Genomic DNA, 56,497 nt, shown 5'->3' on the forward strand with positions numbered 1-56,497 from the left:
GGGCCAGAGGCGCCTTCGGTAGTAGCGCAGCCGCCCCCAGAATGACACCTGTTGCAGCTAGGAACCCGCGCCGGCTGACATTGCTGCCATGGACACTCTTACCGGGGGTTTCATAAGACAGACCACGCACTGAAAGACTCCTCATCGAGTTGCGATGAGAACCTGTTATAGAGGTTGTGAAGAGAACGTGTGTCAGTTTTGGGCAAAATTAGGGAGGCGACAACCGATTTCGCGAGATGGGGTAACTCCCCGGGGACGGCCACAATCGGATTGGCTCCCAAGCGCTAGCACGGATTGCCGGCAGTAAACGGCTCCCAGGCCGCCCGCTGAAGATGCGGGGAGGCGGAACCGCGAGGCGGAACACTGCGACCCTGACGGGACTCGAACCCGCGACCTCCGCCGTGACAGGGCGGCGCGCTAACCAACTGCGCCACAGGGCCTTGCAATCGCTCGGCCACCGGGCCTTGCAACGTCGTAGACGCTATCACGGGCCCGGTGGTAACGGGAAATCAGCTGGTCAGACGATCAGCGGCCGCGGTGATTCGTTCGTCCGTGGCGGTAAGGGCAATGCGCACATGCTGATTGCCGCGCGGGCCGTAGAACTCGCCGGGGGCCGCCAGGATGCCGCGCTCGGCCAGCCAATCCAGGGTCGTGCGGCATTCCTCGCCGCGCGTCGACCACAGGTACAGACCCGCCTCCGAGTCGTCGATCCGGAATCCCGCGCGCTGCAAGGCATCTCGCAGCACGACCCGCCGCGCCCGGTAGCGGTCCTTTTGCTGAACCTCGTGCGCGTCATCGCCGAGGGCCGCGGTCATGGCCGCCTGGATCGGGAAGGGCAGCATCATGCCGGAGTGCTTGCGCACCTCCAGCAGCTCCGCCACGAGCGCCGGATCACCGGCCACGAAACCAGCCCGGTAACTGGCCAGATTCGAGGTCTTGGACAGTGAGTGGATGGCGAGCAGGCCGGTGTGGTCACCGTCGCTGACCTCGGGGTCGAGGATCGACACCGCGCGGCCCTCCCAGGCCAGCCCCAGGTAGCACTCGTCCGAGGCGACGATGGCCCCGCGCTCGCGGGCGAACTGCACCACCTTGCGCAGGTGGTCGACGCCCAGCACCTTGCCGGTCGGATTCGACGGCGAGTTGAGGAAGATCAGCGCGGGACGCTCCGGGCCGAGCTGCGTGGTGCCGTCGGCGCGCACGTAACGAGCCCCGGCGAGCAGCGCGCCCACCTCGTAGGTCGGGTAGGCGACCTCGGGGATGACGACCAGATCCTGCGATCCCAGGCCGAGCAGCCGCGGCAGCCCGGCAATGAGCTCCTTGGTGCCGATGGCCGGCAGCACCGCCGCCGGGTCCACCCCCGTGATCCCGAATCGCCGCTTCAGCGCCGCGACAACGGCTTCGCGCAATTCGGGCGTACCGTGCGTGGTCGGGTAGCCCGGCACCTCCGCCACCGCCGAGAGTGCCGTGCGGATCAGCGGATCCACCGGATCGACCGGTGTCCCGACCGAGAGGTCGACGATGCCGTCCGGATGCGACGCCGCCTTCGCCTTCACGGAAGCGATGGTGTCCCAGGGGAAATCGGGTAGCAGAGCGCTGACCCGGCCACGCGCGGTCAAATGCTCGTCCTACTCGCTGGCCATCGGCGGCAGCGCGGCGATGAACGGCGGGTCGTAGTCGACCTTGCCGACCTTGGTGGCGCCACCCGGCGAACCCAGGTCGTCGAAGAAGTCGACATTGGCGTTGACGTAACCGGCCCACTGATCCGGGGTGTCGTCTTCGTAGAAGATCGCTTCCACCGGGCAGACCGGTTCACATGCACCACAGTCCACGCACTCGTCCGGTTGGATGTACAGCATGCGGCCACCCTCGTAGATGCAGTCCACGGGGCATTCCTCGATGCACGCCTTGTCCTTCACGTCAACGCACGGTTCAGCGATGATGTACGGCACTGCCGCTCTCCTAGTCTGTCCTCACATACGGGATACTCCGCCCGGCAAAACCCTATCCCGGCCCGACAACATTACTCCTGCAAAGCCTGCCCTAACTGCCGCCCTCCGTCACACCCCGGGCAGGCGTTCGGAACGCGACAACCGATCTCGTTGCGCCGGCGGCACCTCGTCGGGCACGTCCAAAATTCAGACACCCACCTGACCGCCGGCACGGGTGCGCGACTCCAACGGCTCTCAGCCGTCCGCCGAAGTCGCGGAGAGGCGGGCGAGCGAGCGGGTCGGCGGCACACCGTAGGTGGTGGTGCGCTGCCGGACCGGGCGGCCGATACCCGACGCGATCTCCGTCAGTTCCTCGACCGTCTTGGCTGATCCATGTTCGGAACCGGCCATACGGGAGATGGTTTCCTCCATCAGCGTGCCACCGAGGTCGTTGGCGCCGCCGTTCAGCATGAGCCGGGTTCCGGTGATACCAAGTTTGACCCAGCTGGTCTGAATATTCTCGATCCGGCCGTGCAGCATGATCCGCGCCAGCGCGTGCGCGGCCCGATTCTCCCGCACGGTCGGGCCGGGCCGGGAGGCGCCCGCGAGGTAGAGCGGGGCGCTCTGGTGCACGAACGGCAGCAGCACGAATTCGGTGAAACCACCGGTCTCGTCCTGGATTCCGCGCAGCACGCGCAGGTGGGCCACCCAGTGCGCGGGATTGTCCACGTGGCCGTACATCATGGTCGAGCTGGAGCTCAGGCCCAGCCGGTGCGCGGTGGTGACGACATCCACCCAGGCCGAGGCGGGCAGCTTGCCCTTGGTCAGCACCCAGCGCACCTCGTCGTCCAGGATCTCGGCGGCGGTGCCCGGAATGCTGTCCAGCCCGGCCTCTTTCAGCGCCGACAGCCAGTCGTGCACCGACTGCCCACTGCGGGACGCGCCATTGACGATCTCCATCGGGCTGAACGCGTGCACGTGCATCCCGGGGACGCGAGCCTTGATGGCGCGCACCAGATCCGCGTAGCCGGTGACCGGCAGCTCGGGATCGATGCCGCCCTGCATGCAGATCTCGGTCGCGCCCTCGACCCAGGCCTCCCAGGCGCGGTCGGCGACCTCGGCCGGGCTCAGGCTGAAGGCATCGGCATCGCCCTTGCGCTGCGCGAACGCGCAGAAGCGGCAGCCGGTGTAGCAGATGTTGGTGAAGTTGATGTTCCGGTTGACGATGTAGGTGACCTCGTCGCCCACGGCATCGCGGCGCAGCTGGTCGGCCAGCGCGGTCACGGCCTCCAGGGCCGGGCCGTCGGCGGTGGCCAGGGCCAGGTACTGGTCGTCGGTCAGGCCCGCGGGGTCCCGCTCGGCGGCGCGCAGGGCGGCCATCACATCGGCGCCGACACGCTCCGGGGCGGAACCGGCCAGCTCGAGCACCTGCTCGCGGATGCTCTCCCAGTCGCCGAACGCTCCTAGTGAATCATCGGCAATCCCCGCGTCGCTGCGGGACTCGGTCAGGCGGCCCTCGGCGTCGATGGCGGTGTGCAGGTCGATGCGGCCGGCCGATTCCCAATCCTGGTCGGGCTCCTGCCAGGGCAGGCCGGACGGCTTCACATCGGCGGCCAGGCCGGTCTTCGGATCCATCAGTGCCGCAACATGTTCGGAAATCCGCGGATCGATCCACGGAGGGCCCGCCAGCACATACTTCGGGTGGGCGGTGATGCGCTCGGTGAGGACATGGCCGCAGTCGGCGGTGATCTGCGCGAGGGTCTCCAGATTCGGCCACGGCCGTTCCGGATTCACATGGTCGGGGGTGAGTGGCGAGACCCCGCCCCAGTCGTCGATACCCGCCGCCAGCAGCGCCCGGCATTCTTCCAGCGACACCAGATTCGGCGGCGCCTGGATGCGCATCTTCGGCCCCATCAGCAGCCGGGTCACGGCGATGGCGGCCCGGAACTCCTCCATCCCGGCATCCGGGCTGTGGCGCATGGCGGTGTCCTGCTTGGCCAGGAAGTTCTGCACGATGACTTCCTGCACGTGCCCGAAAGCCTTGTGCACCTTGCGGATCGCGAGAATCGACTCGGCGCGCTCGACCACGGTCTCGCCGATGCCCACCAGGATGCCGGTGGTGAACGGCACCGACAGGCGTCCGGCGTCGGTGAGCGCGCGCAGCCGCACCGCCGGGTCCTTGTCCGGCGAACCGTAGTGCGCCTGACCGGGTTCGGTGAACAGCCGCGTCGAGGTGGTCTCCAGCATCATGCCCATGGACGGCGACACCGGCTTGAGCCGCGACAGCTCCGCCCAGCTCATCACGCCGGGATTCAGATGCGGCAGCAGGCCGGTCTCCTCCAGTACGCGAATCGCCATGGCGCGCACGTAATCCAGGGTGGAGTCGTAGCCGCGCTCGTCGAGCCACTGCCGCGCCTCTGGCCAGCGCTCCTCCGGGCGGTCACCCAGGGTGAAAAGCGCTTCCTTGCAACCGAGTTCGGCGCCCTGCCGGGCGACCTCGAGAATCTCGTCCGGCTCCATGTACATGTCCTTGCCCTGCGCGCGCAGCTTGCCGGGCACGGTGACGAAGGTGCAGTAGTGGCAGCGGTCGCGACACAGATGCGTGATGGGGATGAAAACCTTGCGGGAGTAGGTGATCGGCAGCACCTCACCGGCGTAGCCGGACTCCCGCAGCCCGGCATCGCGCACCCGCGCGGCCGACGCGCACAGATCCTCCAGATCGGCGCCGCGCGCGTGCAACAGCACCACGGCCTCGTCGAGATTCAGGGTCGCACCGTCGCGAGCCCGGCGCAGCGCGCGGCGCATCGCGGAATCGGTGGGCACGGCAGTATCGGTGCGCACAGCGGAACCATCGGGCATGGCGGAACCCGTGGGCGCAGCCGAACTGCTGGTGCGCCTCGGCGGCAGGCTCGGGTTCGGTAGATCCGTCACGGTCTCGATCATGCGCCATCCATCCGGCTGTTCCGACTCGGGTGCCATGGAACGAGCCAACCTGCCGCCCACGTCCGGTATTCCGAGTTGATTATTCGCATCCTCGAGTTCATCTATTCAAATCTCGGTTCCGATGAAATAGCCTCGCGGGCGTCCACTTCGCAGAAGAAGAGGGAGACCTTCGTGCTCGCGAAAATCCGCCGCGCCGCTGTCGTCGCCGGCCTGGGCGCCGCCGCCCTGCTGACCATCGCCACCGGCGCCGCCTCCGCATTCGGACCGGTGCCGCCCGCCAATCCGTACCTGGGACCGGTGGGCACCGCGACCATGCACGGCGACGCCGAGGCCTCCGACACCACGCCACTGCCCGGCGTCGGCACCGGCGGCGTCAACGCGGACTTCCACGAGGAGGGCGCGGCCTGCCCGACGATCCTGCAGGGCGCGGACGGCTTCCCGCAGGCGCTGTGCACGAAGATCACCGACCGCGCGCCGGAAGTGCTGCTGCTGGATCCGAACAACGGCAACACCCTCGCGCACCTCGACCTGACCAAGGGCAGCCTGCTCGGCGGGGTCTACGCCTACCTGGACAACCACGACCAGATGGTCACCGTGGACGGCTCGGGCAGCCTGCTGCGGATCGGGCACCAGCGCGGCTCCGACGGCTCCTGGTCACTGTCGATCGCCTCGAAAACCGATGTGACACAGGCGGTCACCGGACACTGCGGCGGCGGCACCTGCGACGCGGTCAGTTCGGTGTCCCCCGACTACCAGGGCCGGGTGTGGTTCGCCACCGACAGCGCCGCGGCCGGATTCGTCAACACCGACGGCACCGCGCATTCGATCGTGCTCGCGCCCGGCGAGAACGTGGCCAACAGCATCGCCACCGCGCCCCAGGGCATGGCCGTGGCCACCGACCACGCGCTGTACCTGCTGAACGTGGACGGCAGCGGCAACCCGCAGATCGTGTGGCGGCAGGCCTACGACCGCGGTCCGGCCCGCAAGCCCGGCCAATTGAGTTGGGGCACCGGCGCGACGCCGACCTTCTTCGGACCCAGCGACGGCACCGAATACCTGGCCATCACCGACAACGCGGCCACCAAGGAGAACCTGCTCGTCTTCGACACCGCCACCGGCCGGCCGGTGTGCTCGGTGCCCGCCATCGACGGCACCGAGAACTCCCCCATCGGCTCGGGCAACAGCGTGTTCGTGGCCAGCACCTACGGCTACCCCTACCCGGCGCTGCCGCCCAACGCCGGCACCAGTCAGCCCGCGAGCGCACCGATCTCGGGCGGCATGACCCGCATCGACGTCACCGGCTCCGGCTGCACCGTGGTCTGGACCAACACCGTGCCCTCCTCGGCGGTGCCGCGACTGTCGGTGGCGGACGGCAAGATCTACACCTTCACCCGGCACTCCCTGCTCGGCAGCGGCAGCGGCGCCCTCGGCAGTGGCAGCAGCAGCGGCAGCAGCGGCCTGGGCAGCGGCAGCGCGGGGGTGACCGACAACTACAGCTTCGCGGTGATCGACGCCGATACCGGCAAGGTCGACACCGAGCAGTTCGTCGGCGCGACCACCGTGAACGACACCCTGGAAATGGTCGGCACCATCGCTCCCGGCCGTATCCAATACCAGGGCACCACGACGGGGCTGTTCCGTATTACGCCCAAGTAGCGGACCCACGCCGCGGCGGAAAACCGGGCGTCCGGTCCGATCCGGTAACAACCGCCTCCGCGGCCGGATTCATGCAAGCATGGGCAGCATGTCCCAGCCCCTCGCTCCCGGCGGCATCCTGGCCGACCCGTCGCGGCGTCCCAGCCCACGCGCCAAACTGCTGTGGGCGCTGAGCGCCGCGCTGTCGTGGGCGGTGCCGATCCTCGGAGTGGGGGTCTGGGCGCTGTTCGACACACACCGGCGCGGCCTGCAGGCGCTGGTGTTCGGAATCGTGCTGCTGGCAGCGATATTCAGCATCGTGGCCATCCCGCTGTGGCGCTACGCCGTGCACCGCTGGGAGATCACCGACGAGGCCGTCTACACCCGGACCGGCTGGTTCACCCAGGAGAGCCGGGTCGCGCCCATCACCCGCGTGCAGACCGTGGACACCTACCGCGGACCGCTGGAGCGGCTACTCGGACTGGCCACCGTCACCGTCACCACCGCCTCCTCGGCCGGGGCCGTGCACATCAGCGCGCTCGCCCTGGCCGACGCGCGTGACACCGTCGCCCAGCTCACCGCCATCGCCGCACAGCACCGGGGGGACGCCACATGACCCAGCCGCCACCGCCGGATCCGGAGGTGTTTCCGGATTCCTATCCGACGGAAGTGCTGTCACCGATCACCGCGGGATCGGGGCCGGGGACGCCCCTCGGCCCGGACGCCGAGAACTGGCAGCGGCTCGACAAGCGCATGCTGCTGGTCCACCCGGTCACCGAGCTCATCCGCTTCATCCCGGTGCTGATCGCCACGCTGGTGGCGGGCGCGAGCCGGGACAATCCCGGGTGGAGCCTGGCCGTGGTGGCGATCATCGTCGGCTTCGCGCTCACCCGCTGGTTCACCACCACCTATCGCATCACCCCCGACAATGTGGAGCTGCGCACCGGACTGATTCAGCGCAAACGACTTTCGGTGCCGCGCAACCGGGTCCGATCGGTCGATGTGCAGGCCGATCTGCTGCACCGGGTACTCGGATTGGCGGTGCTGTCCATCGGCACCGGGCAGCATGCGGAAAAGCGGGAACAGTTCAAACTGGACTCGCTGGATGCCAAACTGGTGCCGGAACTGCGGCTCGCGCTGCTGGCACACACCCGGGCGGGCACGGAATCCATTGATGCCCAGACAGTTACGACCGAAGGGGAAGCACCGGACGCGACGCCCGGACACCCCGTCGTGGAAATCGCGCACTGGCAACCGGATTGGGTGCGGTACGCGCCACTCTCGTTGACCGGCTTCGCAATCATCGCGCCGGTCGTCGGTCTGGCGTTCCAGTACGGGTTCGCCCAGCTCTTCCTGAGATCCGGAACGGTCCAGGATGTCGGGCACCGCAGCGCGACCGTCATCGCGGGGGTGATCGCGCTGCTCGTCGTGATCCTGATCGTGGTGGTCAGCCTCGCCGCCTGCGCGCGCTACCTCATGACCTGGTTCGGCCTGAAGGTACTGGACGACGGGAAGACCCTGACCGTCCGGCACGGGCTGTTCACCACCCGTCAGACCACCCTCGACCTGGCCCGCCTGCGCGGCGCGACCGTGAACGAGCCCCTGCTGCTGCGCCTGGCCGGAGCCGCCGAACTCGAAGCCATCATGACCGGCACCAGCCCGCGGCAGAAGATCCTGCCGCAGGCTCCCCGCACCGCCGTGCACCGCACCCTCGCCCATCTGCTGGGCACCTCCACCGTTCCGGCCGAAGCCACCCTGCCGGTACCCCCACTGGTGACCGTGCCGCTGGTCCCCCACGGCCCGGCCGCCCACCGCCGGCGCTACACCCGCACCCTGAGTCCGCTCGCGGCCATCGCGGCGCTGCTGCTCGTCATTTCCCTTGCGGGCGGCCACATCCCGCTCTGGCTGTGGATCACGCTCGCCATCGCCACCCCCATCGCCGCCGCCCTCGCCCGGGACCGCTACCGCGGCCTCGGCCACGCCGTGCTCCCTGCCGCCGACGGCAAACCGGCCTGGCTCATCACCCGCAGCGGCTGCCTGGACCGCGACCGCGACTGCCTGGAGGCCCCCGGCGTCATCGGCTGGACCGTCCGCCAGACCCTGTTCCAGCGTCGCGCCGGCGTGGCCACGGTCGTGGCCGCCTCCGCCGCGGGCAAGAAGCGCTACCGCGTCATCGACCTGCCGATCGACCAGGCGTGGTCCCTGATCGACGCGGTCACCCCCGGACAGCTGGGCACCCCCGCCGGGCGGTGACCGAACGGCGCGGCGGCGGATCGAATGCTCCACCGCCGAGCCGGACTTCAGCACGATCAGCCGAGCACCGGGTAGTTCGAGCGAATCACGTTCTGAGGGTCTCGCTCACGCTTGATCGTGCGCAGGCGGTCCAGGGTCGCCGCGTCGAAGGCCGCGGCGGCCGACTCACCGGGGGCCAGGAAGGTGAACGGCTTCTTGCCCGTCACCAGCGCGCCGAACTCCGCCACCAGCGCATTTGCCCTGGCGTGCACCGCCTCTCGCAGGTGGGGCAGACCGAGACCGAGGGTGGAGACGAGGTAGCGGTCGGAGAGCGCACCGCGCGCACCCGCGGCCGGGCGGGCCAGCGCGCCGCCCAGATGGCGGACCTGAACGCTGACCAGCGGTGCGAGGGATTCGCCGAGAATGATCTTCTCCGCCGCCGGGGACAGGTCGTCGAGGAGTTCGCCGCGGGTGATGGCCGGGCTGGGATCGACCGGCTCCTGGGTGATGTCGCCGAGCTCGGCCACCGACCGGGCGGCCCGCGTATCGGTGAGCGCGCCGCCGATCCGGTCCAGCGCGGACACCAGGGTCCGGCCCTGCTCCGGATCGCCCAGATAGGCGAGATCCACGCCCACCATCTCCGGCGCCTGCGGGAACTGGAAACGGTTGAACCACACCGACAACTCATCGGGGGCTCGAGAAGTCAACTCACGGAAGGCTTCCCACACCTCGGGCAGCCGATCGGCGGTCCAGGTGATGCGGCCGCCGTACAGCCCCGGCGCCGGGAAGAGCTCGAACTCGAGGCCCGTCACCACGGCGAAATCGCCACCGCCACCGGACAATGCCCAGAACAGGTCCGGATCACTGTCCGCGGTCACCCGGGCCGGGCGGCCCTCGGCGTCCACGATCTCGAAGGCGCGCACCGCATTCGACGCCCAGCCGTACTTACGGCCGAACCAGCTCTTGCCGCCGCCCAGCGTGTAACCCGTCACGCCGACCACCGGATTGCTGCCGGCGAGCCCGGTCAGACCGTGCGCCGCCGCAGCCGCCTGCACCCGCCCCCACCGCACGCCCGCACCGACCCGGGCCACCCGCGCGACCGGATCGATCTCGAGCCGGTTCAGCGCGCCGGTGCGCAGCAGGATCGCGGTATCGATGCCGCCCGCCGCGCCGTGCCCGGTCGGCTGGGTCACCACCGGACGGCCCGCGGCACCCGCGTAGCGGACCACGGCCGCCACCTCCGCGGCGTCAGCGACCTCGGCGACCGCCGCCACCGGCTGCGTCACGGCCAGGCTCCACGGCTGCGCGGCCTGCTCGAAGTCCGCGTCACCGGACTCCAGGACGCGGCCCCGGACAGCATTGCGCAGTTCGTCGAATCCCATCGTCTTCCCTCGTTCCTGATCGTGATTGCGATTCACGAGGGGGACGAGACAGGGCGCCGAAGTGTGACAGCGCGGAGGAAAAGGGTCGAAAAACCGCAGGACGGTCCGGTCAGGCTCCGGTCCGGGCCAGGCGGACGGTCGCCCGGTAGTAGAGGTACATGCCCGCGGGCAGCAGACCGCAGATGAGCAGCAGCATGGTCGGCCAGTCACCCATGAGCAGGGCGTACCCGCTGGGACTGAAACCCGCGCAGATCAGGAAACCCAGGACCCACACCAGAATCGGCAGGGCCATCACCCCGATCCGCTTGGTGATCACACCCATGCCCATCACCAGCAGCACGTTCACCACCGCGGCGGCCAGGGCCGTGAGCGGCACCGCGATCGCGCCGTCGGTCATGCTCGAGGCCAGGGTGCCCGCGGCCAGCACCGGCGTCGGCTCCGGGATGTGGGCCCGGCCGGCGTAGATCGGCAGGAACAGCACCTCGAACCCGAGCGTGATCACCGCGTCGGCCAGCAGCAGCGTGCCGATCAACGCGGTCAGCACCCCGCGCGCCGGTCCCGCCGCCATCACCGCATCGCCCGTCCGGGCACCGACGGCCGCCGTCACGGCACCGGCGGGAATCCGAGCAGCGTCAGCAGCTGACTCTGCATGTCCACGAAGCCGTAGAGCACCGAGAGGTACAGCTCGTGCTGCCACTCGAAGTAGGGGCGCTGGCTCTCGACGAACGCCGCGATCGCGTTCTGCAGGTCCCAGTTGTACATAGCCTCAGTCTCTCATTCCAGGCCACCGAGAAGATCATGTTCGCGGCCGTCGGGGCCCAGCGGGCCGCGCTCGCCACGCACCAGAATGTAATGCTCCTCCGGCAGCACCGGCTGGGCGACATCGTTCGACAGCGCGAACTCCCGGCCCGAGGGGGCCACCGTCACCTGGGTCGCGTGCGCCCGCAGGGCCGCGCGCTTGGCCGCCAGCACATCCGAGACATCCACCGTGGTGGTCACGGATTCCGCTGGCACACAGGCCAATTCGCCCGCGTGCGGCAGCCGCCAGCCGCGCGGCAGCGCACCCGGCAGCTGATCCACCGTGCGGCGCTTCAACGACTCGGTGTGCATGGCCAGCACGGTGCGGTCGGTGACCGTCCAGTACACCTTCGGGACCGTCCAGCCCCAGTCCGAGGCGGCGTCGACGGCCGCCATGGTGATCTGGTGCGCGCGAACGTGATCCGGATGCCCGTAGCCGCCGAGCGGGTCGTAGCCGATCACCACGCGCGGGCGCAGCTCCAGGATCACCTGCACCAGCGCGTCGGTCGCGGCGGTGCCGGAGTTCACGAACGCGCGGGGATTGCGCGCCGACGGCGTCCCGGCCATGCCGGAATCCCGCCAGCGGCCCGCGCCGCCCAGGAAATGCGGCACCCCGGCATCCAATTCGGCCAGCGCCCTGGTCAATTCGAGAATGCGGTAACCGCCCAGCTGATCGGCCTGCCCGGCCACCAGATGCGCGTAATCGTCGCCGATGACCTCGCCCTCTTCGCCGAGCGTGCAGGTCACCACGGTGACCGGGACGCCGCGCTTGCGATAGTGAGCGATGGTGCCGCCGGTGGTGATGGACTCGTCGTCCGGATGCGCGTGCACCAGCAGCAGACCGTGCCGGGAAGCATCGAGAGGATTCACGGCAGCCTCCGCCAGTTGGCGGCATCACCGAAGATGCCGGTCTGAATGGCGCCGCTCAGCGAGGCCCCGTCCACCCGCGGGCCCGCCGCGGCGACCTGGGTGTCCTGCACGATGGGCAGCACCGTCGCCAGTTCCCACAGCTTGGGCTCGGTCTCGCCGATCACCTTGCCCACATCGATGCCGCGCAGGGCCGCGTCGATGGCGGGCTGCAGGGTCGGATCGCACACGCCGGACACATTCGACGGGGACTTCTTCGCCCCGTCCGCGACGGTGGTGTCCGCGGTGTCACCGGGCGGCGCCACCGGCGTGCACCCGTACCGCGACGCCAGCACCGTGGCCGGATCCTCGCCGGTGCGTTCCCAGCCGACTACGGCGTCGACCCCGACGTCGGTCAGCTCCTTGCCGTACAGCTGCGAGGCCGTGACACTGCGCACGACGACATCGATTCCGGCACTGCGCAATTGGTCGGCGGCGGTATTGGCCACCGCCAGCGTGGTGGTGTCGCCGTCCACCGCGCCGATCCGCACCGTCAGCGATTTACCGTTCTTGGCCAGCGACCGCGGCTGCGGGGCGGGCGAGGTCGCCGACTGCGTGGCCGGCGTCTCCGCGGCCCGCGCGAATCCGGCCTCGGCCAGCAGCCCGAACGCCTCCTCCTGGCTCAGGCGCGGCGGCTGGGTCGCGACATAACCCGGATCCGAGGGCGAAAGTACTTGCGCCCGAGCCGGTTCCACCCAGCTGCCGGTCTGCGCACCGACCGTGGCCAGCAGCACCGGATCCAGCAGCGCCAGCACCGCGCGCCGCACCCGGACATCGGCCAGGTCGCCGCTGCGGCCGTTGAGCGCCAGCTGCATCTCGCGCGACTGCGGCATGGTGGCCGTGCGCACCGACGGAATCGCCGCCAGCTGCGCCTGCAACGCCACACCGCCGTGCACCAGCGCCATCTGCGCGTCCCCGACCCGCAGCGACTCCGCCACCTGCGCGGGAGTTCCGCCGCGCCGCAACAGAATCTGATCCGGCACCGCGGGCTGACCCCAGTACCGGTCGTTGCGTTCCAGCAGGATCTCCTCGCGGCCGCGGTCGGCCTGCTTGATCCGGAACTGGCCGCCCGAGATCCGGATGGTGTCGATCAACCCCTGCTCGAAACCCGAGTCCTTGACCAGATGCTGGGGCAGCAGATCCGAGAACAGCTGCCGCCAGGCGGGATACGGCTGCGTCATGGTGACCGTCACCGTCTTGCCGCCCGCCGACGAACTGACATCCGAGATCAGCCGATAGCCCGCGGGATCCACCGTGCCCGGCTGCGTGATCATCTGCTGCCAGAGGTATTTGAAGTCCTCGGCCGCGATGGGTGCGCCGTCGGACCAGGACGCCTCGTTCTTGAGCTGGTAGGTGATGGTGAACGGCTCCTGCGCCGTCACATCCGCCGACACCATGAGCGCCGGATCCAGTATCCAGTCCGTGCCGCCCGGCACCCCCGGCGTCGGACCTGGCCGGAACGGGCTCGGCAACACCATCGACGCGACCGCCGCCGTCGCCGGCGACTGCTGCGACCGCAGATGCGGATTGAACCCGATCCCGATGTCGTCGACCCCGACCACGACGGAGTTCTTCCCCGGCTTGGCCGGCTGCGTCTTCGGACTGTCGGTGGATTCGATGGGCGGTGGCGGATTCGCGGTGCACCCGGTCGCGACCGCCAACAGGGTCGCCACCATCAACAGCACCGCGCGCCACGATGCGCGCATCCGGGCCCCCGTTCTCACGTTCGGCACTCTACTGGATCCACCTTCCACGGCCCGACGACCAACGCCGCCGCTGGTAGTCGTGCCCCGAACTCAATCGCAGAACCCCGGTCCCACCCCGTGTGAGCACCGTTGTGCACGACACCCGCCCAAAGGTTCGCGGCCCGCCCCGGTCTGGACTGACCGGAGCGGGGGAGCGAAGCGGAGGAGCGGAGGGAGGGAAGACCGGGGTAACAGGGCCGCGAACTGCCGGAGCGAAGCGGAGGCTAGTTGGACACAGCCTTGTCGCGGGCCTTGCGGCGCGAGATCTCACGCTGGCGGTCGTTGGCATTCAGGGTGACCTTGCGGACCCGCACGATCTCCGGGGTGACCTCGACACACTCGTCGTCGGTGCAGAACTCCATCGCGCTCTCGAGGTCCAGCTGCAGCGGCTTGGCCAGGGTCTCGAGCACGTCACCGGTGGCGGACCGCATATTGGTCAGCTTCTTCTCGCGGGTGACGTTGATGTCGAGGTCCTCGGCACGCGGGTTGATGCCGACCACGTGGCCCTCGTAGGTGTCGGCGCCCGGCTCCACGAAGAACTGGCCACGGTCGGCCAGCTGGATCATGGCGAACGGGGTGACCGAACCATTGCGGTCGGAGACCAGCGAACCGGTGTGGCGGGCGCGGATCTCACCGGCCCACGGCGCGTAGCCGTCGAACACGGCATTGGCGATACCGGTGCCGCGGGTCTCGGTGAGGAAATCGGTGCGGAAACCGATCAGGCCACGCGACGGGACGATGAACTCCATGCGCACCCACCCGGCCGAGTGGTTGCTCATCTGGACCATCTTGCCCTTGCGGGCGGCCAGCAGCTGGGTGACCGCGCCCAGGTACTCGTCCGGGCAGTCGATGGTCAGCTCTTCGAAGGGCTCGTGCACCTTGCCGTCGACGGTCTTGGTGACCACCTGCGGCTTGCCGACGGTCAGCTCGAAGCCCTCGCGGCGCATCTGCTCGACCAGGATGGCCAGCGCGAGCTCACCACGGCCCTGCACCTCCCAGGCGTCCGGGCGGCCGATGTCGAGCACCCGCAGCGACACGTTGCCGACCAGCTCCTGGTCCAGGCGCGACTTCACCATGCGGGCGGTCAGCTTGTGGCCCTGCACCCGGCCGACCAGCGGCGAGGTGTTGGTGCCGATGGTCACCGAGATGGCCGGCTCGTCGACGGTGATTCGCGGCAGCGCGACCGGGTTGTCGACGTCGGCGAGGGTGTCGCCGATCATGATGTCCGGAATGCCCGCGATGGCGACGATGTCACCGGCCACGGCCTCCTCGCCGGGCTGACGCTCGACGCCGATGGTCTTGAGCAGCTCGGTGATCTTGACGGTCTTGACGCCGTCACCGTGCATCCACGCGACGTTCTGGCCCTTCTTCAGGGTGCCGTTGTGGATGCGCACCAGGCCGATTCGGCCCAGGAACGGGGAGGCGTCGAGGTTGGTGACGTGCGCCTGCAGGGTGGCCTTCGGGTCGCCCTTGGGAGCGGGAACGTACTTCATGAGGACCTCGAACAGCTCGTCGAGGTTCTCCGCGGCCGGCACCTGGCCATTGTCGGGGCGGCTGGTGGACGCCACGCCCGCGCGGCCGGAGGCGTAGAGCACCGGCAGGTCGAGGGCCAGTTCCGCGGCCTCGGAGGCCTCGTCGTCGAGGTCGGAGGCCAGGTCCAGCAGCAGGTCGTGGGATTCCTCGACGACCTCCTCGATGCGGGCGTCCGGGCGGTCGGTCTTGTTGACGACCAGGATCACCGGCAGCGAGGCCGCGAGGGCCTTGCGCAGCACGAAGCGGGTCTGCGGCAGCGGACCCTCGGACGCGTCGACGAGCAGCACGACGCCGTCCACCATGGACAGGCCGCGCTCCACCTCACCACCGAAGTCGGCGTGGCCGGGGGTGTCGATGACATTGATGACGGTGACCGATCCGTCGGCGTTATGCCGGTGAACAGCGGTGTTCTTGGCGAGAATGGTGATGCCCTTCTCGCGCTCGAGGTCACCGGAGTCCATCACTCGGTCGACGAGTTCGGCGCGTTCGGCGAACGCACCGGATTGCCGGAGCATGGCGTCGACCAGTGTTGTCTTGCCGTGGTCGACGTGCGCCACGATGGCGACGTTTCGGAACTCGACAGACGACACGTTTGATTCCTCCTGGTGAAAAAGTCTGTTGCCGACCCGGATGGGTCTCATGCGTGGGGCTGCCTACGACGAGAACATGGCGAACTCCACCGGGCATGCGGCGAGCTACAGACTACCGGGCGCATTAGGTCACATGGTCAATGGGCGGAGGTTAGGTTAAGCTAACCAACCATGGGCAAGGTGAAGGCCAAACACGTATCCGGTCTGAAGCCGAAGAAGAAATGCTGCCGCAAGAAGACGCGATGCCTGAAATGCCCTGTTGTGATTACGCGGATGAAGAAGGCCGAAGCCGCAGGCTGCTGCGGCAAGGAACTCAAGAAGTGCCTGAAACTCGCGCGGGCAGCCTGAATCCGGAGTAAACCGGAGTCATGAGTCCTGCGCTGCTCTCCGACGACGACATCGCCAAGGCCCTCACCGAACTGCCCGAATGGACCCATGAGGGCAATAGCATCACGCGCACCATCCAGGCCCCCTCGTTCATCGCCGGCATCGAACTGGTGCGCCGGGTGGCCGCCGCGGCCGAGGCCGCCGACCACCATCCCGATATCGATATCCGCTGGCGGCGGGTCACTTTCACGCTGTCCACCCACGCCGCGGGCGGTCTCACGAAACGCGATATGGCTCTCGCTCACGAGATCGATCAACTGCACGCCCAGAGCTGAGCCGCCCGGCCCGGATCATCCACGCATAGAGGGCCAGCACCCCGATCGCGTTCGCCGCGCCCAGCCAGGCCAGATAACCCGGACGCGATATATCCCACATCGACTTCTGCAGGGTTCCCAGCATCCAGGGCACCCCGATCACTGTCGTGAACAGCCAGTAGGCGGCCATCAGGCGCGCACCGGCGGCCTCGCGCAGCGGACCGTGGAGCAGCCACAGAATCAGCGGGACCAGGCAAACCCAGTGGTGTGACCAGGCGATCGGCGACGCCATCAAACCGAACAGCTGCACGATGATCAGCGTGCCCAGCCGATCGTCGGAACGCAGTGCGCGCCAGGCGAAGAACGCGAGCACGGCCGTCACCAGCACGGATGTCTTCCACAGCAGCCCGGACCCGATGTCGTGGCCGGCCAGGCGGCTGAGCGCCCCGCGCAGCGACTGATTGATCACCGAACCGACCGGCCCGATGCGGCCCGGGTCGCCGACCAGTTCCCCGAAGTACCTCCTGGTCTCCCCCGGCGTGAGCAGGAAGGTCAGGCCGATGGTCCCGGCGAAGGCCACCGCCGACCAGATCACCGCGAGCCACTGCCGGCGGGCCACGAAATACAGTCCGGTCACCGCCGGGGTCAGCTTGACTCCGGCACCCAGGCCGATCAACGCACCCGACACCCACCATCGGGCAGTGCGCGCCGCGGCCATGGCGAGCAGCACCAGGAACACATTGACCTGGCCGTAGTCGAGGGTGGACCGCACCGGTTCCAGCCACATGCCGCCCGCGGTCCACGCCACCGCGGTGGTGCGCCAGGACTGGTCATGCATGGCCTCCCGGCCCACGATCATCTCCAGCGAGATCCACACGATGCCGAACAGCGCCGCCGCCGTGGCCAGCAGCCAGCCGACGGCCACCACGTCGAAGGGCAGGAAATGCAGCGGATACAGGACGAGCGCCGCGAACGGTGGATAGGTGAACGGCAGCGGAAATTGTGGTGACCGACTGGAATCGGTCCAGTCGTAGAGGTTCCCGCGGAACAGATTCGCGGCCCCTTCGACATACACGTGCAGGTCCACGAGGATCAGATTGCTGGGCCAGAACAGCGCCCACAGCAGGCGGACCAGCACCGAGATGCCGAGGGCGGCGGCGGCCAGGCGGAAACGTCGATTCACGGCATGGACTTTCGGTCGGGTGGATCACCGACCGGAATTCACGGCTGGCGAGCAGGCCTTTTCAGCGCTCGCTGAGCGTAACCGGACCAACGATTATCCCGCGCACCCCAAATATTAAGGGCACCACCGACATTCGAGGCGCCCGAGATATTCGGGACGCGGATCTCGCGCTGAAAATCTCACCTCACCGGTCGGACAGCTCTTGCGCACGAGATCGATCGACCGGATGCCCGGGGCTGAGCCGGCCCGCCCGGATGATCCAGGCATAGAGCGCCAGCACGCCGAGCACGTCCACCGCGCCCACCCAGGACAGGATGCCCGGACGCGAGATGGTCCAGATCGAATCCTGGAAGAAGCCCAGCACCCAGGGCACGCCGATCAGCGTCACCACCAGCCAGTAACCGGCCAGCACCCGGGCGCCCGCCGCCTGCCGCAGCGGGCCGTAGCACAGCCACAGGATGACCGGCAGGAGCCAGATCCAGTGGTGCGACCAGGAGATCGGCGACACCATCAACCCGAACAGCTGCACGATGATCAGCGTGCCCAGCCGATCGTCGGAATCCAGTGCGCGCCAAGCGAAGAACGCGAGCACGGCCGTCACCAGCGCGGCCGCGATCCACACCGGCCCGGACACCACGTCGTGGCCGAGCAGCCGGCTGAGCGCGCCGCGCAGCGACTGATTGGTCGCCGATCCGACCGGCCCGATGCGATGCGCGTCGCCGAGCAATTCGCGGAAGTACTTGTTGGTCTCGCCGGGGGCGAACAAATAGGTCAGCAGAATGGTCCCGAAGAAGACCAGCGCCGACCAGATCGCCGTGAACCAGCGTTTGCGGGCCGCGAAATACAGCCCGGTGACGGCCGGGGTCAGCTTGATGCCGGCGGCCACGCCGACCAGCGTGCCCGACACCCACCATCGCGCGCTGCGGACCGCGATCATGGCGAGCAGCACCAGGAACACATTGACCTGGCCGTAGTCGAAGGTCGAGCGCACCGGCTCCAGCCACATGCCGATCGCCGTCCACGCCACCGCGGCGGTGCGCCAGGACCGCTCACGCATGGCCTCGCGGCCGACCATCATCTCCAGCGCCGACCACACCACGCCGAACAGCGCCGCCACCGTGGCGAGCAGCCATCCGATGGCTACCACCCCGAAGGGCAGGAAATGCAGCGGATAGAACACCAGCGCCGCGAACGGCGGATAGGTGAACGGCAGCGGAAAGTCCGGCGTCTTACTGGAATCGGTGTAGTCGTAGAGATTTCCGCCGAACAGATTCGCGGAGCCGTCCACATAGACGTGCAGGTCCACGAAGTTCATGCCATTGGGCAGGAACAGGACCCACGCGAGCCGGGCCAGCACCGAAATACCCAGTGCCGCGGCGGCCATATGGAAGTGTCGATTCACGGCACTGTCTTTCAGCTCGGGCGGGTCACCGGCCGAGTGCACGGCTGGCGAATGCGGCTTGCGGGCCTCGCGAATGCGGCGTTGCGGTGGCCCCGGCAAGCGTAGTCGCCCAGCAGAATGTTCCGTGCAGCGCGGACCCTCCGCTGTAACATTTACATCACCGACCCCATCTGTAACAGGCACTCTGGTCTCCCGTTCGATAGCGTCAGCTGATCGAGTTCGCCAAGATCACACCGCGGCTGTACAACACGGCAGCCCGGTCCCTAGAGTGGCGCGGAGCGATGGCTCCATCGCTGCTAGATGTCCCTGAAGGTAAGGACGGCTACACCAGTGCTTCGCACCCGAGGATCGCGGTTCGCAATGTCCGCATTGGCCCTGGCGGCCTGCGCCACCGTCGCCGTGCCGACGGCCGACGCGAACCCCGCGCCGGCACCCAAGAGCGCGTCGATTCCGATGATCCCCGAAGGGGTTCCGGTCGACGCGCTGGCCTCGCTGGTCCCCGCCATCATCGGCGCGGCCACCGGTCCCGCCGATATCGCGGACGCGGGCCCCAAGAACGCCATTCTCGCCCAGGCCAAGCAGCTACTGGAGAGCAGCAACCTGCCGGCGCAGGTGAAGACCACGCTGCTCGCCGTCATCACGTTCCTCGACGGCAGTGGCGGTGGCGGCCCGGACATCCCGAAGGATGGCCCGGTCATCTCGCAGTTCCTGTGGCCGACCATCGGCAAGGGCTGCATCTCCCCCTCCGCCGACTCGGTGGGCACCGCGCTGGCCGTCGGCGGTCCGGCGCAGCTGCCCCCGCCCGGACCGGCGCAGGGTCAGGCCGGTTTCGTGTTCACCGCGCTGGGCACCAAGCAGCCCACCGATGTGCAGCCTGCCCCGATGACGGTGCAGTGGCTGAACCTCGACACGCGCGCCACCGCCACCCAGAACCTGACCAATGACGCGCACATCAACCCGGACGGCCCGGCCACCCTGTCGGCCATCGCCAATACCGGTTCCGGTCGTGTGGTCGCCATCGTCTCGGGTTCGCTGACGACTCAGGCCGATCCGGAGTCACAGCCGATCACCTGCTCGTTCCTGCCGACCATCGGATTCTTCACGGTCGCCTAGCCGACACCCCGAGGTAGCCGAGAATTTCGCCCCCGTTCTCCTCCGTAACTACACGGAAGGGACGGGGGCGAAATCGTTTGCACGGCCGGTTTCCTGTGGTAGACCGACATCTATGGCCGCTGTGACCAACCCCGTTCGGGGACTGTATTCGCGCCGGTCGATCCTCTCGATCCGTTCCGAGGGATCGATCCTGTCGATCGGCTCGGCCTATTCGATCCTGTCCATCGGCAGCGTGGGCTCGGTGCTGTCGATCGGGTCGGTGGGCTCGTTCGGCTCTCTCATCTCCTCGGCTTCCTTCGGCAGCCTCGGCTCCGCATTCTCGGCGCTGTCCCGCTGGTCCCTGTTCTCCTGGAACGGGAACGGTGAGGTCTTCGCCGACGGCAGCGGCGAGGACGAACACACCGATCCCCACCTCATGCTCCGGGTCGTCCCCGAGGAGCCGGACCTGGCGACCGACCCGACCTGCCACTGCCAGACCTGACTACCACCATTGGCCATACTGCGGGGCCAGTACGGCATTGACGTCCACGGAGACGCCGTCGACCTCGCGCTTGTCGATCTCGAACTGGTGCAGGGTGGCGGCGGGATTGACGTAGCCCTTCGGGGTGCCCCAATTGTGTTGCCAGAAGAACGAGCACAGTCCCGCGTCCCGAATGTTGTCGATGGTCGGCGAGTTCGCGTAGACGCCGGTGCGGCCGTGCCCGATGACGGTCTCCCAGCCGCGCAGGTACGGCTCGATGAACTGCTCGAAATCGTCGTCGCCGGGGTTGTCGTCGATGGAGGCGTAGATGGGCGCGGTGTCGGGCCCGCCCGCGGCCTTGTGCAGGATCAATCCCCGTGCGGCGTGCTGCAATCCGGCCGCGTAACCGCCGCGCCAGTCGGCGGTCGGGCCCTTGCCGAACTGGTAGCAGGAGACCACCGACAGGCCCGCGGCGCGCAGGGCGTCGACCTCGCGGGCGAGCAGCGGTTTGCCCGCCATCCATTCGGCGCCGGGCCGCCGGTCGGAAACGTAGCGGATGACGCCGATATGGCCGTCGTCGCTGATGGATTGGGCGGAGGGGACGCCGCCGGCGTAGTCGAGGAGGGTGCCGAGCTGTTGCCCGGCTGCCGCGGTGGCGGGTGGGAGGGTCAGTCCGGCGGTGATTCCGGCGGCGAGAGCCGTGGACCCGGAGAGGAAGTTCCGTCGATTGACATGGGCAGGACGCATCACGGGCTCCTTCGCACACACTCGCTGGTCGAACATTCCAGTCGTGACGATTGGGAGACGGCGTCTCACCGGTGACCGGTTGGAACTACTTGCGGCGTGCCCGGCGCACCTTCCCCGATGAAAACAAGATCATCCGTGCGCCGGGAGCCCTGAACGTGCCCTCATTTCACCATATTCACATTGGAATCGCCAGGCTCATCGAGCACATCGGCACCATATGTCACATCGGGGCGAAACCGGGCAACGACCGGCCGATGGCTAACAAACAGCTATCGAATTGCCGCGGCCGGGGACCTCAGACGCGCGTCGAGTCCAACCGGGCGCCCACATTGATGGTCCGGCGCGACACGTCGGCCACCTCCGCGCGCACGACCTTCGCCACCTGGGCAGCGATCTGCTTGCGCATGCCGGCCAGCTTGCCCAGCGCGGCCGCTCGCCAGCCCTCGGCGGTCATCTCCAGATCGATGTCGCGGGCGCGCGGCGGTACGGCGTCGATGACGATCAGCAACGGCTCGGCGGCACGCGCGGTGAGGGCCACGGGCACCTGCACCTCGGCCCGATAGCGGTTGGTCTTGAGCACGTCCACGGAGATGTCCAGGCTCACCGGAATGGTGAGGTCGAAGCGGACCAGCGCCGGATCGTGGGAGTTCGCGTGTGCCTCGGCTGCCGCGGCCGCCGTCGCGGCCGATTCGGCCGCGGCATGGGGCAATTCGGCGATCCGCGGCTCGGGCACGGGCGTGACGGTGACCGGACCCGCGGCGGCGACCCTCGGTAGTCGCACACTGCCCTGCACCCAGACCTCGGCCTTGTTGCCCGGGCCGGTGCGCAGCGGGCCGACCTCGATGGGCTTGCCCGCCATCGATTCCACCACCTGGCGCACCCGCTCCGCGGTCACGATGCGCGCGAAGAACCGGCGGCCGAATTCGTCGTAGCCGATCCACTCGTGGGTGGGCCGCCCGCGGTAGGCCGAGCGGGTGCCGTCCATGATGGCCTGCACGTCGAAGGTGCGGCCGCGCTGCGAATCCGGGTCGGCCAGAATGCCATTGATGCGATTGGCGACCTCGCGCTGCACCAGTTTGGCGATGGGGTCCAGCAGCAGTTCCCAGGCGGTGCCGATGGCCTGCGCGCGCATGACGAAGCTGACGTCGCGCCCGGTGACCGGGGGAATGTCGATGACGATGAGCAGCGGATCGGCGGTGCGGGCGTGCATGCTGAGGTCGATCTCCACCACCGCCTCCAGCCGCAGCCGCTGCCCGCCGAGGGTGACGTCGACCCGCAGTTTCACCGGGAGCATGACGTCGAAGTGCACGTGCGGCCCGCGCCGGATGACGGTGGGTTTGCCGATGCTGCCCTTGGCCACGAACCGGGCGAGCCCGGCGGGCCCGATTCCGAAGGGGCCGATGGTGATTCCGCGCCCGGCCACGCTGGAGACCGCTGATTCGATCCGGGTTTCCGTCACCGCCGCCGCCACGAAACGTTCGCCGAATTCGGCGTAATCGATCCAGGTCGGTTGGTCGGACGACGTCATCAGCTACTTTCGTCGGGCGGGGACCCCTGTCCTGCCGATGAGGGGGCAGCAGGACAGGGATCAATCGACGACGCTGCCGGGCGCCGCCGAAACCCATCGTAAGCGGAAGATGCGCTCAGTAGTACACCCCGCCCCGCGTGTTTCCAGAATGTGGAATCAGCGTGTTCCCAATCGCCCGAAGCCGACCAGCCCCGATGTGCCGGACGCCCGGAATTTGTGGATGGCGACACCGCCGGATTCACCGGCCTCATTGCCGCCCACCGTGGTGATGGTATCCGAATCCACCGCGATAACGATATTCGTGTGCTGATGGAACACACTGGAATCCGAGTACATCACCACATCGCCGACCCGTGGTAGATATCCGTTGTTCGCCTGCTCGAAACGATGCTGTCCCCGGTAGTACTCCTCCAGGGTGTAGACGCCGGGAATCCGCCAGGATCCGGAATTCGGATTGCTCAACGGTTGACCGGCCGCGCGCATCACCCAGCTGACGAAGTCGGCGCACCAGGGTTCGGCAATGCCCTCGGAGTATTTGTCCCTACCGCTCTGTTCGTCGAATTGCTGTCGCAGAACATCGACCACCTGCGCCTGCCCGGGACTCAACCCGGCGGAATCGACCTGCGGAAAGTCGTGCAGCAGACGCCCGTCCATCTCCCGCGGGCCGTAGGACTCCTCGTGCCGGTGCTGTTGCCACCACCGCACGCCGAGCACTCCCCCGGCACTCAGCGCCGAAATCACCACCAGCGCAACGGCGCTCACCGCCAGCCAGCGCCGCCCTCTGCGCTGCGGGCGCTCGAGCTCGACTGTCATTCGGTCCTCCCCCGTTCCGGCCGGCCGTCGGCCTTACCAATATGGACGTTCCACCCGGCCGCGGAGTTCCCTCATGGGCGGTGGACCAGCCGGCTGCGGCCCATCGGTCCGAGGCGGCTGGGCTGCATGAGCCCGACGCCCTGGGGTGCGAGTTCGGCCAGCTCGGATTGCAGTCTGTCCTGCAGTTCCTCGGCGGCGGCGCGGTGACCGGCGGCCCGCTCGTGGTCGCCGAGGTAGGTGGCCAGCTCGGCGAGGATGCAATCCATGGGCCCGAGCACCGAGGCGCCGGTCTCCAGACCGCAGACGGTGCCCGAGTACGGCAGCAGTTGCTGGTAGACGCCGAGCGCCATGGCCGGATCCTCGAGGGCGATGGCGAGGCGGGCCTTCACTCCGGTGAAGGTGGACCAGAACTGCGGAGCCAGTGGAGGTGCGGCGGCCAGCACGCGACGCGCCTCCTCCGGGCGGCCCGAATGCACCAGGGCCAGTGCGTAACCGTGGATGAACAGCTCCGGTTTGAGAGCGGTGCGCTCGCGCAGATCATTCAGGTAGACGGACATGTCGTTGCGCAGCCAGCCGATGGAGACGGCGATGCCGACGTGCAGCGCATTGCCGTCGCGGGTCGGTTCGGCCGCGCCCTCGCCGGAGTGCGCCACCAGGTCGTCCAGTTCGCCAGAGCCCTCGCCGAGCAGGCGCAGCACCTCATCGGTATTGCCGCGCAACAGTTCCAGCACCATGCCGAAGGGCGCGATGGCGTCCAGCAGGTGCCGCAGCTGTCCGTCGGTGGCGTATTCGCCGGCCCGTCCGGCGTGTTCGGCGGCGGCCACCAGATCGGCGTCGGCCAGGGTGGCGCGGAACAGCAGATAGTGTGCGAGCGCGCGGAACTCGGTGAGTTCGGCCGCGGTGGACACCTCGAGCAGCCGGGTCGCATACCGTTCGAGGTCGTGGGCGCGCAGGAAGCCGCCCGCCGCGAAGGCCGCGAACGCCTGCGCGTTGAGCACCGTGCACAGCAGGTCCGGGTCGTCGAGCGGTTCGGCCAGGGCCATGGCCGAACCGGCCAGGATGCGGGCCGCCGAGGGTTCCTCGACGGCGCGATCGAAAACGGCGGTGACCTGCAACAGAATTCGCGTGCGCACCGGCAACCCGGTATCGGCGCAGGCCAGGCGCAGCGGTTCGCGGATGCGCGGGTCCGGGGTGTGCCAGTCGTGCACCGACCAGATGAGCGGCGTCGGCCAGCAGGTGACGGCGTGCGCGAGCAGCTGCGTCCCGCCCGGCGATGACGCTGTGCCGCCGAGTGATTCGGCCAGATCGAGCGCCTGCTCGCGCGCCGCCCGCGCGGCGATGTGCTGCCCGTCGTAGGCCAGCGCCACCACCAGCTCGCAGCGCGCCTCGACCACCGCGAGCCGATCCGCGCGCGCGGCTCCCGCGCCGGTGTGCCCGGCCAGATCGTGCAGCGCGAGCACCGATCGCCACCGCCGCACGGCATCGGCCCGCATCCGCCGCTCCACACACCGCCGCGCCGCCGCGCGCACGTATGGCAGAGCCACCGTGGCGGTTTCGGCATCCGCCCCCAGCGCCGCGTGATGTGCCAGCGCGTCGATGTCCCTCCCGCGCGGTACGTATACCGCATCGTGCGCGGAACTTGTTCCGGCGTCGGCGAACTCGGGGATTCGGCCGCGGCCGGGCGGTGCCGCCGTGCCGGGGTCTGCGATGCCCGCGCCGTCCGGTTCCGTCTGTCCGGTCGACGAGTCCGTGGCCACCTCGTCGGCCCCGCGAAGGGCCGCGAGCGTCCGGTCGGTGTGACGCGCGGCCCTGGGCCATGGGGACCCGAGGAGCGCCGCGACCAGGTGATCGGCTCCCCACAGCGCGCTGAGCACTCGATTCCCCATGCCCGGAAGGTCTTCCGTCCCGGCCGGGGTGTCGGATCGTCCCGCGTCCTGGCCGGGCGCGACCGCCGCGCGGGTCGAGCCCGGCGCTGCCGGGCCCGGTTCCGGGTCGCTGCGCAGGTATTCGAAGGCGGCCCAGTGCATTCGGGTGCGGCGCAGGGTGGGGAGGTCGTAGTAGACGGTTTCGCGGACCAGGGCGTGGTCGAAGGTGACGCGGCCGGCCCGGTCGGTGCGCAGCAGGCGCGCGGATTCGGCGGCGGCGATCAGGTCGATGACGGTGTCGGCGGGGCGGCCGGCGGAGGCGGCGAGGGTGGTGATGTCGCTGTCCTCGCCCCAGACCGAGAGGTGGCGCAGCAGGTCCACGACGTCGGCGGGGAGCTGGCCGATGCGCCGGCCCAGCAGGTCGCGCACGCTGTCGGGCAGGCCGTCGGTGGTGCCCTGGGTGGCAACGAGTTTGGCGAGTTCGCGCACGAACAGCGGGTTGCCGCCGGTGCGACGGCGTAGCAGTTCCACGGTGCGGTCGTCAGGGGCGGCGAGCCCGGCGGCAGCCGCGGCGCGACGGGTGCCCGCCATGTCGAGGCCGTCGAGTTCGAGGCGGTCGGCGGTGAACAGGGCCAGGGCGGCGGCGGTGTCGCGGACGCCCGGGCCCGCCTCGGTGCCGCGCAGGGTGGCGAGGATGAGGATCGGGCGGTCCCGCAGCCAGTTCACCACCTGCCGCAGCACCTGCAGGGTGGCGGTGTCGGCGCCGTGCACGTCCTCGAGCACGATGGCGATCGGTCTCCCGGCCGAGCGTTCGCGGCAGGAGCGGACCACACGCCGGGCCAGGGTGAAAGCATCGGCGGCGGTGAAGGTTTCGGGGTCGGCGGCGTCGAGGCCGGTGAGTACCTCGGCCCAGGCCCAGGCGGGCGGCGCGGACTCGACCTCGGGGCAGCGGCCGAACACGGTGGTCCAGCCGCGGTCGCCCAGGTGTGTGGTGAGGGCGGTGGCAAGGGTGGTCTTCCCGGCGCCGGCCTCACCGGAGAGCCAGACCAGCCGCACGTGCCCGGCGGACGCGGCGTCGGCGGCGGCCAGCACGGCGGCCCGCTGCGCGGCATATCCGGTGTCCGGCAAGGGTTCCGGATCGGGCAGCGGTTCGGGTTCGGCGGGCCGCACAGGTGCGGGCGGGGTGACCGTCTCGGTGTCCACCGAGTGGGTGAGGATGGCGGTCTCCAGATCCCGCAGTCCCGGACCGGGATCCACCCCGAATTCCAGGGTGAGGAATTCGCGGCTGCGGCGCACCGTGGCGAGTGCGTCCAGCGACTGTCCCAGTCGGTACTGGGCGACGGCCAGCAGCCGCGCGCATTCCTCGCGTCCGGGATGCTCCTCCAGGATGGGCCGCAGGGCCAGCACCACCTCGGCGGGCCGGTTCAGTTCCAGCGCCGCCTGGGCTCGCAGTTCGGCTGCGGTCAGCCGCAGGGCCTGCAGGCGGGCGGCTTCCTGTGCCGCCCAGGGCATTCCGGGGAAGGATTCGAAGGCGCCGCCGTGCCAGCACGCCAGGGCGGCGTCCAGCACCCGCACCTGCTCCAGCGGGTCGGGTCGCCCGGCGGGGTCGCGCATGGCGGCCTCGTGCCCGTGCAGCAGTTGTTCGAAGTGCCAGGAATCCACTTGGGACGGCTCGAGATTGAGCGCATAGCCGTGTGATTCGGACACGATGACACGCGAGTGCGCCCGGCGCGGCCGGTCCGGCTCGAAGACCCGGCGCAGGTTGTGGATGTACACCTGCAGCGCGGCAACGGCTTTGGCGGGCGGGTCACCGTGCCAGAGGTCGTCGATGAGCCGTTCGGTGGGCACCACCCGGCCACCTGCGGCGACCAGTCGTCCCAGCACCGCGCACTGCATGGGCGCGCCCGGAGGCACGCGCTGACCGTCGATGCTGATGTGCAGTGGGCCCAGCACCCCGATGTGTATGAGCGCCATGTCGCTGTGCGACCCCCGAACCCACTTCGAATAAAACCAAACAGGATCCTCTCAATATGACAGAAATTCTGCGACAGTACCCAGTCTTGTGACGGGGCTTAACTCGATACGAAGACGCTCCGAAGAGTTGTCCCGCACACTGCCTAGGGTGTTCGACCCCTCCCCGCCGCCGGACGCCGATCTCGCGGTCCTGCACAGCCTTCCGCATCCGGCCTGCCTGCACGACGGCGGCTACGACGTGGTGGCCGCGAACGAACCCTTCCGGAACCTGTTTCCGGGCACCGGTCCGGGCGCGAATCTGATGACGGCGATCCTGCTGGAACCCATGGCCCGCTACCGGCTGGGCGACTGGGAGGCCGAAGCGCAGGTCATGGTGTCGGCCTTCCGGTCCGCCGCCCCCGACCTGCGGCCGGACCGGGTCGAGGAGATCGTCAATCTGGCGCGCCGCTCCCCCGACTGGGATCGCTTGTGGCACAGCCACGTCGTCCCCCCGGAGCCGCGCGAGCGCACGGTGCTGATGAACGATCCGGTGACCCGCCGGGAACGCCGGATGTACGTGCAGACCTTCGAGTTCCAGTCGCCACAGCGGCCGTGGTGGATGCTGACAGTGGTGCCGTTCGACTAGGTCGGTCAGGCCTCGGCGGCGGGGACCTCGAACCAGCCGTCCTCGGGTTCGGCATAGCCGTGATACATGAGCGGTATGCGCCGGTCCACACCGAAGTGCCGATAGACCGCGAGCATGGTGCTGCGCACGGCCAGGTCGTGGAAGTCGTCGATGCGCCGCGGGCCGAGCCAGTGCTCGGGGAGCAGTGCGAGCCGGGTCATCTCGTCCGGATCGTCCATGTCCAGCCCGATGGGGCCGGGGTCGACGATGAAGTGATCGTGCAGCACCGCGTGCACATCGTGCGGGTCGTGCTGCCCGGCCGCGAAGGCGAGGAAGCGGGTGCGGATGGCGGGCGAGCCGTGCTCCTGGAGCCACTCGATGAGATGCGGGTTGGGGCGCGGAATCGACCTCGCGGACAACGGGGCCTGCTCCACCAGGTGCAGGATGCTGCCGCCGGGCACGCGGTGTTCGGGGACGAGGAAGAGGCTGAGCACGGGGGATCCGGACAGACTGTCGCAGAGGCAGACCTTGGTGCGCATGGGGTTGGTCATGCGCCACTCCTTACGCGGGAGGGGTTGCTGGCTTCGTCATCCGAATCGTGCCGGCTCGCCGAGTTACCAGACTCGGACAGATCTCTCCTCGACGCCCGACCGGTGCAACATCCGGAATTATAGTCGCCGGACACCGACCAGACCGACCGGTCTGACGGTCGATCTGATCGGTCACCCGGCTGCCGTACGGCCCGGTTACGCGCCCACCAGACGGCTGCGCGCGCCCTCTCGGGCCGGCAGCGCCGCCAGCTGGCCCTCGATGGTGACCCGGACAGTCGGCCACTCCTCGTCCAGGATGGAGTAGAAGGCGGTGCTGCGCACCTCGCCGTCCAGCCCGCGCGAGTGCGCCCGGCGCACCCCGTCGCTGGTGGCGCCGAGACGCTCGATCGCCAAGCGGGACCGGAGATTTCGAACATCGGCGCGCATGGCGATCCGCCGCACCCGCCACACCTCGAACGCGTGCTGCAGCAACAGCAGCTTGGACTCCAGATTGATACCCGCGCCGCGCGCCTGCGGGGACAGCCAGGTATTGCCGATCTCGGCGGCATCGGGCACCGCGAGCAGGGGATCTCCGCTCGGCATGCCGTGCACCAGCGGCCACACCACCGGGCCCTGCCAGTAGTCGAAACGGGTGAACCGGGTCGAGCCCAGTACCCGTCCACTGGCGACGGCGATGATGGCGAAGGCCAGCGAGGTGCCCGCGGCATGCCCGGAAAGGGCCTGCGCGACGTATTCCAGCGCCTCGTCCACACCGTGTGGGACAGGCGTGAACGCATACTCATCACGGTTCCCCGCAGCAGCCTCCGCGAGCCCCGAGGCATGCTGCGGCGCAAGGGGTTCCAGCCGTACCAGACGGCCGGTCAGAGTTACGGGTACGGGCACGTTCCCTCGATCTTTCGGAAGGGGTCGGGGGCTCGCCCCAGGCAATGGCCGCCCCGGCCACACACTCCGGAATCGACGAACCAGCCCTGGCGCGCCAGTAGCAGCATCGGATAGTGGGATGAACGATAGCGGAACACCAGCGCACCACGCTGCAGGCGGCATGTAAATTTCATGCGCTCTACCGCGCGTCGCGCGGGTTATTTCACAGGTGTCTTACAGCCTTTCCGGCACGGCCATCCGCTACCTGCCGGCGATCCCCTTTCGGGCTGCCAGGAAATGCGAATACCTATGCGGTGGAAGGTATTACTACGCCGGTCTTCCCCGCCAGAAACCGTCGTGTACCGCCCTTGCCTCCGCGACCTCGATCGGGCCGATGACCGGCAGTGCGCGCTGACCGGCGGCGAATACCGCACGACAGGGCAGCGACATGGTCGGGTTCTCGGGATCCGCACCGGTCAGGGCCAAGAGCTGGTCCTCGCCGAGTGCATAAACCACCCGCCCGATATTTCCCCAGTAGATCGCCCCCGCGCACATTGCGCAGGGTTCGGTACTGGTGTAAAGCGTGCAGCCACGCAGAAACTCGGCGTCATAGGCGGCGCTCGCCAGCCGCACCAGATTCGTTTCCGCATGTCCCGTCGCATCACGCGCGGTGATCACCGTGTTCTCCGCCTCCAGCAACACCCTTCCCCCGGGCTCGGCCAGCACCGCCCCGAATGGATGATTGCCGTGCTCACGCGACCGCCGCGCAATGCCGACAGCCGTCAGCAGATTTTCCATATCCCGCTCGCTGAGCGATTCGACCACCCGAACACCTTGCCACACAACCACTTCAGTGCCACCGGAGGGGTTCGAAGACCGCTGGGAGGTGGGTCGCGGCCACAAACGCGGGTACCTCTTGCTTTTAGCAGGCACTCCACCCATGCTTAACGCTAGTTGAACTGGCTTTAGGGAGGCGGCATGGCGGGCGCGGAGGAACGGCGGAACACGGCGGATCACCTCGAGATCCGGGTGGTCATCGGCGGCGAAAGGGTGTCCCGCGACCGGGTGCTGGCATGGGAGTCACGCCGCACCCGCGCTGTGCTCGCGAAATTCGAGACCCGGCTCGGGCCGCGGGCATTCGCCGAACTCACGCCCGCGCACACCGCCGCCGACCTACGGCACGCGACACTCGACCGGCAGCGGGCAGCGCTCACAACCCTGAAGATGCGACTGGGGCACGCGGGGATCTACGCCATGCTCGGGCGGGAGCCGGCGTTCTCCGAGCGAGCTGCCCGGATCGGCGTCGCGGCGAGCCGGGGCCGGACCAGGCACAGTGCCGTCCGGGTCGAAGTGCCGAACTACTCCGCCGCACGGTTCGCGGCCTGGTTCGACGCTCTGACCGCGAGCAATGCCGAGGCCGACATGGTCGACGCATGCCCGGATCATTACCTGCTGCGTGGCTTGCCCGATGGCCGGCAGGAAGTCGTCGAAACCACCGGTGGCTCACCGACGGTCACCAGATTCCTCGTCGATTACACCTCGACGGACGCGCTCACCATTCCGCCCGACCCCGCTTATCCGATCCAGATCGCGGGTCACGCGGTACTCGACGACGGCCTGATCATCGGTGGGGTGCGCCATCAATTCCGGGATCGGGACGGCGGGATGGAGGCCCTGCTGACCGTGCAGTTCCCGGGGGTATTCCCCGCCCGGCTGATTCGCGAACACCAGTGGCACCTGGCCACGGAGTTCAGCAATTGGATGATCGCGGCGGGCCCGGTCGCGGCCGGATCGGCGCCGATGCGGTGATCACGGCCGCGGACCGGCAATCGCGCCGTCGAGCAGCAGGTCGACGAGGCGGACACACAGCTGCGGATCGATCGGTTCCCGGGTGACCAGCGTGCGGAATTGCAGTGGCGCGATCAAGGTTTCGAGCAGCAGCCGCGGGTCGGTCCCGGCGGGCAGCTCGCCGCGGTCGACGCCGCGCTCGACGATCGGCCTGGTCAGTTCGAGCCGCGTGGTCCAGAACGCCTCCCGCACGCGCGCCCACCGCGGTTCGCCACCGCCGAACGACAGCGCCTGATTGAGCGCTCGGCCGTGCGGCGTGCCGAGGTAGGCCGCGACGGCGTCGAGCAGTACGTAGAGGTCGGTCCGGATCGCCCCGGTATCGGGCACCGGTATCCGCTGCTCGCTGTAGCTGAGCAGGGTGTCGATGATCAGCTCGTCCCGGCTGCCCCAACGCCGATAGATCGTCGTCTCGTGCACCCCCGACGACGCGACCACATCCGACACCGCAAACTCGCCAACCCCCTTGTCCGCCAGCACATTCAACGCCGCCTCGAGCACGGCCTCGCGCACCCGGGCGGATCTGCCGCCCGGCCGCCGCCGAACCTCACCATCTGTCACCGAACCTCCACAAACACAAGCCGAACTGGCGTTTAGCAGTGTAGGCCGGGGGCTTGTCGCCGGGAGATCATCGGCGGAAGATCGATTAGGCAGCTGTTCCGGGTCGGGGTCTGAACCGCCATCGCTCATCCAAGGAACGGAGCCCAAAATGAAGACCAAAATTGCCTCGATAATCGCCGCGACCGGCATCGCCATGTCGCTCGCCGGGCTGGCCGCTCCTACCGCATCGGCCGCTCCGCCCACACCCGTGCCGGTCACCGACACCGTCGGGTCGGTCACGTTCTGCTTCGGCGTCCCGCTGGGCTTCTTCACCTTCAACATCTGCATCTGACGCGCAGAGCGAGGTTGCGGCCCAACCGCGCACCGCGCGGTGGGCCGCTCGCTCGGACGCGGCGATATCTCGCCCGTCTCCGAAATTACTGTCGCACAACCCTTTCAACTGCGACCGATGCACAGCGGGCCCAGTCGGATCCGAACCGGGTGGCATTCCGAAACTGGATCGACCGTTCATGACCGTGGAACGCAGCCCGGTGATCTACCCGCGGCAGGCTGGAGCGTCTGCTCGCCTCACGGCTATCACACGAACTCGACCGCACCGCCACCGATTTGCCGCGGGTCACATCGACATCGTGCTCAACGGAGCGGATCACACGGAGGTCGCACCATGATCACAGGTACGGGGCGAGTGGCATTGGTGACGGGGGCCAGCAGCGGAATCGGCGCGGCCACCGCGCGTCTGCTGGCGGCGCGAGGAATGCGCGTGGTGGTCAACTACCTGCACAGCGAGGCAGCGGCCGGGGAGGTCGTGGCCGGGATCGGGGAGGCAGGCGGCCACGCGCTGGCTGTACAGGCCGATGTCCGTGAGTCCGCCGCGGTCGAGAACCTGATCGAACGGGTGCAGAAGCAGTGGGGTGGCGTCGACGTGCTCGTGCACAACGCGCTCACCCCGTATGCGATCAAGTCGTTCCAGGACATGACGTGGAAAGAACTGGGCGGCAAGCTCGATGACGAAATGCGTGCGGCGTTCACGGTTACCAAGGCCGTCCTGCCGGCCATGACCGCACAAGGCTGGGGGCGCATCATCTACATCGGCACCGGGCTCAGCCGCCGGCCCCGAGCGGGCATGATCGCGCTGGGCACCGCCAAAGCCGCACTCGCGCAGTTCGCTCGTTACCTCGCCCAGGAGCTCGGGCCGTGGGCCATCACGGTCAACGTCGTGGAGCCCGGCCCGGTGGAGGACACCCGCATCGCGGGCGTGCTCGACGACGAGATCAAACGGCGGCAGGTGGCCGCGACACCGCTCGGCCGCCTGGCCCTGACCGGGGACGTCGCCCAGGCGGTCGCGTTCTACGCCAGCGAGGACAACTCCTTCATGACCGGCACCACCGCCGCGGTGAACGGCGGCATGGCCATGTACTGACGAGGGAAGAACGCTCATGGACACGATCGATCTCGCCTACGTCGGTCGGGGATTTCACGAGGAACTGGTTGCCTATATCGCCGACCAACAGGACTTTTACGCCGACGAAGGCGTCCACGTCGCCCTGCGCGACGGCTGCACCTGGGATGAGGAACGACTACGCCGGTGCGCCACCATCGGGCTCGGCCGGGCCCTGCTGTCCCGGTTGACCAATGGAATTCCCTGGGTCGCGCTGACCGTCAACACCCACCGGCCGCTGTTCTGGTTCCTGGCCCGCTCCGGCATGACCTCGCCGGCCGGCCTGTCCGGCAGACGGGTCGCGGTACACGCGCCCCACACCGCGCCCGGATGCTTTGCGCGGATCGCGTTGCGCCGGATCGGTCTGGACCCGGACCACGACATCCACCCGATCGCCCGCGCGCCCGGCGACTACGGGATGGACCTGCGCATGCTGCACGACGGCACGATCGATGCCGCCGTCGTCGGCAGCACCATGGCACCCGAAGCGGTTGCCGCAGTGGAGGGCTGGCAGGTAGTGGCCTGGGTCGGCGACCTCTTCCAGATCCCCACCGTCGGTGTAGCCGTCGATCCGACCTACCTCAGTCCCGACGCTCCCGCGGTCCAGGCCGTCGTACGAGCCCACCGGCGTGCGCTGCAGGTGATCCACGACGACACCGATACCGCGGTGCGCCATCTGCGAACCTTCCTCGGCCGGCACACCGCGGACGAAGTCCGAGCCCACTACAAGACCTTCATCGCACCGTATTTCACCACCGACGGCCGCGCCGACCTCGCCGTCGGCGATACCGCGATCACTGCGGTAGCCACCGAACTCGGGGTGCCAGTCACCGTCACCGCGGCCGACTTCTACCGCACCACCTAGCAGCCGGAAGCGGCGGCGCTGAGATGTATTCGACGGAACCACAACAGGTTTCACGGAACCAGACAGGTCGATACACCACCCGGAAGGACACCTCATGAAAATCGCAGTCATCGGCGGCACCGGACTGATCGGATCGCAGGTCGTCGAGGATCTGAACGCCGCCGGACACCAGGCGATGCCGCACTCGCATTCCACCGGTGTGGATGTGATCAGCGGCGAAGGATTGAACGAAGCCCTGGCCGGCGCCGACGTCGTCGTCAACTTGACCAATTCCCCGACCTTCGACGAGGCCTCCCCGGCGTTCTTCCAGACCTCCATGGACAACCTCGTGACCGCTGCCCGCAGCCAGGGCGTGGGCCATTTCGTCATCCTGTCGATCATCGGTGCGGACCAGGCGCAGGATCTGGACTACTACCGGGCAAAGGTGCTGCAGGAGAACATCCTGGCGGCCGGGTCGATCCCCTACTCCATCGTCCGGGCGACACAGTTCATGGAGTTCATCGACGCCGTGCTGTCGTGGACCACCGACGGTGACACCGTCCGACTGCCCACGACACCGATCCAGCCGATCGCCGCGAAAGACGTCGCCGCCGCGGTAGCAGAAGTCGCGACCGGCGCCCCGCTGAACGGCGCCCGCCACATCGCCGGCCCCGACATCTTCCCCCTCGACGAACTGGGCCGAATCACCCTGGCCCGCAAAGGCGACGGCCGAACCGTGGTCACCGACCCCACCGCCGGCATGTTCGCCCAAGTCAAAGGCGACGTCCTCACCGATAAAAACGCCCACCTCGCCCCCACCCACTACTCCGACTGGCTCTCCTGACCCGCTTACGCGACGAACAGCAACACCCAGGCGGGCTCATACCTGACGCCGCTCAGACGTTGAAGCGGAATTCGACCCGCTCGACCGCCACCCACGAGCGTGCGTCGCAGGCCGCTCTCCCAGACCGTACGCACGCCGATCGGGCAGCGAAACACCCTGCTACACAACATCTTCAGCCGACTCACCAACGGCGGTATGGCGGCCCGGGCACGGCCTGGTCAACAGATCGGGCCGGGCCGGGCCGCCGTTGCCTGGAGCAGATCTCGCAGCAAGTCGAAGTCGATGTTCTCCGGCCTGCGGAACCGCAGGCAGCCCTTGCCCATGTCCTGCCCGGCCAGCTGTTCCCCGAACGCCTCACGGACGTCACTGCGCATGAGATAGAAAGAGATGTACTGCTTCTGGCTGGCAAACGCGATCTCCGCGGCACCGTCCCGCTCGTATGCGGGCATCCCGTACGCCATGACCTCGTGGAAGCCCACCAGCTCTTTTCGGCACAGCCGCCGCAACTCGGCCAGCGCGCCCCTGCGTTCCTCGGGAACCTCGGTCAGATAGCCATCGACGTCGACTGCCTTGCTCTGCACCATTCCACGAGGCTATCCAGGAACGGGGTAGCGCGCCCGTAGTGAGCTGCTGACCTGCTGGTGCGTGGCGTGGGGAGGCTGCCGCGAACCGCTGGAAGCCCGGCCCGAGGCCCATCGGCCGGCCTCAGACCGCGGCGAGTTCGTGCTGCAGCACTTCGCTCGCGGCACGTTCACCCGAGCGAATGGCTCCGTCGACCCAACCGCACATGACGGCCGAGCTCTCGGTTCCGGCCCAGTGGATACGGCCGCACGGTTCGCGCAGCGTTCGGCCGAACTGGGTGAGCACACCGGTCGGCGTGTGACTGAGCATCCCGCCGCCGGAATAGCGCTCGGCACTCCAGTCCTGCTCGATGTAGTCGACCGGGACACCGGCTTTTTCGCCGAATCGCGTGACCAATTCATGGAGTATCGCTGTCCTGCGTTCGGCGGGATCGAGTCGACCGATCTGCCGTGCGACGGGCCCTTCGGAAATGACGCACAGGACCCCGGGCCGCCCGGTGTCGGTACAGCCGTCGATGGTGACGGTGGCCGGCGATCCCGGCGCGGCGGACTGACCCGACAACCCGTCGCGCCGCCAGAACGGCTCGTCGTACACGACGGAAATCTTGACGACCGAGCCACTGGGCACCCGCTGATGCAGTAGCGAGCGATCGACCGGCAACATCGGCTCGTACCGGATCTGACCGGCGATCGCCAGGGGGACGGCCACGATCGCCCGACGTGCGCGCACCGTCGATCCATCCGCGTGCACCCTGACCCCGGCGGCGTCCTGCTCGATACTGTGCACCGGCTGCGACAGGTGAATCGAGTCGCCGAGCTCGGCCGCCATCGGCCGGTAGATCGCACCCATGCCCCCGACCGGCCGAGAGTCCTGGGCGCCGCCCTTGACGCCGAATACGAAGTTGGGCCCACCTCCCGATGCCATCTGATACAGCGCGAAGAGCATCGACACTTCCGAGGCGGCCGAGGTGTAACTGCCCGCGATGGCGGTCTCGAGCAGATCATGGGCGGGCTTGGACCAGACGGTGCGATCCAGCCATTGCGCCAGGCTCATGGAATCCCACTTGTCGGCCTTCTTCGCCTCCCACGGCGCCTCCAGCGGGATCGACTTGCACAGGTGCCCCAGCTCGACGAAGCTCGCGCCGAGATTCATCGACGCCCAAGGGCTCATCGACCACGGGATCGTGCCGCTGTAGCGGTACTGCTTGCCGTCGACGACCATCATGGCCTCACCGTCGGTGTACTGCCGGTAACTCCGTACCCCGAACTCGTTCATCAAGGCCTGGATGCGGTCCTGTCCCGGCCCTATCCAGGCACCACCGCGGTCGATCCAGCAACCGTCCGCGCGCACCTCGGTGAAGGTGCGCCCGCCGAGCCGGTCGCGGGCTTCCAGCACCGCCACCGATCGCTCCGCCTGCTTCAGCCGCAACGCAGCCGTCAATCCCGCGAATCCGCCACCGATTACGCAATAGTCGAAGTCCGTCATCGAGCCGCCTTCGTCTCGAAGTTCTCCTGGCCACCACCGGGCCACGACACTGCCCGCACCCCATGACTCGACGGATGCGAACCGCCTCCGATCAGACCCGCACCCAAACCAGCAATTCTATAGCAAATCGCACAGGCGGATAGGACCAACGAAGGTCATGACAGTTGTGCATGAGTTCGCAGGGAGAGCGCACGATAACGCCGCATCCCGTGCGGTATCGGCCAGCAGCGAGACCGATGCCCAGGACATCCTCTTCTGACAATTGTACGGTGTCGGACAAGCATTCCGTGTCCGAGGTCTCGCGCGCGGTCAGGTGTCGAGTGATTGCCGATCGGCGAGCCAGGTCTGTGGGTTTTCGCCGGTGGCGAGGAAGATCGTGCGGCGTCCGACTTGCACGGCGTGATCGGCGAACCGCTCGTAGTAGTGGGCGAGCAGAGCGAGATCGACAGCGGCAGTGACTCCGTCGTGCCAGTCCGGACCGCGCACCGCAGTGAACAGTTCGCGGTGCAGTTCGTCCATCACGTCGTCTTGCTGATCGAGTCGTGCGGCGTCTTCCGGATCGCGGGACTCCAAAACCGCTGCGGCGCTGGCGACTATGGCGACCGCAGCCGCACCCATGTTCACAACAATGGGGCGGACCGAGTCCGGGACGGCATGGCCGGGGTGCCGGCGTCGGGCGGTCCTGGCGATGTGGCTCGCCAGGGTGCCCATGCGGGCGAGGTCGCCGACGAGCTGCAGGGCAGTCACGACCTGGCGCAATTCACTGGCGACCGGTGCTTGCCGGGCCAGCAGATCGACCGCGGCCTGTTCGCAGTGATCACGCATGGTCTCGACCTCCGCGCACACGTCGATAGCGTGCTCGGCCTGTTCGATGTCGGCGTCGAGCAACGCGTTCGTCGCCGCCGCGACCGCGTCGCGATCACGCAGACTCATCGCAACGAGCAGCGTGGCGAGACGAGCGAGACTCGCGTGATACTCGGTCCGCATGGCTCCATCTTCGTCGAACCACGACAATTCCGCTGACCAGCAGAAATAAGCTAACGGCGGGGCTCGGTGAATGTCTCCGCCCATCCCGCCGACTCCGACTCGGCAGTGTCGAAGGTGCGTCTGGTCGCCGTCGAACCGCCATAGCTTTCACGCCGCGGTGACCCGCCGGGTCTGGCCTGCAACGCCAACAGCCGCACGCCCCGGGAAACGTATGCCTGCCAGCCCGAACCCAGCACCCCACCGGACATACCGCATACCGCGCGGACCTGACCGGCCGGCGCGGACCCTCGAAAGATCAATGGTCGGGGCGGCTGACCGAGCGCTGGCAGTGCGACCACCCAGCAACGCAGGAAGATACCTGCGATCTCAACGGGTCCGCGTGTGTGCCGACCCGTTGAGACCACATTGACTTGTCGGCGTACTTCAGCGCTGCCCAGGAGCCGCCGAGTAGATGTGTCCGGCAAATTCGGCGAGTTGATTGTCAGGCAGATGCCTGGCCAGATCTGCCTCGCTGATCATGCCGACCATCCTCTTGTTCTCGATCACGGGCAGTCGCCGGATTCGATGGCTCACCATCTCGTGCAGTACGTCCTGCACGTCGGCATCGGCATCGATCCACCGTGGCGTGCCCTCGCACAGCTCGGCGCAAGACATCTTCGCCGGATCACGGCCGTCGGCAGTGCATTTCACGACGATGTCGCGGTCTGTGATGATGCCGATCATGCGCTCGTTCTTGTCGCCGATCGGCAAGGCTCCAACCCCTAGTTGGCGCATCACCTGCGCCGCGCGCTGAACGGTGTCTGTGCTGGTCATCCAATGCGCGCCCGGGTGCATGATGTCGCGAGCGGTAGTCATGGTCACCTCCAGATAGGGAGCTACGGACCTCTCCAACGGTAACGACGTCGCGGTCGGCGGCGCAGCAGAATCGATAGCTGGATGTTCTGTTCCTCCGCTGACCGCGGCTGACAGCATCGGCCATCGCGCAGCCCCAAGTGAAACGACCGAGCCCCCACCCGGATCCCCGAATGAGGGCTCAGCAGATTCTCTACCAGCAGCGATACACGCGCTGCCGTAATTCCTCGCAGAGGTTCAGACGTTGAATCTGAATTCGACCCCATTGACGTTGAACCCGAAGTGTGTGCCGATGACCAGCATGATCAGAAACCTACCATCCCGAATGTGCTGTTACACAGCATCTTCCGCAGATGAGGACGCCGCAGAGCCCGTTCGCGAGCGGAGCACCTCGAGTTCCGAATCCGAATAACCTCTACGGACGACCGGGCATCTGACGTCGGCGCCTACCGACGCGCTGTAATGGCTCCTATGCGGCGCATCTTTGGTCGGTTCCGCAGTCCTGGTTCAGCGGGGCTGATCTGGTGTCGGCCGACTTGCAAGCAGTAATGCCAACATGCCGATGCCGTCGATGGCTTAGCCTGAACGTGGTGCGGTCATTTGGCTGCTCAGTCGGTGATGTGGTCGAAGTCGATGAGCAGGTGTCGTGGGCCGCGGAAGATTTGGCTTCGCCGATACGGTGGCGGGTCGACGACCAGGCGGGGCGTGGCGACGCGGCGTAGGAAGGTTTCCAGCGCCAGGTTGACTTCCAGCCGTGCGAGCGGGCCGCCCAGGCAGGTGTGGATGCCGCTGCCCCAGCCGAAGTGTTCGTTGTCGGGGCGTTGGAGGTCGAAGCGGTTCGGGTTGGCGAAGCGGTTCGGGTCGCGGTTGGCGGCGGCGTAGACCAGGTGCACCGCCGCCCCTTTCGGGATGACGGTGCCGGCGATGTCGATATCGGCGGTGGCGCTGCGGCTGGGGAAGAACTGCACCGCCGCCTGCAGCCGCTGGACCTCTTCGATCGCGCGGGGGACCAGCTCCGGTCGGCTGCGGACCTGGTCGTAGGACCCGGGGTTGCGCAGCAGCGTCATCACACAGTTGGTGATGGTATTGACCGTCGAGTCGTGACCGGCGATCAGCAGCAGCCTCGCATTGGACAGCACCTGCTGGGCCGGCATCGGGCCATCGGGGCCGTCGTCGTGAATCAGTTCGGACAACAATCCCGGTCCCGGCTTGCGTTGGAGCTGCTCGACCAGGCCGGCCAGATATCGCGTGAGTGCGTCACCGCTTGCGCGGGCCTTCTCGGCGCGAACCTTGCCCTGCTCGGTGGTCGCGTCCGGGCCCAGATCCGTGCCGGCCAACATGTCGTAGATCCAGGCATGGAACATGGGTTCGTCCGCGAACGGGACCCCGAGGATCTTGCAGATCACCATCACCGGCACCGGATAGGCGTAATCGTCGACCACATCCAGCCTGGTCGTGCCGCTGGCCTCGACGGCGTCGAGCAGCTGGTTGCACAACCGCACGATGTCGGGCTCCATGCCAGGGATGACATCGGGTGAATGCGGTGAGATGAAGTGGCGCATCACCTGCCGGCGCGCCCGATCGTGCTCGGGGGGATCGGAGACGATGATGCTCGGCCGGCGACCGTAGGCCTGCATGTCCTCGGCGCCGGGCTCCGAGTCGGCGCCTGACGTCAGGGCGGCTCCCAGCGGGCTGCGGCTGATATCGGAGCTGACCCGGGGGTCGTGCGCAAGCGTCAGTAGTTCCTGATACCCGGTCACCACGTACAGGTCGTCGGCCACCCGCGCCACGGGGGTCTGGCGCAGTTGGTCGAAAAATGGGTACGGGTCGGCGCGGTGTTCGTATTTCATCGCCTCCGCCCAGGCGCTCGCTGCAGTCATGCTGGCTCCCTTGGTCAGTGGAACTCGGCGCCTCGTGAGGTGGGGTCGTGACCGGTCAGCACCACATCGGGAAGCTCGGTCGGCACTCGTGGATCGGGGAAGCGGGCCGGCATCGGTGCCGGGTCGGGCGCTGGGTCATAGCCCGGCGGCGGTGGCGGGAACGGTGCCGAGCGCTCGATCATCGCCGCGTAGTACGGCAGCCACTTGCCATGGTTGAACGTCACCGCCCCGACGATGCGGCCGCGGTGGCCGTACGCCGCGGCGAAGCGATAGTCCTCGGGAGACCCCTGGGTGAACACGATCTCATCGCCGAACGAGCACACCCCCACACCCTTGATGTTCACCCCGAATTGGCCCGACCAGAACGAGGGCAGCGGCAAGTGCGGTCGCCGCTCGGTCTCCAGGTTGATCATGTTGTTCGCGGCGACCTGCGCCCCGCACACCGCGTTGTCCCAGTGCTCCATCGAGATGAACTGATACCCGTACAGCACGTGTGGCTGACGCGCGACATCCCCGGCCACGAAGATGTTGTCGGTCACCACCCCGTTGATGTCGAACGCGCGACAGCCCGCATCGCAGCCGACTCCCCAGAAACCGGCGGCCAGTCCGGCACCTGCCAGCCACTCGACGTTGCGGATCGACCCCAACGACGCCACCACCACATCGACATCGAGCGTGGTCCCATCCGAGAGCCGGGCCCGGCGCACATGCCCGCCGGCATCGCCGTCGAGGGCTTCCACCGACACGCCGGTGCGCAGGTCGACGCCGGCGCCGCGCTGCATCCGGGCGGCGATGTCGCCGATCACCCCGCCCAGCGGCCCCACCAGCGGCCCGCCTCCGCGCTCGGCGACGGTCACCGGCAACCCCAGCTCGCAGCACACCGATGCCATCTCCGAGCCGACAAACCCCGAGCCGACGACGAGAACCCGCTTCGGGCCTGCCCGCAGTGCCGCCTGCAGCCGGGCCGCGTCATCGCAGGTGCGCACCGTGAACACCCCCTGCAGGGCGCCCTCGGCCGGGTCGAACCACGGCCGTGCGCGAACGCCGGTGGCGATGAGCAGCCGGTCATAGGGCACCGTGTCTCCGGTGGCCAGCAAAACCTGTTTGCTCACTCGGTCCAAACCGGTCGCGGCCACACCCAGCCGCCATTGCGCGTCGATGTCCCGCATGCGGGGAAGCTTGGTGTGATCGGCGCGAACCCAGCCCTTCAGCACCTGCTTGGACAACGGCGGGCGGTCATACGGCTCGTGCGTCTCATCACCGATGAGGGTCAAAGGCCCACAGAAGCCCTTGTCCCGCAAAGCTTCCGCGGCACGAAGCCCGGCCAGCGACGCCCCCACGATCACGATCCGCCCCTCGGCGCGAAACATCCTGACCAGGTCAGCGGCCAATGACGCGGTGCTCATTCCACAGGCTCCGGCCCGTCGGGGGTATAGGTCTCCACCACGATCGCCTGCACCGGGCATGCCGCCGCCGCCCGCAACACCCGCTGACGCTGCGCGTCATCAGGGTTGGGGTCATAGGCCAGCGCCTCCTCACCCAGCATTTCGAGCACATCCGGCGCCAGCGGAACACACTGCGCATACCCCTGGCACCGATTCAGATCAACCACGATGCGCATACCCTCAGCTCCTCACCCGAACCATGTCCCGATGTGGCCACCCCTGCGGGCCGGAAACGCGCGCCCGCAAGGGCCGACGTGAACTCCCAGAAGACGATCATGCCCCGAAGTACCGGTGCCGGGCGGGCACCTCGCAAAGGATTCGTAGCACCCGATACAAAGGATTCGTAGACCTGACGTCGAGGATCCCGTCATTCGCCGGCGGTGCACGCTCATGCCAGCCGAAACGTCTGCGTCTGGCGCCACTTCCCGCGCGGTTCAAAGCCGCCAACCGCCGCGACTCGAAGATCAACAGCGCCGAGATGACCTCGGTCCGTTGACCTCGACGGAACGTCCGCAAGTGCCGCATGGCGCGCTGACCGAACCGGCCAGCGCACGGCGCTGGCGCAACGACTGAGCCCCACCCGGACACCGAATGGGGGCTCAGCAGAGTCTCTACCGGCAGCGATACGCTGCACTACCTACTTCTTCGCAGAGGCTAATCCGCTTCGGAACTCGACCCACTTGACATCGGACAGCGGCGGCGAGCCAACGATCACTCCGCCAAGGTTCGAACGGGTGAGGCGATCAATGAATATCACTGCTGCGCAACCATTTCCGACGTCCTGGCCCGCATCGAGGGCCGCCGTCTCCTGGCCGCGTCAAGTTCCGAAGCGGAATAACCTCTGGTCACGAGCGGAGTGGCCAGCGCCAGGTCGGAACATCTTTCCTTCAATCAGGAACAAGCAGGACACAATTGCCGTGATCGGCCGAGGCTAGGCGTCCTCGAGGACTTCTGCGAAGGCGATCACTACGCCACCGGTGGCGTGCTCGACCGTAGCAGCGACAAGGGGACCCGCCTCTGCGGCCGCGGCGCTGGCTGCCGCGTAGTCGGCGAAGTACAGGTCCAGCATTCGATACGCCGGGGTCGGGCTGCCGTCTTCCTTGGGCCAGACCTTCGACGTCTGCAGCCGAGTCAGGCCGGGGAGCTTGCGCGCCAGCGTGAGCTGCTCGGGATAAGCCGCCTCGAAGGCGTCCGGGTCGGTGGGGTTGGAATAGACAAAGCTGATCCTGGTGGGATTGCCTTGCTCCGTCATGGCTGACCTCTCGGTTGAATCTCCGGTTTGATACCAGCGAGCGCACCCGCTCACGGTTGTCGACAGTAATTGGAGGAATAGGTAGCGACCATGACCGCTCCGCCAGGAAATCTTGCCAATCGTCCAGCGGCGCACGCCGATTCGCTCGGATCGCCGCAGAAGCGTGCCAGCCCGCCGGCGCTCGAGGACGCCGCGCTGAGTCTCGACGCGGACAGTCGATCGGACGACTTGCTCTCAGAGCTGCTCCGGAGCGTCCGCCTGAGTGGAGAACGGATCGCCGCGTACGCTCCGCCGCCGACTTTCTCGATCGGCTTCGCCGATTTCGGCAGCCTGCACATCATCGAAGAGGGCGAACTCGAACTTCGGGTCGTCGGACACCCACACGTCGAGCACGTACGCCCCGGCGATGTCGTCCTGCTCCCCCGCGGCGACTCCCACCACCTCAGCAACGCAACCAAGCACACGCAGGCGATCGCGCACGCCGGCGCCGCCGAGAACGCCACCCCCGAGCCGGCCCGTTGGCTCTGCGGAACATTCAATATCGGCGCCCCGCAGGCGAGCCACCTGTTCGGGAGCCTGCCGTCCGTGATCATCCTCGGCGGCGCCGGCGCCCCAGCGCCCGAAGGGCTCGAAGTCGCCCGCCGGATGCTCGTAATCGAGATGCAATCACCCTCGCAAGGATCAGCGGTCATGATCTCCCGCATCCTCGATCTGATGTTCATCCAGATCATGCGCGCCTGGGCCGGCGGCAAGGACACCGAACCGACCTGGCTGACCGGTGCATTCGACCCGGAGCTCGGCAGGTCCTTGAGTGCCATCCACCGAGACCCCGGCCACGATTGGACAGTCGAGGAACTGGCCCGAGTGTCCAACCTTTCCCGGTCGGCGTTCGCTGCGCGGTTCACCGCTCGCGTCGGAACGCCGCCGGCCACCTATCTCGCGCACGTACGCCTGGACGCGGCCACCGACCTGCTCCGCGACACCTCCCTTTCGATCCCGCTCATCGCGGAGAGAGTCGGCTACTCATCGGAGGCAGCATTCAGCCGCGCGTTCAAAAACCGCTACAGCACGCCGCCGGCTCATTGGAGACGAGACATACGAAGTCGCTGACGGCCCACGACTGGCCGCGAAACCACCGAGCTTCACGAATCGGAAATCGCAGCAGGTGATGTCCTCGTCGGCGATGCCGGAGTATGGCAGCCGCCGCGCCAACATCCGCACATGCCCGCGAGTTCAGGCGGTCATCGCAAGGCCGGACAGCAAAACGACTGAGCCCCCCGGATACCCAGATGGGGCTCAGCAGAGTCTCTACCAGCAGCGATCGATCAGGCGGCCTACTTCTTCGCAGAGGCCGATCCGCTTCGGAACTCGACCCTCTTGACATCCACTATCTGCACATCGAACGCCCTGTTCAAAGCTCGACTCACGTTCCGAAGCCGAATAACTTGTGTACGCGACTCGCCGATCGGTCCCGAACCGCCGCCAGCACCGCATCGAGACCGCCCCTCGGGCCGCATCGCCTCGATCGCTTCAACGAACTCGAGTGCGGGCTCGATGAGCGAGTCTGCCAGGGACGTTCCGGATGAGACTTGCGTCCGGAGTCCCAACGGAATCAGCGCGTCTCGCAAACGATGGTGGGTCCGTACACGCGATGAGAGATCTGGACCGGAAACGTCGGTTCCGGGATGTCGATCTCGGAGAACAGTGCTGGGCGGCACCGAGTCTGGGCCGCCCGCCCGGTCGGCGCCGCGTACGCGACAGTCGCTGTTTCCCTCTTGGTGGGAGGAACGCCGCACCCTGGCAGGCCGGGCGGGTGGCTACTTCTTGATGAACTCGAGCAGGTCGGTGCTGAGCTGGTCCATATGGGTCAGGTGTAGTCCGTGGGAGGCGTTCTCGTACACCTTCAGCTCGCTGCCCGGAATGAGCTCGGCGGTCAGTTGCCCGCACAGGTTCAGCGGGTTGAAGGGATCGTCGGCGCCGTGCACGACCAGTGCGGGCACGTCGATGGCGCGCAGATCGTCGCGGTGGTCGGTCTCGGTGACGCTGTGGCTCAGATCCAGCATGGCATTGGTGGCCACCGCATTGGCGTCAGCCACTGTCCAATCGATCAGCTCCTGGGAGATGGTGTTCTCGGGCAGTCCAACGCCGAAGAAGGGTTCGGAGACGGCGCGGATCCAGCCAGGGATATCGCTGCGCCACATGGTGCGCAGGGCATCGAAGCTTTCGGGCTCCACGCCGAGCGGGTTGTCCTCGGTCTTCGTCATGTATGGCAGCGCTGAGGAGACCAGTGCGATGCGGGCGACCCGCTCGGAACCGTGACGTGCCAGATAGCGCACGATTTCGGCGGTGCCGGTGGAGTGCCCGACCAGGGTGACCTCGTGCAGGTCCAGTTGCTCCAGTACCGCCTGCAGATCGTCGGCGAGCGTGTCGAAATCGTATCCGCCCCAGGGCTGTTCGGAGCGGCCGTGGCCGCGGCGGTCGTAGGCGACAGTCCGCAGCCCTGCCTCGGCCAGACGGACCATCTCGTACTGCCACATGGCTGAGCTGAGCGACCAGCTGTGCAGGAAGACCACTGGAGTGCCTGTGCCCCAGTCCTTGTAGAAAAGGTTCACGTCTGCTGCGACGGTGAGGTACGGCATGGGAGGGCCTTCCTGCTGGAGCGGTGGATCTCGGTGATCCTGGGACGAGCCTGCAGGACCCCACTGTGAGAAGCGATTACGTGCGAGGTAATGAGGATGGCTACGACGGCCTGCAGCCCGAAAGTTGTCCGAACAAGCTGCCTACCTTGCCAGGCAGCTGCCCGTCGCGACATCGCCTTCCCCGATACCGACGACGATCTGGGTGATCCGCGGACGTGGATGCACCGAGTGGCGGCGATTCTGACCGATCCATTGCAGGGCAGCATCATTCGCGGACGACCCCGTCCCGATGCAGATGTGCACGAACGAATCTACCTCCCCACCCGAACGCAGACCATCGCGCGGATCCAACGCGCCCAGAACAGCGGCCGACTACCCGCTCTCGCTCCCGAAATTCTCGCCGACCCGCTCCGGCTGCTGCTCGCATGGGTACCCGATCACCGATCACGCTGACGCAGTCCTGTCGTCCGCACTTCGGATACTGCGGCCGGCTCCTCACGAAGAGTGAAAGAGACTCGGCCCAGGTGAGCATTGCTCCGCAGCCGTCCGTACCAAACCCCCTGTGCCGCCGAGCAAGGCCAGGCTGCCGGCCACATGAGATTCCGGTGGTAATCGCCGAACTTCGTTGGATTTCGGCGGGCCCGGAACCCGGTCAAGCGAACGCACTCAAATGCCGCATACCGCGCTGACCGAACCGGCCGGCGCGGGGCAGGCGACCTTCAGGTGGCGGTATCGATTCGAGGCCGACCGAACACACCGTTGCATGACGATGACCGTGCAGCGCTCCTTGCTCGGAGACCAACTTGGCTCCTCACAGCGGTCTGGTTGTTCTGATGCTGGTTGGGTGGAATCGGCAACGGTGTTGGGCTGCTGGTGGTTTCATGGGTTTCCGGACTGGTGAAGTTGCCGGGTTCCGTTGGCCGCGAGCACCTTCGCCTCCGAAGCACGGCTGGCGGAGAGGCAGTCGCGAGTTCGCATCCGCAGCAATTGACGGCAGTTGCAGTAATCGCCGAAGATCCAACGAAGTTCAGTATGGGTTCGACGGCGGTAATGAGGACGTGCCGCGACATGAGGCGCGGGTGTCGCGAATCAGCTATCGACAGGTGGAGGCGGCGGGTACGTCGAGCCGATGAACAAGAACGCCGCCGGACCCCTCTGCGATATGCGGGCAGACCTGACGGCGGTGCGTGGCTGGTCAGCTGCTCTTGATGAAGTCGAGCAGATCAGCGTTGAACTGGGCCGCGTGCGTTGCGTAGATCCCATGTCCCGCAGTCGGGTACTCCTTGTACACGCAGTCGGGGATGAGCTTCGCAGTCCGCCGACTGGATGCCTCGATCGGCACGGACTGGTCGGCTACGCCGTGGATGACCAGCGCGGGCACGGTGATTGCGGTGACGTCGGCTCGGTGATCGGTGTTGAACAGCTCCCGCCGCACAGCGCTGGTGGCGTAGGGCGAGGCAGACAGGCAGCGCCGAATCTCATTGTCCACCAGGGCAGGTGACACGTCCGCATTCATGTGGGTAGCGAAGTAGCCCTGCGCGCGGTCGGCGAACCACTTCGGGCGGTCGGTGGTCAGCTGGGCGATGTCGGCCTCGTTGATGGCGTCGGGCAGACCTTCGGGGTTGTCGTCGGTGAGGCGCAGGTAGGGCAGTGTCGCGGCGAGGAAGGCGACGCGGGAAACCCGGTCCTGACCGTGCCGAGTGAGGTAGCGAGACACCTCCCCGCCACCGGCGGAGTGTGCGACCAGGGTGATGTCGGTCAGGTCGAGAAGCTCGAGCAATCCGGCGAGATCATCGGCGCGCGTATTGATGTCGTATCCCGACGACGGGCGGTCGGAGCGACCGTGACCGCGCCGGTCGAGCATGATGCAGCGGAAGCCGTGATCGAGGAAGAACGGGACCTGGTATTCCCACATGTCGGCGTTGAGCACCCAGCTGGAGACGAAGACGATCGGTGTGCCGGTGCCGTAGTCCTCGTAAGCGAGCCGGGTTCCGTCGGTGGGGGTTTCGAAGTACGGCATCTGATTGTCCCGCTCTCTGTACCCATGATCTGGTACATCGTTGATATTGGTGACGGCCAGGGCGTGCTCAGCAAGGTGAGTTCTGACACGCCCCGTCACACCACCGGCCTGAAAGGCCAACGGATTTCGCGACATTCGGGGTAACTCGTCGGGTACGACCAGAATCGGGTTGCTCCCAACCGCCACCCATCCTCGACGGTGCGCGGCAGCGCCGGTGATCAAGGGCATGGCTGGTGCTCCCGAATGCGCGTGAAATCGGTTGAGGTGGTGGGTTATTGCGCCCAGGGCGGGCTGACGCGATCGCCTCCGGGGGCCTGGGCGTAGGCGCCGACGGGGAGGATGGCCACGGCCTCGAAGGGCTCGTCGCCGGGGACCGAGACCTTGAAAACGGTGTTCGCCGGGATCACCAACGCGTCGCCGGCGTGGAAATCGTATGTCTCGCCGTCCATCTCGACGCGGGCAGTTCCGGCGAGCGCGACGAAGATCTCCTCGCGGGACACGGTGTGCGCGTGACCGGGGTTGCCGGGGTGCATGGTGAAGCGCCAGACGCTGTTCTCCTCGGAGCCACGGCTGGGTGCGGCCAGACCCGTCGCGGTGATGAGGGGAGCTTCGAAGGTGGGGGCGTCGGCGGATTTGATGAGTGGCATGATGCCTCCTACATGTTCAACCAAGGTGTTCAACTACAGTTGAATATATGTCTTCGCGAAAGGAGCGTCAACACATGGATTTCGGCGTACTACTGGGCCAGGCCTATCAGTCGTTCGTGCAGCAACTGCACGCCCACCTCGCCGAGCACGGTCATGTGGTCCTCGGCGCGTCCTACGGGTACGTCCTGCGCGCGCTCACCGACTCCCCCTGCACCGCAAGCCAACTGGGTGAACAGCTCGGAATCACCGCCCAGGGCGCGGCCAAGGTCGTCGACGAGATGGTCCGGCACGGGTATGTGGAGCGCCGCCCCGACCCGGCCGACAAGCGCGCCAAACGGCTGCACCTCTCCCCGCGCGGGGATGACATGCTTCGCATCGTCCGCGAGTTCCACGCCGACTACGAGCGTCGGCTCGCCGGACGCATCGGCGCCGAACAGGTGGCCACCGCCCGCACCGTGCTCGGCGAAATCATGAACGAAGCACTGGATTTCGAGCGGGCCAAGACCTTCCGCCCGCTGTGACCGCGTCGTCGAAGTTGGGGCCATTTTGGGGCCACACCGAGGCTGCGTAGGTTAAGGGGTGACCGCACCGGGACCCCAACCGCCTGGGTTTGGATTCCCAGGCGGTAACAGCGGCTGCGGCCAATCGAGCCCCGATCAGCCGGCACGCTTCGCGGTCAGAAGACCGCGAGCACGCAGGCACCGACGAATACGGCCTGCACCAGTGAGCGGACCGGCAACGGCATCGTATGAATCCCTTCGCCTGTCCGCGCGGCACGCACGTTGGCGGGGAACATCACGACCAGCAGCACCGCCAGGGCGATCGCGGCCACCGGCGCGAAGTACGGAATCAAAAGGCCTACCGCACCGCCGATTTCGAGTAATCCAGTCAATGACACCATGGCTGCTGCATCGCGGAACAGCGGAGGAACCATGGCGATCAGAGCGCGGCGACGCGGCTGCAGGAAGTGGGCACTGGCACTGAGAAGGAACATGGCGGCGAGGCCGATTCTTGCAGCATGCGGCCACGAGTCAAGCCAGTCCGCGAAGCCCAGCCAGCCGACGGTCCGAGTCACGATTGCGACGATGACGAATGTAATGATCGGCGCCATTGGGAGCTCCTGAAGCTGGTCGAGACGCTAACTTGACAGTGGCTAGATTAGGAAGGGTGGCCAAACTTGTCAACGGCAAGATTGTGATCGATCATCGAGGCATGCCCAGGAGCGCCTACCATCACGGAGATCTGAAGGCCACGCTGCTCAAGGCCGCTGCCGAACAGGTAGCGGCCGAAGGGGTCGACTCGATTTCACTGCGGGCCCTGGCTCAGCGTGCAGGAGTCTCCCATGCAGCCCCAGCTCATCATTTCGGCAACCGCCAGGGCTTGTTCACCGAACTCGCTATCGAGGGCTACGGCTTGCTCGAGCATGAACTTCACTCCGCCGCAGGCGATTTCCGAGAGATGGCAGTCGCCTACATCCGCTTCGCACGCAGCCACCCCGGTCATTTCGATGTCATGTTCCGTCGCGAGCTACTCGACATGGATGACGAACGCCTGATCGCCGCCAATGAGGGTTCGGGCCGTGAATTGCGCACCGGCGTAGCCGAACTGGACACCCCCGTGGCCGACATGAAGGCAGCGCAGCTCGCCGCCTGGTCTCTGGTTCACGGCTTCGCCGCACTATGGCATGCCGGCACGCTCGCCCACTCCGAACTCGGCGGCGAGGACCCGGAAGAACTGGCCCGCTACATGATCACAGCTGTCGAGCTCAGGTAGAGCCAGCTCGCCCCCAAGATCCCGGCTGCGAGCGTTAACGACCCCGGCAGTGGCGGCGATCCAGTTGTCGATCTTGATGTTTTCGAAGTACAGGGGAAACGCACAGTGAGAGTAGCTATTTCGACGGTCGTGCTGATCGCGGCGGTGCTGAGTGTCAGCGGCTGCCAGGAAAGCTCGAAGGCCGCCGGATCGCTCACGACGACCGCGGGTGTCACCCAGCCCGCCGTCGGCAGCGCCGCGCCGACCACCGAACCGGCTGGTCAGGTGCAGCCGGGCGGCGAGAGCCCCATCACTCAGGAAACCACGACCCAGAAGGCTCCGGTGGCGGATTCGGGTGCGACGGCATGCGACAGCGTGACCCCCGCGATCCTGCAACAGACGGCTGTGAACTCTCATGCCTCGACCGGTCCGCTCGAGTTCAAACAGCCGCAGTGCGTCCAGGGCTGGGCGATGGCGTGGTCGAAACAGACCACTGCCAACCCCCAGCCCTCGGGATACCTGTTCCGAGCGACGTCGACGGGAACCTGGCGCTACATCACTGTCGGCAGTGCGATCGACTGCACGACCTTCGGAGTCCCGCATGACGTGGCGGTGCAGTTGAAGGGGTGCCGATCGTAGGCAGCCGCTCTCGCCGATCCGCGGATGCGGCGGGTCGGCGCGGGCACCCTGCGACTGCAACGAGTTCTATTGCAGCGGATATGCATCGGCGGGAAGGGAGTTTGATCATGCAAAGCAGGAACCTTCGGATGGTGGGCCTCATCGCCGTGTCTGTGGTCGCGGTGGCAGGGTGCGGCTCGGTCACGGTGCAATCCGGCCAGACGGGAGGCCCGCAGCCCACCACGACGGACCACGGGCCCTCGGCGCCGACAGGCGGCGGAAACGACCGGTCCGCGCCGACGACCGAACCATCCAGTGGGGCAGCGGATATCGCCGAATGCCGCACCGATCAGCTGAGCGTGAAAATCGGCGGCAAGGGCGGCGCGGCCGCCATGCACTCCTACTTCGCGCTCGTGTTCACCAACACCAGCTCCACGCCGTGCACCATGCAGGGCTACCCGGGCGTCTCCTTCACCGACGGTCCCGACGGCGACCCGATCGGCAAACCCGCCGACCGCGACCACAGCAGCACCGCCGCCCCCGTCGCTGTCGTGCGACTGGACCCCGGCACTCAGGCCTCGGCCAAGGTCACTTCGCTCAACGGGCAGGGCGCCTACTCGACCGCCGACTGCAAACCGGTCCCCGAAAAGGGCCTGCGAATCTACCCGCCCGACAACAAACCGTCCTTCTTCCTCGACCTGCCGGGAACCACCTGCAGCCAACCCCTGAACACGCTCACCGTCCAGGCCGTCCAAACCGGCGTGGCGAACTGGTAACCCTCCCCGAGCATTCACGAATGGGTGGGCGGTGAGCTGCTCGCATCGGACATGAAATCGCTTGTCACGGACACGATTCTCCGGTGAAGATCGGCGACATCGACGACTGGACGTCATGCCCAGGATGCGGTTTGTCGATGCCGACCGAAACCGGAGCCCTACCCACACCACAGGTGAAGGCATCCCTGGCATGCTGGCCGGTCTACAACGAGGTCACCGGATTCGCCCTCAACGACACGCCGCTGGGTCGCCTGCATCAGCTCACCGTCGACACATGCGGCGCTCAGCACACCCGCGAGGACGACACCGATCCCCGACCGATCCGGCGCGCCTTCTCCCTCGTCGGGCTCTACCTCGCCCTCGAACAAGGACGCAGCAGCGACGAAGTCCGCGCCGCCCACGGCGCCATGGGCAAACCCGACCTCAGCTGGCCCTCCTTCCCCGCACCCACCCGCCCCTGGGACATGACCGTCCGACGTCGCCGAACGCGGCCTGATGCACGATTCCATCGACGGCCACGCCGACGCCATCCAGGACTGGGCCCAATCTGTCTGGGCCACATGGCATCACCAACATGACGTTGTCGCTGAACTCACCCGGCAACACCTACCCCAATTCCTGTCCGGCGTACCCATCCCCACCCGCCAGCGACACACCCGAACAAAGACACTGCCGCCGGTCGGTACGTGCCCGGTTTGGTCGATGATTTCGATGGTGGCCGAGCGTTTGTGTGGATCCATGCCGATGATGACGGTCATCGCCTTGCCCTCCGAGGCTGGTTCGTGGCGTGCGTGCACGGGGAGGGCACCGCTTCTTCGAGCCAGGGCATGCCCCCCTTTCAGCCACTCCCGCACGGTGTCCCGGCGGGACGGCAAGCCATGAGTGAGCCACACCGATCCAGCTGGCGGGCAGCCGCATAGGAGAGCATCCCGCCGGGCACCTGGACCGAGTCCTGGCCGGGACCCGACCCTGCCCACCATTTTCCAAGAAGCCGCATACCGCGCGGACCGAACTGGCCAGCGCACGGTGCAGGCGAAAACGACAGAGCCCCCACCCGGATCACCGAATGAGGGCTCAGCACAATCTCTACCAGCAGCGATACACCCGCTGCCCTAATTCTTCGCAGAGGTTCAGACGTTGAATCTGAATTCGACGACGTCGCCGTCGGCCATGACGTAGTCCTTGCCTTCCATGCGGACCTTGCCGGCGGACTTGGCGGCGGCCATGGAGCCGGCCTCGACGAGGTCGGTGAAGGCGACGATCTCGGCCTTGATGAAGCCGCGTTCGAAGTCGGTGTGGATGACGCCGGCGGCCTTGGGGGCGGTGTCGCCCTGGTGGATGGTCCAGGCGCGGGCTTCCTTGGGACCGGCGGTGAGGTAGGTCTGCAGGCCCAGGGTGTGGAAGCCGGCGCGGGCCAGGGCGTGCAGGCCCGGCTCGGTCTGGCCGATGGACTCCAGCAGTTCGAGGGCGGATTCCTCGTCCAGCTCGAGCAGCTCGGCCTCGACCTTGGCGTCCAGGAACACCGCGTCGGCGGGGGCGACGGCGGCCTTCAGCTCGGCCTTCTTGTCCTCGTCGGTGAGGATCGACTCGTCGGCGTTGAAGACATAGAGGAACGGCTTGATGGTGAGCAGCGAGAGTTCCTTCAGCAGCTCGGTGTCCAGCTGGTCGCGCGCGGCAAACAGGGTCTTGCCGCTGTTGAGGATCTCCTGCGCCTGCTTGGCGGTGTCGGCGACCGGCTTGCGGTCCTTCTTGACCTTGGCTTCCTTGTCGAGACGGACCACGGCCTTCTCGAGGGTCTGCAGGTCGGCCAGGATGAGCTCGGTCTCGATCACCTCGATGTCGGACAGCGGGTCCACCTTGCCGTCGACGTGGATCACGTCGTCGTCGGCGAAGACGCGCACCACCTGGCAGATGGCATCGGCCTCACGGATATTGGCGAGGAACTTGTTGCCCAGGCCCGCACCCTCGGAGGCGCCCTTCACGATGCCCGCGATATCGACGAACGACACCACCGCGGGGACGAGGCGCTCGGAGCCGAAGATGCCGGCCAGCGTGTTCAACCTCGGGTCCGGCAGCGGCACCACACCGACATTCGGCTCGATGGTGGCGAACGGGTAGTTCGCGGCCAGCACGTCATTGCGCGTCAGAGCGTTGAACAACGTCGACTTTCCGACGTTGGGCAGGCCGACGATTCCGAGGGTGAGACTCACGAGAGTGGGAGTCTACCCGGACCGGCGGCCCGCTCCGTCACCGCAGGTCCGGGGCCGGCTCGTCAGGCCCGCGGGTTGCGGCCGAGGTAGGCCAGCAGTTCGTCGGCCACCGGGGTGCCGGTGGCGGGCAGTTCGGTGACGACGGGCGCGAAGACGCCGTAGTCGCGCAGCGGCTCGACGAGGCCGCGGGCGGCGGTGAGCAGGTGCCCGGCCAGTTCGTCGGTGAGCGGCGAGGGCTGCCCGGTGCCGATGGCGATGTCCCAGGCGTGCACCGCGGCGTCGAGCGCGCACATGACCGCGGCTACCGGGGTGGGGAGCTCGCCGTGCGGGAGCGGGGTGGGCACGGTCTCGGTGCCGTCGGTGACGGTGGCCCAGGCGATGGCGGTGGGTTCGATTGCGGCGGAGACCAATTCGACCGCGCTACCGTCGATGTGGCCGGAGGGCTCGAACGGGTTGCCGGCCGGGCCGGCACCGATGCCGAGGAACTTGGCGTAGGCCAGCTGATCACCGGCCGCGTGCTGAACCACCTGCGTCACAGTCCATTCCGAGCACGGGGTGGGGTTGTCCCACTGGTCCGCGCCCACACCGGCCACGACCTCGGCGAGCGCGCGGTGCGACGCCGCGAGGACCTCGCGCCAGGCCGGGGCGAGGACGGTGGCGGGCGAGTTGCCGGTCTGCGGGTTGGCGCTCATTGTTCTTGCCTCTCAGGTCGTTTCGATCCGTTGAGACAAAGGTATGACCCGATTAGGCTGGTTTTCTTCCTAATCATCTGGCCGGACGAAGGGGTTTCATGTGACCTCCACCACAACCCGTTTGCTGCGCCTGCTGTCCCTGCTCCAGGAGCGCACCCTCACCGGCCGTGAACTGGCCGAACGACTCTCCGTGACCGACCGCACCCTCCGCCAGGACATCGCGCGCCTGCGCGAACTCGGCTATCCGGTGCACGCCGCCCGCGGCCCGGTCGGCGGCTACCGCCTCGGCCAGGGCGCCACCATGCCCCCGCTGCTGCTCGACGACGACGAGGCCGTCGCCGTGGCCGTCGCCATGAATGTGGCCGCCGACGGCAGCACCGGCATCGCCGACATCCACGCCAATCTCGAACGCGCCCAGGCGAAAATGGACCGGATCCTCCCGAAACGCCTGCAACGCAAGGTCACCGCACTGCGTTCCGTCACCGACATCGGCCCCGCCGTCACCGGCTCCCGGGAACCCGAAGCCCCCGTCTCCGCCGAAACCCTCGCCACCCTCGCCACCGCCATCCGCGCCAGCACCACCCTGCGCGCCGACGCCACCGAACTCGAGCCCTACCGGTTGATCAGCTGGCAACGCCGCTGGTACCTGGTCGCCTACAGTCTCGAATCCCACTCCTGGCAAGCACTCCCGGTGGCGTCGATCACCAAAATCCTCGTCGGCACACGCCATTTCGCCCCACGCCCACTCCCCGACTCCGACCTCGTCGCCTTCGTTCTGCGCGAAATAGCCTCCACCGGTTGGCAAGTCCACGCCCGCGTCACCGTCCTGGCCCCCGCCGAAACCGTCATAGCCCGCATCAACCCCACAGTCGGCGTCGTCGAACCCCTCGACGACACCTCCTGCCTCCTGCTGACCGGAGCCGACCGCCTGGAAACCATCGCCATCTACCTCAGCATGCTGATGATGGATTTCCGCGTCACCGACCCACCCGAACTCGTCACCCACATCCGCACCCTCGCCCACCGCTACGCGGCCGCCACCCCGTGATCGCGGACAGGACTCTGTAACTATCGCTTCGCGATGAGATCGTGCGGCGAGCTAGGACGGTGGTTCGGTGACGAAAACGACTGGCTGGCCGGTAATCCGCGCGATGGACCTGAAGTCGCGATCGTCGCACAGCATCGTGAGCCGATGATGCTCGGCAGTCGCGGCGATGAGCAGATCGACCGGTCCTGCCGACCGATGGATTCCCTGCTCGGTCATCAGCTGTTGAACGGTTTCAGCACGCTCGTATACGCGATCCGGCATGGCTACCCAACCGAACAAGTCCCGGAGCAGGCGTTGCTTCTCGAGCCTGTCCGCCAATGAGCGTGCCGAGTAGAGAAACTCGAGTTCGACAGCCGGACAGGTTGCGATGACGCCCGCCGTCAGCTGATCCATCCATGCTTGACGGAGCTTGTCCTGCAGGATTCGGAAGAGGCCCGATGTATCGATGAGATAGAGGGCAGGGGTCACTTGCGGTAGGCCGCCTTGTTGTCGAGGAACTCGTCGAAGTCACCGCGATCGGCCATCTCTCCGAGCCTGGCGAGGGCTCGGATACGAACCAGCCGCTGTCCGACCTCGCGGAGCGCAGCGTTGACCGTATCTTTCTTGGTCTTGGTACCCAGGACCTCGGCAGCGATGGCTAGAGCTT

At 67.5% G+C, this 56,497-nt stretch carries 55 protein-coding genes and 1 tRNA gene (1 of these 56 cut by a window edge); 20 read left to right on the forward strand and 36 right to left on the reverse strand.

The genetic code is table 11. The features are described from left to right. Nucleotides 1–366: 366 nt before the first annotated feature. The 4 genes from ACWEQQ_RS23005 to ACWEQQ_RS23020 all read right to left on the reverse strand — a co-directional run bounded on the left by ACWEQQ_RS23005 (nt 367) and on the right by ACWEQQ_RS23020 (nt 4,787). Nucleotides 367–440 (reverse strand) — tRNA-Asp (locus ACWEQQ_RS23005). A gap of 69 nt (nt 441–509) precedes the next feature. Continuing rightward, nucleotides 510–1,616 (reverse strand): succinyldiaminopimelate transaminase, encoded by a 1,107-nt coding sequence (gene dapC / locus ACWEQQ_RS23010; protein WP_452344294.1) that lies wholly within the window; start codon nt 1,614–1,616, stop codon nt 510–512. Nucleotides 1,617–1,625: 9 nt separating this feature from the next. Then, entirely contained in the window at nt 1,626–1,949 is a 324-nt protein-coding gene (gene fdxA / locus ACWEQQ_RS23015) for a ferredoxin (RefSeq protein WP_040812194.1), read from the reverse strand. Nucleotides 1,950–2,183: 234 nt separating this feature from the next. Continuing rightward, nucleotides 2,184–4,787, reverse strand: coding sequence for a bifunctional FO biosynthesis protein CofGH (locus tag ACWEQQ_RS23020; RefSeq protein WP_452349683.1), 2,604 nt, complete (start codon nt 4,785–4,787; stop codon nt 2,184–2,186). Between the two features lie 255 nt (nt 4,788–5,042). Between ACWEQQ_RS23020 and ACWEQQ_RS23025 the strand changes: the two genes are divergently transcribed. The 3 genes from ACWEQQ_RS23025 to ACWEQQ_RS23035 all read left to right on the forward strand — a co-directional run bounded on the left by ACWEQQ_RS23025 (nt 5,043) and on the right by ACWEQQ_RS23035 (nt 8,759). Then, a complete protein-coding gene (locus ACWEQQ_RS23025; RefSeq protein WP_452349622.1) occupies nt 5,043–6,527 on the forward strand; it encodes a hypothetical protein in 1,485 nt (494 codons plus the stop codon). An 88-nt stretch (nt 6,528–6,615) separates the two neighbouring features. Beyond that, the gene (locus ACWEQQ_RS23030; protein ID WP_452349623.1) at nt 6,616–7,122 is read left to right on the forward strand and encodes a PH domain-containing protein; all 507 of its coding nucleotides are present in this window, start codon (nt 6,616–6,618) and stop codon (nt 7,120–7,122) included. Further along, entirely contained in the window at nt 7,119–8,759 is a 1,641-nt protein-coding gene (locus ACWEQQ_RS23035) for a PH domain-containing protein (RefSeq protein WP_452349624.1), read from the forward strand. The genes ACWEQQ_RS23030 and ACWEQQ_RS23035 overlap by 4 nt, the downstream gene beginning before the upstream one ends. A gap of 56 nt (nt 8,760–8,815) precedes the next feature. On the opposite strand, the gene ACWEQQ_RS23040 is transcribed toward ACWEQQ_RS23035, so the two are convergent. From ACWEQQ_RS23040 to typA, 6 genes are all read right to left on the reverse strand, one after another. Beyond that, the gene (locus ACWEQQ_RS23040; RefSeq protein WP_452349625.1) at nt 8,816–10,120 is read right to left on the reverse strand and encodes an FAD-binding oxidoreductase; all 1,305 of its coding nucleotides are present in this window, start codon (nt 10,118–10,120) and stop codon (nt 8,816–8,818) included. A gap of 109 nt (nt 10,121–10,229) precedes the next feature. After that, complete coding sequence (locus ACWEQQ_RS23045) at nt 10,230–10,727, reverse strand: hypothetical protein (RefSeq protein ID WP_452344299.1); 498 nt, start codon at nt 10,725–10,727, stop codon at nt 10,230–10,232. Then, nucleotides 10,724–10,882 carry a hypothetical protein gene (locus tag ACWEQQ_RS23050; RefSeq protein ID WP_326306468.1) on the reverse strand — a complete coding sequence of 53 codons (159 nt, stop codon included), beginning with the start codon at nt 10,880–10,882 and terminating at the stop codon, nt 10,724–10,726. The genes ACWEQQ_RS23045 and ACWEQQ_RS23050 overlap by 4 nt, the downstream gene beginning before the upstream one ends. A 12-nt stretch (nt 10,883–10,894) precedes the next feature. Beyond that, the gene (gene mshB, locus ACWEQQ_RS23055; RefSeq protein ID WP_452349626.1) at nt 10,895–11,788 is read right to left on the reverse strand and encodes an N-acetyl-1-D-myo-inositol-2-amino-2-deoxy-alpha-D-glucopyranoside deacetylase; all 894 of its coding nucleotides are present in this window, start codon (nt 11,786–11,788) and stop codon (nt 10,895–10,897) included. Continuing rightward, entirely contained in the window at nt 11,785–13,530 is a 1,746-nt protein-coding gene (locus tag ACWEQQ_RS23060) for an ABC transporter family substrate-binding protein (RefSeq protein ID WP_452349684.1), read from the reverse strand. Before ACWEQQ_RS23060 ends, mshB begins: the two co-directional genes overlap by 4 nt. A gap of 263 nt (nt 13,531–13,793) precedes the next feature. Next, nucleotides 13,794–15,692, reverse strand: a complete 1,899-nt coding sequence (typA, locus tag ACWEQQ_RS23065) for a translational GTPase TypA (RefSeq protein ID WP_452344301.1) — start codon at nt 15,690–15,692, stop codon at nt 13,794–13,796. 171 nt (nt 15,693–15,863) lie between these two features. Here typA and ACWEQQ_RS23070 point away from each other — a divergent pair, with 171 nt between their 5' ends. Further along, complete coding sequence (locus ACWEQQ_RS23070) at nt 15,864–16,040, forward strand: hypothetical protein (protein WP_354833569.1); 177 nt, start codon at nt 15,864–15,866, stop codon at nt 16,038–16,040. 20 nt (nt 16,041–16,060) lie between these two features. Beyond that, the gene (locus tag ACWEQQ_RS23075; RefSeq protein ID WP_452344302.1) at nt 16,061–16,354 is read left to right on the forward strand and encodes a 4a-hydroxytetrahydrobiopterin dehydratase; all 294 of its coding nucleotides are present in this window, start codon (nt 16,061–16,063) and stop codon (nt 16,352–16,354) included. On the opposite strand, the gene ACWEQQ_RS23080 is transcribed toward ACWEQQ_RS23075, so the two are convergent. Next, a complete protein-coding gene (locus ACWEQQ_RS23080; protein WP_452349627.1) occupies nt 16,296–17,516 on the reverse strand; it encodes a mannosyltransferase in 1,221 nt (406 codons plus the stop codon). The two genes, ACWEQQ_RS23075 and ACWEQQ_RS23080, sit on opposite strands and share 59 nt — an antisense overlap. A 184-nt stretch (nt 17,517–17,700) precedes the next feature. After that, on the reverse strand, nt 17,701–18,933 hold the full coding sequence (locus ACWEQQ_RS23085) for a mannosyltransferase (RefSeq protein WP_452349685.1): 1,233 nt from the start codon (nt 18,931–18,933) through the stop codon (nt 17,701–17,703). Between the two features lie 345 nt (nt 18,934–19,278). On the opposite strand from ACWEQQ_RS23085, the gene ACWEQQ_RS23090 reads away from it, so the two are divergent. Next, nucleotides 19,279–20,031: an Rv1157c family protein gene (locus ACWEQQ_RS23090; RefSeq protein ID WP_452349628.1), complete on the forward strand. Its 753-nt coding sequence runs from the start codon at nt 19,279–19,281 to the stop codon at nt 20,029–20,031. Between the two features lie 112 nt (nt 20,032–20,143). After that, entirely contained in the window at nt 20,144–20,512 is a 369-nt protein-coding gene (locus ACWEQQ_RS23095; protein WP_452349629.1) for a hypothetical protein, read from the forward strand. Here the strand turns inward: ACWEQQ_RS23095 and ACWEQQ_RS23100 are convergent, their stop codons facing one another. The 4 genes from ACWEQQ_RS23100 to ACWEQQ_RS23115 all read right to left on the reverse strand — a co-directional run bounded on the left by ACWEQQ_RS23100 (nt 20,513) and on the right by ACWEQQ_RS23115 (nt 27,418). Continuing rightward, complete coding sequence (locus ACWEQQ_RS23100) at nt 20,513–21,238, reverse strand: DUF1906 domain-containing protein (RefSeq protein WP_452349630.1); 726 nt, start codon at nt 21,236–21,238, stop codon at nt 20,513–20,515. It abuts the gene before it with no gap. Nucleotides 21,239–21,533: 295 nt separating this feature from the next. Beyond that, nucleotides 21,534–22,766 (reverse strand): hypothetical protein, encoded by a 1,233-nt coding sequence (locus ACWEQQ_RS23105; RefSeq protein ID WP_452344305.1) that lies wholly within the window; start codon nt 22,764–22,766, stop codon nt 21,534–21,536. A gap of 156 nt (nt 22,767–22,922) precedes the next feature. After that, on the reverse strand, nt 22,923–23,579 hold the full coding sequence (locus tag ACWEQQ_RS23110) for a CHAP domain-containing protein (RefSeq protein ID WP_452349631.1): 657 nt from the start codon (nt 23,577–23,579) through the stop codon (nt 22,923–22,925). A 71-nt stretch (nt 23,580–23,650) separates the two neighbouring features. Beyond that, nucleotides 23,651–27,418 carry a BTAD domain-containing putative transcriptional regulator gene (locus ACWEQQ_RS23115; RefSeq protein WP_452349632.1) on the reverse strand — a complete coding sequence of 1,256 codons (3,768 nt, stop codon included), beginning with the start codon at nt 27,416–27,418 and terminating at the stop codon, nt 23,651–23,653. Nucleotides 27,419–27,566: 148 nt separating this feature from the next. Here ACWEQQ_RS23115 and ACWEQQ_RS23120 point away from each other — a divergent pair, with 148 nt between their 5' ends. Next, nucleotides 27,567–28,043, forward strand: coding sequence for an MmyB family transcriptional regulator (locus tag ACWEQQ_RS23120; RefSeq protein WP_452344308.1), 477 nt, complete (start codon nt 27,567–27,569; stop codon nt 28,041–28,043). Nucleotides 28,044–28,048: 5 nt separating this feature from the next. Here the strand turns inward: ACWEQQ_RS23120 and ACWEQQ_RS23125 are convergent, their stop codons facing one another. The 3 genes from ACWEQQ_RS23125 to ACWEQQ_RS23135 form a co-directional block, all read right to left on the reverse strand. Next, nucleotides 28,049–28,573 (reverse strand): hypothetical protein, encoded by a 525-nt coding sequence (locus ACWEQQ_RS23125; RefSeq protein ID WP_452345863.1) that lies wholly within the window; start codon nt 28,571–28,573, stop codon nt 28,049–28,051. A gap of 195 nt (nt 28,574–28,768) precedes the next feature. Then, on the reverse strand, nt 28,769–29,455 hold the full coding sequence (locus ACWEQQ_RS23130) for a GNAT family N-acetyltransferase (RefSeq protein ID WP_452349633.1): 687 nt from the start codon (nt 29,453–29,455) through the stop codon (nt 28,769–28,771). 306 nt (nt 29,456–29,761) lie between these two features. Beyond that, the gene (locus tag ACWEQQ_RS23135; RefSeq protein WP_452345861.1) at nt 29,762–30,259 is read right to left on the reverse strand and encodes a nucleoside deaminase; all 498 of its coding nucleotides are present in this window, start codon (nt 30,257–30,259) and stop codon (nt 29,762–29,764) included. A 153-nt stretch (nt 30,260–30,412) separates the two neighbouring features. Here ACWEQQ_RS23135 and ACWEQQ_RS23140 point away from each other — a divergent pair, with 153 nt between their 5' ends. Next, nucleotides 30,413–31,243 carry a hypothetical protein gene (locus tag ACWEQQ_RS23140; RefSeq protein ID WP_452349634.1) on the forward strand — a complete coding sequence of 277 codons (831 nt, stop codon included), beginning with the start codon at nt 30,413–30,415 and terminating at the stop codon, nt 31,241–31,243. Here the strand turns inward: ACWEQQ_RS23140 and ACWEQQ_RS23145 are convergent, their stop codons facing one another. Beyond that, nucleotides 31,244–31,840, reverse strand: a complete 597-nt coding sequence (locus ACWEQQ_RS23145) for a TetR/AcrR family transcriptional regulator (RefSeq protein ID WP_452345859.1) — start codon at nt 31,838–31,840, stop codon at nt 31,244–31,246. 148 nt (nt 31,841–31,988) lie between these two features. Here ACWEQQ_RS23145 and ACWEQQ_RS23150 point away from each other — a divergent pair, with 148 nt between their 5' ends. From ACWEQQ_RS23150 to ACWEQQ_RS23165, 4 genes are all read left to right on the forward strand, one after another. Next, complete coding sequence (locus tag ACWEQQ_RS23150; RefSeq protein ID WP_452345858.1) at nt 31,989–32,171, forward strand: hypothetical protein; 183 nt, start codon at nt 31,989–31,991, stop codon at nt 32,169–32,171. Between the two features lie 333 nt (nt 32,172–32,504). Continuing rightward, nucleotides 32,505–33,260 carry an SDR family NAD(P)-dependent oxidoreductase gene (locus tag ACWEQQ_RS23155; protein ID WP_452349635.1) on the forward strand — a complete coding sequence of 252 codons (756 nt, stop codon included), beginning with the start codon at nt 32,505–32,507 and terminating at the stop codon, nt 33,258–33,260. Between the two features lie 16 nt (nt 33,261–33,276). After that, nucleotides 33,277–34,143, forward strand: coding sequence for an ABC transporter substrate-binding protein (locus tag ACWEQQ_RS23160; protein ID WP_452349636.1), 867 nt, complete (start codon nt 33,277–33,279; stop codon nt 34,141–34,143). A 94-nt stretch (nt 34,144–34,237) separates the two neighbouring features. Then, nucleotides 34,238–34,966 carry an SDR family oxidoreductase gene (locus ACWEQQ_RS23165; protein ID WP_452349637.1) on the forward strand — a complete coding sequence of 243 codons (729 nt, stop codon included), beginning with the start codon at nt 34,238–34,240 and terminating at the stop codon, nt 34,964–34,966. Between the two features lie 218 nt (nt 34,967–35,184). Here ACWEQQ_RS23165 and ACWEQQ_RS23170 read toward each other — a convergent pair whose 3' ends face one another. From ACWEQQ_RS23170 to ACWEQQ_RS23205, 8 genes are all read right to left on the reverse strand, one after another. Next, complete coding sequence (locus ACWEQQ_RS23170) at nt 35,185–35,550, reverse strand: iron chaperone (RefSeq protein WP_452349638.1); 366 nt, start codon at nt 35,548–35,550, stop codon at nt 35,185–35,187. A 121-nt stretch (nt 35,551–35,671) separates the two neighbouring features. After that, nucleotides 35,672–37,033 carry a flavin monoamine oxidase family protein gene (locus ACWEQQ_RS23175; RefSeq protein WP_452349639.1) on the reverse strand — a complete coding sequence of 454 codons (1,362 nt, stop codon included), beginning with the start codon at nt 37,031–37,033 and terminating at the stop codon, nt 35,672–35,674. 309 nt (nt 37,034–37,342) lie between these two features. Beyond that, a complete protein-coding gene (gene phoU, locus ACWEQQ_RS23180) occupies nt 37,343–38,020 on the reverse strand; it encodes a phosphate signaling complex protein PhoU (RefSeq protein WP_452349640.1) in 678 nt (225 codons plus the stop codon). Nucleotides 38,021–38,443: 423 nt separating this feature from the next. After that, complete coding sequence (locus tag ACWEQQ_RS23185; RefSeq protein ID WP_379443319.1) at nt 38,444–38,875, reverse strand: CBS domain-containing protein; 432 nt, start codon at nt 38,873–38,875, stop codon at nt 38,444–38,446. Nucleotides 38,876–39,480: 605 nt separating this feature from the next. Beyond that, complete coding sequence (locus ACWEQQ_RS23190; protein ID WP_452349641.1) at nt 39,481–40,752, reverse strand: cytochrome P450; 1,272 nt, start codon at nt 40,750–40,752, stop codon at nt 39,481–39,483. Nucleotides 40,753–40,766: 14 nt separating this feature from the next. Then, complete coding sequence (locus ACWEQQ_RS23195) at nt 40,767–42,158, reverse strand: NAD(P)/FAD-dependent oxidoreductase (RefSeq protein WP_452349642.1); 1,392 nt, start codon at nt 42,156–42,158, stop codon at nt 40,767–40,769. Next, a complete protein-coding gene (locus ACWEQQ_RS23200) occupies nt 42,155–42,373 on the reverse strand; it encodes a ferredoxin (RefSeq protein WP_379431132.1) in 219 nt (72 codons plus the stop codon). Before ACWEQQ_RS23200 ends, ACWEQQ_RS23195 begins: the two co-directional genes overlap by 4 nt. A 755-nt stretch (nt 42,374–43,128) precedes the next feature. Beyond that, entirely contained in the window at nt 43,129–43,449 is a 321-nt protein-coding gene (locus tag ACWEQQ_RS23205; RefSeq protein WP_356995807.1) for an EthD family reductase, read from the reverse strand. Nucleotides 43,450–43,539: 90 nt separating this feature from the next. Here ACWEQQ_RS23205 and ACWEQQ_RS23210 point away from each other — a divergent pair, with 90 nt between their 5' ends. Beyond that, nucleotides 43,540–44,559 carry a cupin domain-containing protein gene (locus ACWEQQ_RS23210; protein ID WP_452349643.1) on the forward strand — a complete coding sequence of 340 codons (1,020 nt, stop codon included), beginning with the start codon at nt 43,540–43,542 and terminating at the stop codon, nt 44,557–44,559. A 707-nt stretch (nt 44,560–45,266) separates the two neighbouring features. Here ACWEQQ_RS23210 and ACWEQQ_RS23215 read toward each other — a convergent pair. The 3 genes from ACWEQQ_RS23215 to ACWEQQ_RS23225 all read right to left on the reverse strand — a co-directional run bounded on the left by ACWEQQ_RS23215 (nt 45,267) and on the right by ACWEQQ_RS23225 (nt 48,755). After that, nucleotides 45,267–46,088 (reverse strand): alpha/beta fold hydrolase, encoded by an 822-nt coding sequence (locus ACWEQQ_RS23215; RefSeq protein WP_452349644.1) that lies wholly within the window; start codon nt 46,086–46,088, stop codon nt 45,267–45,269. A 1,195-nt stretch (nt 46,089–47,283) separates the two neighbouring features. Continuing rightward, nucleotides 47,284–48,108 (reverse strand): alpha/beta fold hydrolase, encoded by an 825-nt coding sequence (locus ACWEQQ_RS23220; RefSeq protein WP_452349645.1) that lies wholly within the window; start codon nt 48,106–48,108, stop codon nt 47,284–47,286. 272 nt (nt 48,109–48,380) lie between these two features. Beyond that, nucleotides 48,381–48,755: a cupin domain-containing protein gene (locus ACWEQQ_RS23225; RefSeq protein ID WP_452349646.1), complete on the reverse strand. Its 375-nt coding sequence runs from the start codon at nt 48,753–48,755 to the stop codon at nt 48,381–48,383. 47 nt (nt 48,756–48,802) lie between these two features. Between ACWEQQ_RS23225 and ACWEQQ_RS23230 the strand changes: the two genes are divergently transcribed. Beyond that, nucleotides 48,803–49,276 carry a MarR family winged helix-turn-helix transcriptional regulator gene (locus ACWEQQ_RS23230; protein ID WP_452349647.1) on the forward strand — a complete coding sequence of 158 codons (474 nt, stop codon included), beginning with the start codon at nt 48,803–48,805 and terminating at the stop codon, nt 49,274–49,276. A 155-nt stretch (nt 49,277–49,431) separates the two neighbouring features. Here the strand turns inward: ACWEQQ_RS23230 and ACWEQQ_RS23235 are convergent, their stop codons facing one another. Continuing rightward, entirely contained in the window at nt 49,432–49,866 is a 435-nt protein-coding gene (locus ACWEQQ_RS23235; protein ID WP_452349648.1) for a DoxX family protein, read from the reverse strand. Nucleotides 49,867–49,967: 101 nt separating this feature from the next. Between ACWEQQ_RS23235 and ACWEQQ_RS23240 the strand changes: the two genes are divergently transcribed. The 4 genes from ACWEQQ_RS23240 (at nt 49,968) to ACWEQQ_RS23255 (ending at nt 52,479) form a co-directional block, all read left to right on the forward strand. Beyond that, complete coding sequence (locus ACWEQQ_RS23240; RefSeq protein WP_452349686.1) at nt 49,968–50,528, forward strand: TetR/AcrR family transcriptional regulator; 561 nt, start codon at nt 49,968–49,970, stop codon at nt 50,526–50,528. A 105-nt stretch (nt 50,529–50,633) separates the two neighbouring features. Then, the gene (locus ACWEQQ_RS23245; protein ID WP_452349649.1) at nt 50,634–51,146 is read left to right on the forward strand and encodes a hypothetical protein; all 513 of its coding nucleotides are present in this window, start codon (nt 50,634–50,636) and stop codon (nt 51,144–51,146) included. Nucleotides 51,147–51,253: 107 nt separating this feature from the next. Next, nucleotides 51,254–51,901: a DUF4232 domain-containing protein gene (locus ACWEQQ_RS23250; protein WP_452349650.1), complete on the forward strand. Its 648-nt coding sequence runs from the start codon at nt 51,254–51,256 to the stop codon at nt 51,899–51,901. 83 nt (nt 51,902–51,984) lie between these two features. Continuing rightward, nucleotides 51,985–52,479, forward strand: a complete 495-nt coding sequence (locus ACWEQQ_RS23255) for a DUF5946 family protein (protein WP_452349651.1) — start codon at nt 51,985–51,987, stop codon at nt 52,477–52,479. Between the two features lie 552 nt (nt 52,480–53,031). Here ACWEQQ_RS23255 and ychF read toward each other — a convergent pair. Together ychF and ACWEQQ_RS23265 are read right to left on the reverse strand one after the other, a co-directional pair. Beyond that, complete coding sequence (gene ychF, locus ACWEQQ_RS23260; protein WP_354833494.1) at nt 53,032–54,111, reverse strand: redox-regulated ATPase YchF; 1,080 nt, start codon at nt 54,109–54,111, stop codon at nt 53,032–53,034. Nucleotides 54,112–54,173: 62 nt separating this feature from the next. Continuing rightward, entirely contained in the window at nt 54,174–54,803 is a 630-nt protein-coding gene (locus ACWEQQ_RS23265) for a TIGR03086 family metal-binding protein (RefSeq protein WP_452349652.1), read from the reverse strand. Between the two features lie 100 nt (nt 54,804–54,903). Between ACWEQQ_RS23265 and ACWEQQ_RS23270 the strand changes: the two genes are divergently transcribed. Further along, nucleotides 54,904–55,851, forward strand: a complete 948-nt coding sequence (locus ACWEQQ_RS23270; RefSeq protein ID WP_452349653.1) for a helix-turn-helix transcriptional regulator — start codon at nt 54,904–54,906, stop codon at nt 55,849–55,851. Between the two features lie 51 nt (nt 55,852–55,902). Here ACWEQQ_RS23270 and ACWEQQ_RS23275 read toward each other — a convergent pair whose 3' ends face one another. Both ACWEQQ_RS23275 and ACWEQQ_RS23280 read right to left on the reverse strand, forming a co-directional pair. Continuing rightward, entirely contained in the window at nt 55,903–56,319 is a 417-nt protein-coding gene (locus tag ACWEQQ_RS23275; protein WP_452349654.1) for a PIN domain-containing protein, read from the reverse strand. Continuing rightward, on the reverse strand, nt 56,316–56,497 hold the 3' portion of the coding sequence (locus ACWEQQ_RS23280; RefSeq protein WP_452349655.1) for a type II toxin-antitoxin system VapB family antitoxin. Its footprint extends 67 nt past the window's final position; the window shows 182 of its 249 coding nt (coding positions 68–249); its start codon lies off the right edge, out of view; the stop codon is at nt 56,316–56,318. The genes ACWEQQ_RS23275 and ACWEQQ_RS23280 overlap by 4 nt, the downstream gene beginning before the upstream one ends.

It is taken from the genome of Nocardia sp. NPDC004123 (assembly GCF_053603795.1).

Excerpts from the sequence above, each read along its gene's own strand:
- ACWEQQ_RS23190 (WP_452349641.1), bottom strand. The coding sequence starts at position 40,752 with ATGACTGCAGCGAGCGCCTGGGCGGAGGCGATGAAATACGAACACCGC.
- ACWEQQ_RS23200 (WP_379431132.1), bottom strand. The coding sequence starts at position 42,373 with ATGCGCATCGTGGTTGATCTGAATCGGTGCCAGGGGTATGCGCAGTGT.
- ACWEQQ_RS23030 (WP_452349623.1), top strand. The coding sequence starts at position 6,616 with ATGTCCCAGCCCCTCGCTCCCGGCGGCATCCTGGCCGACCCGTCGCGG.
- ACWEQQ_RS23020 (WP_452349683.1), bottom strand. The coding sequence starts at position 4,787 with ATGCCCGATGGTTCCGCTGTGCGCACCGATACTGCCGTGCCCACCGAT.
- ACWEQQ_RS23150 (WP_452345858.1), top strand. The coding sequence starts at position 31,989 with ATGAAGACCAAAATTGCCTCGATAATCGCCGCGACCGGCATCGCCATG.
- ACWEQQ_RS23125 (WP_452345863.1), bottom strand. The coding sequence starts at position 28,573 with ATGACCAACCCCATGCGCACCAAGGTCTGCCTCTGCGACAGTCTGTCC.
- ACWEQQ_RS23070 (WP_354833569.1), top strand. The coding sequence starts at position 15,864 with ATGGGCAAGGTGAAGGCCAAACACGTATCCGGTCTGAAGCCGAAGAAG.
- ACWEQQ_RS23220 (WP_452349645.1), bottom strand. The coding sequence starts at position 48,108 with ATGCCGTACTTCGAAACCCCCACCGACGGAACCCGGCTCGCTTACGAG.
- ACWEQQ_RS23060 (WP_452349684.1), bottom strand. The coding sequence starts at position 13,530 with ATGCGCGCATCGTGGCGCGCGGTGCTGTTGATGGTGGCGACCCTGTTG.
- ACWEQQ_RS23205 (WP_356995807.1), bottom strand. The coding sequence starts at position 43,449 with ATGACGGAGCAAGGCAATCCCACCAGGATCAGCTTTGTCTATTCCAAC.
- ACWEQQ_RS23110 (WP_452349631.1), bottom strand. The coding sequence starts at position 23,579 with ATGACAGTCGAGCTCGAGCGCCCGCAGCGCAGAGGGCGGCGCTGGCTG.
- ACWEQQ_RS23035 (WP_452349624.1), top strand. The coding sequence starts at position 7,119 with ATGACCCAGCCGCCACCGCCGGATCCGGAGGTGTTTCCGGATTCCTAT.
- ACWEQQ_RS23095 (WP_452349629.1), top strand. The coding sequence starts at position 20,144 with ATGGCCGCTGTGACCAACCCCGTTCGGGGACTGTATTCGCGCCGGTCG.
- ACWEQQ_RS23170 (WP_452349638.1), bottom strand. The coding sequence starts at position 35,550 with ATGGTGCAGAGCAAGGCAGTCGACGTCGATGGCTATCTGACCGAGGTT.
- ACWEQQ_RS23185 (WP_379443319.1), bottom strand. The coding sequence starts at position 38,875 with ATGACTACCGCTCGCGACATCATGCACCCGGGCGCGCATTGGATGACC.
- ACWEQQ_RS23090 (WP_452349628.1), top strand. The coding sequence starts at position 19,279 with ATGTCCGCATTGGCCCTGGCGGCCTGCGCCACCGTCGCCGTGCCGACG.
- ACWEQQ_RS23210 (WP_452349643.1), top strand. The coding sequence starts at position 43,540 with ATGACCGCTCCGCCAGGAAATCTTGCCAATCGTCCAGCGGCGCACGCC.
- ACWEQQ_RS23235 (WP_452349648.1), bottom strand. The coding sequence starts at position 49,866 with ATGGCGCCGATCATTACATTCGTCATCGTCGCAATCGTGACTCGGACC.
- ACWEQQ_RS23265 (WP_452349652.1), bottom strand. The coding sequence starts at position 54,803 with ATGAGCGCCAACCCGCAGACCGGCAACTCGCCCGCCACCGTCCTCGCC.
- ACWEQQ_RS23140 (WP_452349634.1), top strand. The coding sequence starts at position 30,413 with ATGGCGGGCGCGGAGGAACGGCGGAACACGGCGGATCACCTCGAGATC.
- ACWEQQ_RS23250 (WP_452349650.1), top strand. The coding sequence starts at position 51,254 with ATGCAAAGCAGGAACCTTCGGATGGTGGGCCTCATCGCCGTGTCTGTG.
- ACWEQQ_RS23040 (WP_452349625.1), bottom strand. The coding sequence starts at position 10,120 with ATGGGATTCGACGAACTGCGCAATGCTGTCCGGGGCCGCGTCCTGGAG.
- ACWEQQ_RS23115 (WP_452349632.1), bottom strand. The coding sequence starts at position 27,418 with ATGGCGCTCATACACATCGGGGTGCTGGGCCCACTGCACATCAGCATC.
- ACWEQQ_RS23195 (WP_452349642.1), bottom strand. The coding sequence starts at position 42,158 with ATGAGCACCGCGTCATTGGCCGCTGACCTGGTCAGGATGTTTCGCGCC.
- ACWEQQ_RS23160 (WP_452349636.1), top strand. The coding sequence starts at position 33,277 with ATGGACACGATCGATCTCGCCTACGTCGGTCGGGGATTTCACGAGGAA.
- ACWEQQ_RS23075 (WP_452344302.1), top strand. The coding sequence starts at position 16,061 with ATGAGTCCTGCGCTGCTCTCCGACGACGACATCGCCAAGGCCCTCACC.
- ACWEQQ_RS23175 (WP_452349639.1), bottom strand. The coding sequence starts at position 37,033 with ATGACGGACTTCGACTATTGCGTAATCGGTGGCGGATTCGCGGGATTG.
- ACWEQQ_RS23225 (WP_452349646.1), bottom strand. The coding sequence starts at position 48,755 with ATGCCACTCATCAAATCCGCCGACGCCCCCACCTTCGAAGCTCCCCTC.
- ACWEQQ_RS23165 (WP_452349637.1), top strand. The coding sequence starts at position 34,238 with ATGAAAATCGCAGTCATCGGCGGCACCGGACTGATCGGATCGCAGGTC.
- ACWEQQ_RS23230 (WP_452349647.1), top strand. The coding sequence starts at position 48,803 with ATGTCTTCGCGAAAGGAGCGTCAACACATGGATTTCGGCGTACTACTG.
- ACWEQQ_RS23050 (WP_326306468.1), bottom strand. The coding sequence starts at position 10,882 with ATGTACAACTGGGACCTGCAGAACGCGATCGCGGCGTTCGTCGAGAGC.
- ACWEQQ_RS23215 (WP_452349644.1), bottom strand. The coding sequence starts at position 46,088 with ATGCCGTACCTCACCGTCGCAGCAGACGTGAACCTTTTCTACAAGGAC.
- ACWEQQ_RS23155 (WP_452349635.1), top strand. The coding sequence starts at position 32,505 with ATGATCACAGGTACGGGGCGAGTGGCATTGGTGACGGGGGCCAGCAGC.
- ACWEQQ_RS23240 (WP_452349686.1), top strand. The coding sequence starts at position 49,968 with ATGCCCAGGAGCGCCTACCATCACGGAGATCTGAAGGCCACGCTGCTC.
- ACWEQQ_RS23100 (WP_452349630.1), bottom strand. The coding sequence starts at position 21,238 with ATGCGTCCTGCCCATGTCAATCGACGGAACTTCCTCTCCGGGTCCACG.
- ACWEQQ_RS23105 (WP_452344305.1), bottom strand. The coding sequence starts at position 22,766 with ATGACGTCGTCCGACCAACCGACCTGGATCGATTACGCCGAATTCGGC.
- phoU (WP_452349640.1), bottom strand. The coding sequence starts at position 38,020 with ATGCGGACCGAGTATCACGCGAGTCTCGCTCGTCTCGCCACGCTGCTC.